This window comes from Ensifer sp., assembly GCF_035999135.1.
In the GTDB taxonomy this organism is placed as follows: Bacteria; Pseudomonadota; Alphaproteobacteria; order Rhizobiales; family Rhizobiaceae; genus Ensifer.
This window is the reverse complement of the sequence record NZ_DASYGZ010000198.1, coordinates 1-55,095: the sequence shown is the minus strand read 5'-3', so window position 1 is coordinate 55,095 and position 55,095 is coordinate 1. Positions and strand designations below refer to the sequence as shown.

The window sequence follows — 55,095 nt, the reverse complement described above, 5'->3', positions numbered from 1 at the left end:
GACCCCGCGCGCGCCGAAGCGCTTCAGGCCGAGGCGCGGCAGCGCCTTGAGCAAGGGCCGGCGCCGCTGACGCCGGAAATTCGCGACGGGCTTCGCTATCAGATCACCGATCTGGTCGACGATCTGCGCGATCCGCGTCCGGCCGCCGAGATCCGCGCCATTGCCGCTGAACTGATGCGGCCGCTCGCCGATCTGATGCTCCGGGGCCGCGGGCATTGGTCGGGCCGCGGCAAATGGCTGCCGCGGCTGATCCAGCGAACGGACGCGGCCCTTGCCCAGCGCTTCGACACGGCGTTGCGCTGCGCCGGCGCGGGAGAGGTGGCAGAGCTGATCCGGCTTGCCGAAGAGGAACTGGCGCCCCATGGCGGGCCGTTGTTTGCCGGCGACCGACGGACGGCGCCGCCCGGTGCCCGGCGTCCTGGCCTTCTCGCGGAGTGAATGGACCGGCTCGTGGGATGGCCGCCTCCGGTGCCTTGGGCGGGGGGACATGATCTGTTGGCGAGGAGCCGCCGGGACGCTTTCATGCGAGCGCCGGCGCCAGCAAGGCTGACGGCCGCGAAGCTCTGTGTGACCTACGGTGTCTGGAGAGGTGAGGCCCTTGGCCTTCACTCGCCGCGCGGAGGGCGCGGCGCCCGGCGCTCGGCCTCCTCGATCACCGAGAGCGAAAGGGCGCCCGACATCGAGCGGTTGAATTCGGCGAAGGTCAGCCTGCCATCGATGATGACGTCGAAGTACCGGCGGCAAAGGTCTTCCGCCGCCTTCACCCGGCTGGGATAGGGCGTTCCCTCAAGTTGGGCGTCCTTGAGCTCGGACGCCCATTCCGAGACGCACACCTCCGTAAGGTCCTGCCGGACAGTCGGGCGCTTGCGCAGTGCGGAAACAGTCCATTCGTACTTGGAGTAGCTCATGAATTGCTCTGTTCGTGGCGCGAACAGGATGATGGCGATTGCGCACAGGAGGGCGGCAAGCATGCCGCCGGCAACGAGACGAAGGTTCATGTGATCGCATAAATTGTTTTCAGTTTGTATATGGTGCAACTTTAGCGTTTATCAAGCGCGCGTGATTTTTCGTTGGCGGTTTCACGCATTGTTCCTCACCCAATTGGGGGAGGTGGGTGGGCGAAAACTCGTTTCGTGCTTGGAGCGTTCTTGCATCGTTCAACTTGTATTAGATATTACTTTAAAGTGGGCGCTACCAATTTCCCGGGCGGTCATGCGCCTGATTCCGCGTTGGGAGGGGTAGCGGAAACGCGAGCAATGGCAGTGCATTGGGCGGATCTGGCGCGCGCTTTGGGCCGCCTGATGCCGGGATGAGATGGCGCCGTGCAAGGCCGCATGGCGGCGGGGCTACGGGTTGGCGAGATCGCTTCGGATTACGATATGCAATCTGTAGGTGCGTTCGCCAGGTCAGGGCAGCGGTTCGCGCGAAACGGGAGCCGACGCCATCGCCCCAAGGCGAAGCGACTGACGGAAGCCCGGCGATGTGGTAATGTCCGCGCCGATCCACGGCGGTTGCCGTGTTGACGTCGCCCTGTGCCGCCGTTTGCGGCGAGCGACCTTTCAAGAGCGCAAGCCTTCGCAATTCACCTGATCACGCGTCCGTTCGACAGAGCGGACAGAATGGGGAGAAGCACGAGCTATGAGCGATGATCTGAAACTCACCAGACGCAACGTTCTGCTCGGCGGAACGGCACTTGCCGCAGCAGCCGGCATTGCGCCGGCGGCGGCAACGGCCGAGCTTCTCGAATACAAGCCGGGGCAGGCCTTTCCCGGCGTGATCGGGCGCACCTTCGACGTGTCGAAGCCCGCCTGGCCGGAGCCGAGACGGGCGCGCGAAGGCGCTGCCAATGTGCTCTTCATCATTCTCGACGACACCGGCTTCGGGCAGCTCGGCTGCTTCGGCGGGCTGATCAATACGCCCAACCTCGATGCGCTGGCCGCGAACGGCCTGCGCTACAACAACATGCACACGACCGCGCTCTGCTCGCCGTCGCGCTCCTGTTTCCTGACCGGCCGCAACCACCATTCCAACGGAATGGCCTGCATCACCGAGGGCTCCGAGGGCTTTCCCGGCTCCAACGGCCAGATCCCCTTCGAAAACGGCTTCCTTTCGGAGATCCTGCAGCAGAACGGCTACAACACCTATGCGCTCGGGAAATGGCACCTGACGCCGGCCGAGCAGACATCTGCTGCGGGGCCTTATGACCGCTGGCCGCTCGGGCGCGGCTTCGAGCGCTATTTCGGCTTCCTCGGCGGCGACACGCACCAGTACTATCCGGAGCTCGTGCGCGACAACAGCCAGACGGAACCGGAGAAGACGCCGGAGGAGGGCTACCACCTGACGCCGGATCTGGTGGAGAAGGCCAAGGCGATGATCGCCGATTCCAAGCAGGTGGCGCCGAACAAGCCGTTTTTCATGTATTTCGCGCCCGGCGCCATGCACGCGCCGCACCATGTGCCGAAGGAATGGGCCGACAAATACCGCGGCAAGTTCGACGACGGCTGGGACGCCTATCGTCAGAAGGCCTTTGCCCGGCAGAAGCAACTGGGCATCGTGCCCGCCAACACCGTGCTCGCGCGCCATGACCCCGATGTCCAGGACTGGGGCAAGCTGTCTGCCGACGAGCACCGCCTGTTTGCCCGGATGATGGAGGTCTTTGCCGGCTATCTCGAGCATACCGACCATTACATCGGCGAACTCGTCGCTTTCCTGAAGGACATTGGCGAATACGACAACACGCTGGTCATGGTGGTTTCCGACAATGGCGCCAGCGCCGAAGGCGGGCCGAACGGCTCGGTCAACGAGGGCAAGTTCTTCAACAACGTGCCCGACGATCTGCAGCAGAACCTGGCGGCGATCAACGACATCGGCGGGCCGAAATACTTCAACCACTATCCCTGGGGCTGGACCCATGCTGGCAACACGCCATTTCGCCGCTGGAAGCGCGAGACCTATCGCGGCGGGGTCTCCGATCCGTTCCCGATCTCCTGGCCGAAGGGGATCGCGGCGAGGGGCGAGATCCGCTCGCAATATTGCCATGCGATCGACATGGTGCCGACGGTGCTCGATGCGCTTGGGATAACGCCACCCCCGTCGATCCGCGGCGTCACGCAATCGCCGATCCAGGGTTTTAGCCTGAAATCCTCCTTCGACGACGCGAGCGCGCCTTCACTGCACCTGACGCAGTATTTCGAGATGTTCGGCCACCGCTCGCTCTATCATGACGGTTGGCGCGCGGTTTGCCCTTGGCCGGGGACCTCGTTTACGGAGTCCGGGCGGACCTTCGGTGCCCCGATCGACTACAACAGGCTGATTGAGCTCGATGCGCGCGGCTGGGAGCTTTACAATGTCAACGAGGACTTTGCCGAAACCAACAACCTTGCCGAAACCGAGCGCGACCGGCTGATCGCGATGATCGGCATGTGGTACGTCGAAGCCGGCAAATACGACGTTCTGCCGATCGACAGCCGCGGCACGGCGCGCTTTGCCGATCCGAGGCCGCAGATATCCGCCAGCCGCAAGAAGTACGTCTACTACCCGGGGACGCAGGCGGTGCCCGGCAATGCAGCACCCTACCTCATCAATGTCGCGCATTCGATCTCGGTTCAGGCCAACGTGCCGGAAACAGGCGCCGAAGGCGTGCTGTTCTCGATGGGTGGCGTCGACGGCGGCTTCGTCTTCTATGTCCAGTCCGGCAAGCTCGTCTACGGCTACAACTACGTCGCCGACCAGCGCTTCAAGATTGCCTCGACCGAGACCGTCCCTGCGGGCGACCATATCTTCAGCGTGGAGTTCACCCCGACCGGGAAGGCCGATATTCCCAAGGGCAAGGGTGTGCCGGCCGCGATCAAGCTGTTCGTCGACGGCCGTCAGATCGGCAGTGGCGACCTGCCGGTGACGATCCCGCTGCAGCTCGGCCTGGCAGCCGGCGTCGTCGTTGGTGCCGATACCGGCTCGCCGACCATGGATACGGACTACAAGGCGCCCTTCGCCTATACCGGCTCGATCAAGAAGGCGTTGGTCGACATCACCGGCGAGCCGGTCGAGGATATGGCGGCGCGCATGAAGATGTATCTGTCGCGGCAGTAGGTTCGGGTCTGGTTGAAGCTGGTGGAGAAGAGATCCGCGCAAGGCTTACGCGGCTGGTCGTATCAGGCGCTCGAGATTAGAGCGCGGCCAGTTGCTCGGCCGTGGCGACGATCTCGGAATTGCCGAGCGAATGGTCGGCATATTTGAACACCAGGATGCTCATGACCGACGCGACGAGGGCTACCAGGATGATACGCATGGGTTGCTCCGACTTCCGCCTGGCTTTGATCCTTGTTGCGCCAGGCTGTGATTGATCCGGAAACCGATGCGTCCCGGTAAAAGGCGTCTGCCTTTCGTTAAGATGTCTTAACAAATGGGCAGGCCCGCCGATTGTTCCCGCGGGGACAGCGAGTGGGCGTTGGCACATGCGCCTTTGCGGTGTGCTTCGGCTGGTCTTTCAGGACGTGGAGGTCAGGCTGGAAGGATGGGCCGTCGCGCTTCTGCCCGGCTCCTGCCTCTGTCGGCGAGGGCCGGGTTGCAGCGTGTCGCGGCAGCGGGCCGCGGCACGGAGGCAGGAAGATGGCTGACGCCACCCTGAGCGAACCTTACTTGCCGAAATTCAGCTCTCGTCCGTCGGTGGTCGACCCCTTGTTGCGCTCTCGGCTCTTGGCGTTGTTCTGCCTTGGGCTGGCGGCGCCGATCCGCCCTGGTCCATTTGCCAGCTCGATCAGCTCGGAAGGCTTGTGTACCGCCTTCTGTTCGATAAATGCCGATGGCGCGACCGCCAGGGCAGGCGTCGCGATTGCGAGCGCCGCCACCGCGGCAATGATGATTTTCATGGGTCGTCTCCTCGGTTTGAACCGCGCCGAGCGCGCGGCAACCAACCGCCTAGCCGCATCGGTGCGCCGGCGACATACGGCACCTGTCGTATTTCGACAGCGCCGCGACCGGCAAAAACCCGAGATGGTTAGGAAAGGCTTGTCAGGCGCGGTCGATCGGCCCGCCTGGAGGGCTTGCGGGCAGCGGTCTACAGGCCGAGGATCCAGAACAGGCTGCCGAACAGCACGATGAAGGCGCCGACGGCCGCGAGGAAGCGAAGCATGCCCGAGTTCGTGTCCTTCGTGCCGGTGAGACAGTACCAAAGGTTGTCGTTGTCCATCGCTCAAGCGCTCCGTTTCGCGTGTCTCGCTTTTAGCAGAAACCTGTCGGACGGAACACGTTTGCCGGGATATCGGCCGACGTCTGCGGTAACGGAATTAATCCCAAGGGGACGTGCGCTAACCCTGATGGACAACTTGTCCGGCGGGGCGCCCCGCCTTACAATCTCCTCATAAGTGCAATCGCCAAGCGTGACAGAACCTTATGCCGGCAGTTGCGCCAAGCTTTCGACTTTGGCCACGGATGTACTGGCCCGGGTTTTGAGAGCCAATAAATGAGGCCGGGGCCAGCAGCCCCGGCCTTTTTTGATGCGTGACGCAGGCCTTGTGCCGCGTCGCCCGCTACCCCTCCGCCTCCGCCGCATCAACCGCTACCGGCTTTTTCGAAAGCGCCAGGTTGATCGCTGCCGCTTCCGTCTCGGCTGCGGCTCCAGGCCCGGAGCGTACGGTGACGGCGTTGGAGGCAAGGTCGAGGCCGGCCTCGCGCAGCGCCGGCAAGAGCCGCTTCATCGCCTCGCGCTGGAGGATGCTCGGATTGCCGGGACGGGCGGTGAGTTTCAGACGCACGACCAGCGAGTTTTCGGTGACGTCCTGGATGCCCTGCATCTTCAGGGGCACCAGGAATTCGCCGCCGATCTCCGGGTCTTCGAGCATCGCAAGGCCGACCTTCTTGATGGCCTTGCGGATCTTCTCCGGATCGGCGTCGCGCTCGAATTTCAGCTCGAACTTCACCGTGCTCCAGTCACGGCTGTAGTTGGTGACGGCCTGCAGCTGGCCGTAAGGCACCGTGTGGATCTGACCGTTCTGGTGGCGCAGACGAAGCGAGCGCAGCGAAATGCGCTCCACGGTTCCCTTGAGCTTGCCGGTGTCGACATATTCGCCGACGCGGAAGGCATCGTCGGCGATGAAGAAGATGCCCGAGACGACATCCTTCACCAGCGTCTGCGAGCCGAAGGAGAGCGCAAGGCCGAGAACGCCGAAACCGGCGAGCAGCGGCGCGATGTTGATGCCGAGCGCGGAAAGAATGACGAGGCTGGTGACGGCGAAGATGCCGCCGAAGATCAGGTTGCGGATGAGCGGCAGGATGGTCGAGAGCCGGCTCTGCTGGCGGATCATCGTCTCGTCCTCGCTTTCGCCGGGAAGGGCCACGCGCGTCTGCGGCGCAAAGGCGTCGAAGCTCTTCCAGAGGAAGCTGCAGATCACCCAGCTCGCGACCACCGCAAGGCTGATGCGCTCGAGGATGACGATCCAGCCGATGGCCGCCGCGGTGTCATGCTGAACGAGCACCGGGCGCCAGAGCGCGATGATCGCGTGCAGGCCAGCAAGCCAGATGGCGCCGGCAAGGGCGGTCTGGATGCTGCCCGAAATTGCCGCATGCAGGGCGTGCGAGGCGGGCGTGCGCCGCCGTTCTGCGGCCGCGCCCGCGAGCGAATGGATGCCGAAGGCAAGGATCGGCAGCGCGAGCAGGATGATCTGCGTCGTGCCGCCGGCAAAGCTCCAGGCGGCGCTGTTCGGGCTGCCGGCGACGATGACGGTCATCAGCCAGAGCACGACGGCGCTGAGCGCATAGAACTCCGGCACCCCGAAGGCGATGGCGCGACGCACGGGCCCGGGATTCTCGCCGGCAAACACCGCGCGAATGTCGGCTGCCCCCGCAATGAACCAGTAGAGCTTGAGAACGGTCAGGATGCTCACCCCGATCAGCAGCCAGCCGTCTGTGGCGGCCAGTTCCAGCCCGCGCTGGTGGGCAAACCGCAGGCTGGCGCCGAGGATTGCGCTGATCGCTCCATAGGCCGTCAGCATGTTGGCGTGGAAACGCGGGTGGGCGATGTCGAGCAGGCGGATTTCGGGTCTGGTCGGTGCAAAAAGGAAGCGCGCGCCGACCGCGTAGGTCACCGAAACGAAGGCGATGGTGATGAGCGCGTGGGTGAATTCGGCAGACGCCGTGCCCGGCGTCAGGAACAGGCGGGCGATGGCGTGGGCGACGGCGGCGAAGATGATCAGGCAGGCGATGTCGACGCCGAGCCTGATCAGCGAAGCGCGCATCCGGTGAAGCAGGTCGACGACGTCGAAAGATGCGCCGAACAGTCCGCGGATGAGCACGTGGCCGGTGAAGGCTGCGGCAAGGCCCACGGCCACGGCAAGCAAGGCGACCGCGGCGACGGAGACGATCGACCACCCCTCGGCGCCAATGCCTGCCGCTACGTCACCCATGACGCCGGCGATGCCGCTCGTACCGGCAAGTCCCATCTGCAAGCCATTGAGAAAGCGCGCGGAAAGGGTGTCGAGGGTGTCGGGCTGGTCGGCTGAGGAGGTCGGCTGAGCGGTGGCGGTTCCTGCCGCCTGCGGTGCCCCGTCCTCGACGGCCGCGGCCGACGGCGCCGTTGCGGAGGTGCCTGTGGACGGCGCCGATTGGCCCGGGGTCTGCGCGGGCGCGTCGCGCCATTCGACGGTAACCGGACCACCGGCCTTTGCCGCGGCGCGCAAGGTCTCCTCGATCTCGGTGGCGCTCTGGCCGGGTGTCAGGATGACGGTGACCGGCGGAGGTGGTGTCTGGGCAATGGCGGGCAGGGCGAGCGCGAGAAGCAGCGCGAAGCTTGCCAGAAGGCGACGGCAGAGGAAGGGGGCACCCAGCATGAAGTTTATCCATCAAGATCGGTTGTGCGGTATGCGGCCTTGCCCATCACATTACATAACGTTCTAAAATTCCAATCGAATTTTGTGGCGGGGTGGGCAATGCGTTCGCCACTCGCACTTGAGGGATGCCCCTCACTGTCCTGCCGGACATCTCTCCCCGCAAAGCGGGGAGAGAGCCGCTGGGCGCACGCTTCAGTGCGAACCTCGCCGTTCATTGCTCCAACCGGAGTTTGGCCAAGACGGTGCTGCTTGCTTCCTCCCCGCTGGCGGGGAGAAGGTGCCGGCAGGCGGATGAGGGGCATGCCCCTACCACGCGGATGAGGGGGCATGCCCCCACCGCGCGAATGAGGGGCAAGCTCTCACCGCGTGGATGAGGGGCAACGACCCTACTTCGTCGTGTAGCCGCCGTTGACGAGGATGGTCTGGCCGGTCATCCACCAGCCGTCCGAGACGAGGAAGCGGATATGGGGGACGATGTCCTCGATGTCGGTGAGGCCGGTTCTGGAGAAGCCGGAGAGAGCGGAGGCCGTCTTGTGATAGGCGACGGCGTCGGCTCCTTCGGCCGGGTAGAAGAAAGGCGTGTCCATCGGCCCGGGGCCGATGGCGGTGACGGAGATGCCGCGTTCGCCAAACTCCTTGGCGGCCGCGCGGGTAAAGTGTTCGACCGGCGCCTTGGTGCCGGCATAGGCAGCATAGAACGGCGTGAAGGCGCCGAGCAGCGAGGTGACGAGCGTGCAGATCTTGCCGTTGTCGCTGACATGCCGGCCTGCCTCGCGCAGGAAGAAGAAGGCGGTCTTGGAATTGACCGCGCTCATCTCGTCATATTCCGCTTCGGTGATCTCGACGAAAGGCTTCTTCAGGACCTTGCCGACGGTGTTGATGGCGATGTCGATGCTGCCAAGCGCTGCCCCGGCATCGGCAAAGAGCTTTTCGACAGCGGCGGCATGGGTGAGATCGCCCGAAAAGGCGTGGGCGGCAGCACCCGTCGCCTTGATGGCCGCGACCGTTTCGTCGGCGGCCGCCTTCGTTGCAGGGCTGTTGTAGTGGATCGCAACGGCGCGCGCACCATGCGCGGCGAGATCGCGGGCCAAAAGGCCGCCGAGGTTCTTGGCGCCGCCGGCGATGAGAACGGATTTACCCTGGATGCTGTGGTCTGCCATGGACGTCTCCTGTTTCGGTCGCCCGGTCTGACGGGCTCTCGGTTCTGGTGGGGATGGGCGCAATCGGCCCGGCGATGCCGCCACCGCTCCGGCGCATTCGCTGACCCTGGAAGGAGGCGGATGACCGGGACACCGTGTTTCAACGCGCGCGCCCCATGCCCTTGCCCCGTTCGGACGATCGGAGAGTGCACAGGCAGCGCGCATCTGAGAATATCGTCGCATTATCTGGCATAAAGCGCCTGCGCATGACATGACTTGTTAGATTATACGAACAATGGGTGGGTCTGGTCATCGGTATGGACAGGATCGAGCTTTTCCGAATCTTCACGCGCGTCGTCGAAAGCGCCAGCTTTACCCGCGCTGCCGATACGCTCGGCCTGCCGCGCTCGTCGGTCTCGGCAGCGGTGCAGACGCTCGAAACGAGGCTCGGCACGCGGCTGCTTCACCGCACCACCCGCAAGGTGGCGCCGACGCAGGATGGCACGGCCTTTTACGAGCGCTGCCTGAGGCTGATCGAGGACATGGAGGAGGCCGAGAACCTCTTTCGCCGCAGCACGTCGGAGCCGACCGGGCGGTTGCGGGTCGACCTGCCGAGCCGTATCGGCCGCCTGATCGTGGCGCCGGCCCTGCCTGAATTTCTCGGCCGTTTTCCCGGCATCGACATCGATCTCGGCATGACCGACCGGGCGGTGCACCTGATCGAGGAGAGCGTCGACTGTGCGCTGCGCGTCGGGCCGCTTGCCGATTCCGGCCTGATCGCCCGGCCGTTCGGCGCGTTGCGGCTGATCAATGTCGCAAGCCCCGACTACATCGCCCGCCACGGAACGCCAGCGACGCCCGCCGACCTCAAGGATCATTTTGCGGTCAACTACGCCTCGCCCTCAAGCGGGCGGGTCGAGGACTGGGAGTGGATCGAGGCGGGCGAGGTGCGCCAGGTTACGGTCCCCGGCCGGGTCAGCGTCAACAGCGCCGAAGGCAGCATCGCCTGCTGTCTTGCCGGCCTTGGACTCATCCAGATCCCCGCCTTCGACGTGATCAACCACTTGCGCGACGGACGGCTCGTGGAGGTGATGCCTGCCCATTGCGCAGCCCCGATGCCGATGGCGCTGCTTTATCCCCACCGCCAGCATCTGTCGCGCCGGCTCAAGGTGTTTGCGGATTGGCTGGAAGGGCTGATGCGGGGGATCGTTGCGGCCTGACGGGGGCGCAGCGATGCCGGCGCGCCCGTCGGACACCGGCTCACATCCTGGCGTCTTCTCGCTCGCGTGTTCTAGCTGACCGTCTGATTGCAGCGCCGTCCGGTCCACGGCAGGAACTGCGAGCCGCCGGCGTTCCATTTGCCGGAAAATTCCGAGAAATCTGGCGTGAAGGTAACGAGCAACTGACCGTAGCCGTATTTGTCGCGCCACATGAAGGTTCGGGTGAGATCGCTGCCATCGCCGTCGTCACTGGTTTCGGCAAGCTCTCCGTCGACGGGCTCGCCCTGATCGGAGAACACGTATTTGCCGATGACCGTGCCGCCGGCATCAGTCTCGAAGCGGGTTTGCGCTTCCGAAAGAATGCCGGCGGAGGAGAGTTGGCCGCAATAGGTTCCTGAAGGTGCACGGCTCGTCTCGCCGGCCATTGCCCCGGAGGCGAACGCGGCCGCAATCAGGAATGCGGCGGTCGATGAACGGCTTGCTGTCAAGGCGGCCTCTTTTGCCGTGTCGCTGCGGTTTCTCGCGATCGCCCAAGGGGCCTGTCGCGATGGCTGCTGCCATGGGCCAGCATTCGCCACGCAAAATCAAGGCCGTCGAGACGCGTTGCCGCCGCCTAGTTTTCCTGAACCGAAACGCCGTCCTGGCCGATCTTGATCTCGACCCCCGGCTTCGTCTCCTCCTGGTAGACGTAGAGGCCGAGCCCGGCAAGGGCGATGGCGAGCAGGGCGATGACGAGATAGAGGCCGTTTCGGTTCATTCAGAACTCCTGTGTTCGGTTTGCCAGAGGGAACTAGGAGCTTGCGCAGGAAAGACAATGGGATAGCGCGCTTGAAACGCACGCCGCGCGGACGCGGCACGCGCCGAGGACAGCCGGCCTTGCGGCTGCTTGGAGGAACGAGTGTGATTTTTCCGGCGGAGCCGATGCTGTTTGGAGCGGGATTGGTCTCCCAATCCCGCTCCATTCCTGCGGCCGGCGATCACTCAGCTTGCGTCAAAACCTGCATGGTATCTTACGCGTCCTGAGGGCATCGGGCCGCTGAATGCGCGCGCCATGAAGTATTCGGCCGGAACCCCTTCGAAGCGCAGGGCGGCGTGGTTTTCGAAGCCGAAGCGTTTGTAATAGCCGGGGTCGCCGAGGACGACGCATCCTCTTGCGCCAGTCCTTGCCAGGCGCTCGAGGCCCTCGCGGATCAGCCTGCCGCCGATGCCGCTTTTCTGGCGGTCGGGCCTGACGGAGACCGGGCCGAGCCCGTACCAGCCGTTCTCCTCGCCGTCGATCGTGATCGGCGAGAAGGCGACGTGGCCGACGATTTCATCGTGGTCGAGAGCGACCAGTGAGATCGTCAAGGCGCCGGCGTCGCGCAGGGCGTCGACGATTTCGGCCTCGGTCTGGCTGCTAAACGCCATCGGGGCGAAGGCGGCCTTGGTTGTTGCTCGGATGGTTGGGATGTCCGTCGCTTGTTCGGGACGAATGTGGATGTTGGTCATGGAAGAACCTGTTCTTGAACCCTGGTCGCGCGCCATCGGCCGCGAACGAGAAATATCGTCCGGTGACGGCACGGTTGGACGTCTCGATCGATCGAGACGTTAGTGGGTGAGAACAAGCTCCAGCATCGACAATTCCTCAGCTATCAAGGAAGGGAAGCGCGGGTATAGGATCAAGTGCTCCCGATCGTCAACCGTCCACAAGGAACGAAGGCTCAAGCCCGCTGTCTTGGGCGATGGACGTGCGACAGGGAGAGGGAAGTCGCAGATGCCGCGGGCATACCGGGCCGCCCGGCGGCGTTTGCGCCACGATTACGGATCCGATGCCCGTCCGCCTCAGCGCAGCCCGCGAAACGCCGCTTGGACCTCGCTGCTGTAAAGCTCCGGCTCCTCGCAGGCGGCGAAGTGGCCATCCTTGTCGACGCGATTGCAATAGACGAGGTGCGCCAGTCGTAGCCGTGCTGCCAGCAGAGGGCGAGCGGCCGCAGCTTTTCAAGCTGGCCCCCCTGGGAGCGGTCGCTGACCGTTTCCGCGTCGGGCCAGCGCGTTGCCGCAAGCCGGGCGCGCAGATCGTCAAGCGCAGCTTCCGGAATGGCGATGCGGAAAGGCCGGATGGCATCCGCCGCGGGGGCGGCGGCGGATGCCTTCGCAGTGGCGGCGGCCGGGAAAAGGACACCTGCTGCGGCCGCCGCCGCCCCAGCCAGAAGCAGGGCACAGCGGGAAAGCATGGGGACCAGGCTTGCCTCGCGGGTGGAGCCGCTCCTGGGCTGGGAATTCGTTGCCATGATCGTTCGCCTTACTTGACCGGCGCCAGCAGCGGCTCGCCCTTGCGCACCACATAGGTCGCAAGTTCGGACGCCTTGACGCTGCCGACATTGGCGGCGACATGGGCGAGACCTGCCGGAATGAACAGGCTCTCGCCGGCCTTCAGCGTCACGGGCTTACGGCCCTCGAGCCGGTATTCGAGCACGCCTTGAAGCACATAGGCGACCTCTTCGCCCGGGTGGTTGTGCTTGATGGAGACGGCGCCCGGCGCGATATCGACGCGTGCCTGCACCACCTCGCGGCCGGGCGCTTCGATATCCTGCTGAATGAGATCCGTGCGCTCGACGCCCGGCTGTTGCGCGTTTGCGGGGGCAATGACGCTGCCGAGAAGCAGAAGCGTGACCGCCATGGTGCGGGTGGTGTGCATCAGATCGTCCTTTCGGTTCCGGCTGTGTTTCGTCTGGGCGACATTTGAGCCGAGAACTGCACCGGGGATGTGTCCGGCGACAGGGAGATTTGTATCTTCTTGTTTCAGCGGGACATCCCGTAGGACGGGGCGAGTGGCGCGCTGATCGTGGACCAGCGGATGTCAAAGGCAACGAAGCGGAGGGGCTCGTTCACGAACCTGCACCTGTTCAGTGGGCGCGGGTTGATTTTACGCTAATTGAGGCAAATAACGGGAACGACAACGATCGGTTGAATGCGGATGGTGGCCTCGATGACGGTGCTTGCAAGTCTCTATCGAAATACGTTCGACATGGATCCTTCAGACACCGACGCCGCCGAATTCTTCTCGAGCGTGATCAAGCTGGTCACGGGCTTCTGGGCCGTCGAGTTCGTCATAACCGGCTTGCTCTGGGTGATGCTCGGCGTCAATCCGGTCGACTATGCCCCCGTCAAACTGGCGGTCTCGCTCGTCTGCGTGCTGATCACGCTGGTGATTTCCCATATCGTGGCGATGATGCGGGCAAAAAACATCGCAGCTCAGGTGTTCGTGTCGGCCGTGTTGTCCGTTCTGGCATCGGCGGCTGCAACCACCGTCGATTATCAGCTGTTCGCCTATGCGAAGCCCGCCGTCGGCGTCGAATATACGCTCGAGAACGTTTGCTACACGCTGTTTTACGGCGTGTCCCTGTTCTTTGGCTGGTCCTGCTTTTTCATCGCCTACATGTACAACCTGAAGGTCCGCGCGCAGGAGCGCCGGCTGGCGATCTCGCGCGAAGAGGCGCTGGCAGCCAAGATGCAGGCGCTCTACTACCAGATCAATCCACACTTCCTGTTCAACACGCTGAACGCCATCGTCGGCCTGATCGAGGAGGGCGCTTCGTCACAGGCGAGCCGGGTGGTGATTTCGCTTTCGTCGTTCCTGCGCAAGACGCTGGAGATGGACCCGTTGCGGGATCTGGCGCTGTCGGAAGAGCTGGCGCTGCAATCGGAGTATCTGGCGATCGAGAAGGAGCGCTTCTCCGATCGCATCAGCGTCACGCTCGACGTTCCCGAGGAACTGAGGGCGGCACTGGTGCCGAGCCTGATCCTGCAGCCACTCATCGAGAATGCCGTCAAGCATGGGCTTGGGCGCTCAACCGGCGATCTCAAGATCACGATCAGCGCGTCGCAGGACGAAAAGCGGCTGCAGCTTTCGGTCGACAACGTGTCGGAGGCCGGCGAGACCTTTTCCGCGGGGAGCCGACCCGGCCTTGGCGTCGGGCTCGCCAATGTCGAAGAGCGCGTCAAGGCTCGCTTCCCGGAGGGCGGCTCGCTTATCGCAGGACCGGTCTCGGAGGCCCATTTTCGTGCCACGCTCACCATGCCGTTGCAGACGCCTGCCGCCGACCGACGTCCCCATGCCGCCAGCGAGGTGCTCGTGACGTGAGGGCTCGGGGCGCGAGGGTTGGGCGCGGTGGCTGAGAGCGAGGGTTGCAGAGGTCAGCCTGCCGGAGGCGGGCGCCGGCGGCTGACGCGCGCCCGGAGGCGCGCGCGGGGCAGATGCGGCTTTCGCTCAGACGTGGCGCGTCAGGCCGCCATCCACCTTCAGGTTCTGGCCGGTGATGTAGCCCGCACCTTCCGAGGCGAGGAAGGCGACGGTGGCGGCGACTTCGGCGCTGGTGCCGTAGCGCTTCATCGGCACGGCGTCGCGGCGCTCTTCGGTCGCCGGCAGGCTGTCGATCCAGCCGGGCAGCACGTTGTTCATGCGCACATTGTCGGCCGCATAGGTGTCGGCAAAGATCTTGGTGTAGGCGGCAAGGCCGGCGCGGAAGACGGCCGAGGTCGGGAACATCGCCGACGGCTCGAAGGCCCAGGCGGTGGAGATGTTGACGATCGAACCGGACTTCTGTTTCTGCATGATCGGGGCGACGAGGCGGACCGGGCGGATGACGTTCATCAGATAGACGTCGAGCCCGGTATGCCACTGCTCGTCTGATATTTCGAGGATCTGGGCGCGCGGGCCGTGGCCGGCGCTGTTGACGAGAACATCGATCCGACCCCATTTTTCCACCGTCGCATCGACCAGGCGCTTCAGGTCGTCGTTCGACTGGTTGGAGCCGGTCACGCCGATGCCGCCGAGCTCGGCGGCCAGCGCTTCGCCCTTGCCGGACGAGGAGAGGATCGCGACCTTGAAGCCGTCGGCCGCAAGGCGTCTCGCGCTCTCGGCGCCCATGCCCGAGCCGCCGGCGGTGACAATTGCAACTTTTTCTACTGCCATGGTTTCATCCTCTGATCGGATCGACGGGTGCCGATTGTGTTGCGGTTGCGATTGAAATAGCATCTGAACGGCAGGACGACGAACGAGTTTCGCTTTCGAATGACAGTAGAAAAACTATCGGATGAGTGACGCACCCGGACGACTGCCATCGCTGAATGGCGTCAGAGTATTCGAAGTGGCGGCGCGGCACCTGAATTTTCGCCTGGCGGCCGAGGAACTCGGCGTGACGCAAGGGGCTGTCGCCCAGCAGGTGCGCGGGCTCGAGGCCGAGCTCGGGGTCAAGCTGTTCGAGCGGCTGCCGCGCATGCTGGCTTTAACCGGCGAGGGGCGCGCCTATATCGCCGATATCAGGCGCGCACTCGAGATCATCGCGCGGGCGACCGATGGGCTGAAGCCGCAGCCGGTCCGGCTGACGATCAGCACGACGCCGTCCTTCGCCTCCAAATGGCTGATCCCGCGGCTGCCGGATTTCACCGCGCGGCATCGCGATCTCGACCTGCACATCCTGGCGACCGACCGCATGTCGAATTTCCAGGCCGATGGCGTCCACCTAGCGGTGCGCTACGGTCGACCGTCCTTCGGGGCAGGGCTTGCGGTCGAGCTTTTGTTCGAACAGGAGACCATCGCGGTCTGCAGCCCGAGGCTGATGCGGGATGAAACGGTGCCGAAGACGGCGGCCGAGCTTGCCGATTACACACTGCTGCACGACGCGCATAATTTCTGGCCCGAATTCATCGAGCGGCATTTCGGGGAAGACCGGCAGGCCACGTTCAAGGGCATCAGCTTCAACCAGACCTCGCACGCGATCGAGGCGGCGATCGCCGGGCAGGGGATCGTTCTCGCCAACAGCAATTTCGTGGCACAGGACATCGCCGAGGGACGGCTTGTCCGCATTTTCGAAGCGGCGATGCCCGGGCCGTCGGATTTCTATCTCGTCTGGCCACGCTACCGCAAATCAGACGGGCTTCAGACCGTGATCACCTGGTTGAGTGAGGAGGCAAAAAGGGAACGCGAGCGCAGCCTGCCGTGATTGAGGCAGCGCCCTGACCCCGTCCTGCTTGCGCGCATGCGGGGCCCATCCTGCCGTCTCCGGCGACCGGAAGGGCAGGATGGGCCTGAACTGCGCCGATCGTTCCTACTTGCAGCCCTTCGCCTTCAGCGAGGACTCGATCGCCGTTACCTTGCCCTTAGACACGGCAACCTGGCCCTCCTTGTCGCCGCCGAACGTGCTCGACATCGGCACGCCGATCAGGAATACGCCCATGGCGTCTCCGGTCGCCGCGTCGTGCTGTTGCTTGGAGAGGCTTGCCAGTGTGCTCTGTTCCCTTGCGAGTTCCTGTGCGAGGCCGTGGCAGCTCTGGTTGGAATACGCGGCCATCGGGATATCGACGGGCACGATTGCGTCCGGACGTTTGGCGCAAGCAGAAACAGCCAGCGCAGCGGCCAGCACGACATAACGGATTTTCATTTTTCCCCTCAGTTTTTACTGAAACACCCCGTCAGAACGTAAGCACGTCCTGACGGTCGAGGGAAGATTCTGCTACGCAAGGTTGCTTCTTTGGTGTCGCAATCCACGGTTATTTGAGGGCGAGTGACCTCTAGCGACGCAGGGCTGTGTCCAGCCGGTGGAGCAGGGCGTGAAAGGCACCTTTGCTCGGCTTTCGCGCCGGCATCTTCCGGACGATCCGGCGGAGTTCGGGTGAGGCGGCAGCGATCGCCCGCTGCAACTCCGTTTCCGTGACTTCGGCTTTGTTGCCGGCACCAAGCGAAAGCGCCTGAACCGCATAGGCTGCAGGCGCAAGCACGTGATTGATCTGGTGTGGCGTCTCGATCGGATGGGTGTAGGCCGCGCCGGCGGCGGCAGAGGCTGAACGGGCCGCGGCCCTGGCGGCGGGATCGTCGATCTGGCGGGCGGCGGCCTGCGCGTCCCAGGCGGCCTTGCGCAATTGCGCGCTACGGACGCCACCCTCGGCAAAGGCGCGGATGGCCGCGATCGCTGCGCGCGGTCGAAGGTCAGCGGGCGCCGCGCCCTCGAAAATCGGCAGGGCCCGCTCGGCCGAGAGGGCCGCCCACAGCGCGATGTGGCGCAGGTCGTCTTCGGTGATGAGCGGCGGAGCGGGCGTCGTGTCCATGGCCGAGGGTTTTGGCATGGAAGGCCGGCGCGCCGCAATCGGCGCGAGGCCGTCGGCCGGATTGGTGGCGCTTGCGGCGACGCGCAACATTTCTATTGTGCGTTGGCAATAGCGAAAGACCAGACGAAGCGGATGTCGATGCCTACCGAAATTGCAGTTCCAAAATATGCCGCGCTCGAAAACGAGCGGCGCTTCCTCGTCGAGCGCTGCCCCGATCTCTCGAAACGTGACTATCGGACGATCGAGGACCTCTATGTGACCGGGAGCCGGCTCAGGGCGCGGGCGATCCGCTACATCGACGGCCGTCCGCCCGCGTTCAAGTTCTGCAAGAAATATCCGTCGGAAAGCGCAATTTCCGCTCCGATCGTCAACATCTACCTGACCGCAGAAGAGTATGGACTGCTGTCGCAGCTGCCGGGAAAAACGCTTTCCAAACGCCGCTATCGCCTCGACTTCGGGGGAATCCTCTGCGGCATCGATGTGTTCGAGGGCGAACTTTCCGGGCTGGTGCTGTCCGAAATCGAAGCCGCTTCGGCCGAAGCGCTGATGGCCCTGGCGCCGCCACCCTGGAGCGGCCTGGAGGTCACCGACGACGCCTTTTTCCGCGGCGCACATCTCGCAGGTCTCAGCGCTGCGGAGCTTCAGGTGAAGCTCTCGCTGCTGCGGCGCTGATCGGCAAGCCCAATCGCCGAAACGCGCCGCGCCTGCCGAGATCGACGAACGACTGCTTAGGGCCCAAAGGAGCCATCGCTCCGCATTGGCAGGCGGGTCAGGCCGGTATCGAACGGTCGGGAATAGTAGGACGGCCGGCGTAATCTCGCGGCAGCAACGTGACGTCAATCGGTCGCCCGACCCCGTTCCAAAGATAACGGCAGTCGCGTCCTCCACGCCTTGTGGCAGACCAAGGACATATAGTCCAACCCCAACTTAACATAAAAATGGTAGCGGCCGCTTTGCGCCAAGAGGAAACTCTCGCGCAAAGCCGGATAAATCACCGCCTTGGAGCCGATGGCCGACCGTCCGCTGCCAGGACACCCAATGCGAAAAGCTGACATCGGAGCTCTTGCCGCCGAGGTCCGTGATTGGCCTTGAGCGTCAGTGCCTTGAGCACGAGCGGACCAACAGACATCAAAAGGCTGTAGAGGACCGGAAGGACGGCACGGGCAATCATCAATCTGCGCCTGATGACGTGCCGCATTCCCACTCAGCGCTCCCAGCCCGGTTCGAACGGGAAGCGCTCCTGCCAGATGGCCGCAAGTCTGGTGTCGGTGTCGATGCGGCGTACTGCGTCGGCAAGCCCGGGTGCGACTTCATAGAAGCGCCGCCGGCCGGGTGACCAGCGCGATGCCGTGGCCACGTAAAGATCGAGAACCGACAGTTCGTCGCCGAGCAGATGCGTGCCCGGGCGCAGCTGTGCGCCCATCTCACCCCAGCAACAGGCGATGCGGTCGTAGATGCGTGCCTTGACGGCGACGTGGTCCGCTCCTTCTTTTACGACCCGCGCCGGGTTGTCGGCGATCCAGTAGAGCGCGTAGATCGCCGACGACACGAAGGTCATCCATTTGAGGAATGCCGGCCGCGCCGCATCGCCCAAGGGCGGTGCGAGGCGGGCGTCCGGATAGGTATCGGCAAGCCAGATCAGGATGGCCGCACTTTCAGTCATGACCTCGCCCGTCGGCAGGGTGAGGGCCGGGACCTGGCGCAAGGGATTGATGCGGGCGAGCCTGTCGGCCTGCGCCTGCCCCTCCCAGGGCGCGTGATCTTCCACACGGTATGGCAAATCGAGCAGGCTCAAGGTTGCCTCGATCGGAACCGATCCCGAGCCCGATGCTCCGTAGACGACAAATGGCGCGGCCATTGTTGCTTTTCTCCCTGCGAACGAACCGGCGCTTGGGCCGTCGATACGACCCGACAAAGGGTCCAGAATCGATGAGCGCGAACGCTTCCGTTTCCTGTTTGCAGTCGCTTAGACCCCGGAACTGGCGCTACAATCAAGTGCTTGACGTGCAAGAAATGCGCCGCCGCAAAGCCCGGTTGCAGGCTTGGGGCGGCCGGGAAAAAGCGCCGGATCGCGCGCGCCGCGCTGCCTTCCTTTTGAGCCAAACCTGAGCGCCAGGAACCATAGCCATGTCGCCATCGACCGCCGCATCGTCGACACTGGAACGCGCCAGCCTGCTGAAGGCCGCGCAGGATCGGCTCCTGCGGGCGGAGTGGTCGCGGGAGCGGCTGCTGTCGTTCCAGCGCAATGCGCTGCAACAGGCCCTGCGGCACGCGGTCGAGGCGTCGGCCTGGTACCGCGACACGCTTGGCGATAACGTCGCGCGCGGCGCGCCGCTCGAAGACCTGCCGGTGCTGACGAAGCGGCAGCTGATGGAGAATTTCAACGCGATCGTCACCGACGCGCGGCTGAGCCGGCAACGGGTCGAGCAGCATCTCGACGGCGAGGACGCCCGGTCGCTGCTCCTTGGGGAATACCGGGCCTTTGCGACCGGAGGGACGACCGGCGAACGCGGGATCGCCGTCTATGACCATCCAGCCTGGCTTTCGGCGATCGCCAACATGATGCGCTTCCAGGCGATCGTCGGCATCGACGAGACGACCCGCAGCATTGCGATCTTCGCCTCGTCACCGGTGCATATTTCCTACCATATCGGCGTGGAGCTGCGTGCGCTCAGGCCGCCGGCGCCGCGCTTCAACGTGCTCATGCCGATCGAAGAGATCGTCGAGGGCCTGAACCTCAACCAGCCCGAGGTGATCTCGACCTATCCGTCCTTCCTGCGGGTGCTGGCAGGCGAACAGCAGGCGGGACGGCTGAGGATCAAGCCACGGCTCTTCCGCACCAGCGCAGAAACGCTCGGCGAAGAACTGCGCGCGCTGGCCGCCGACACCTGGCAGGCGGCGATCGCCGACAGTTATGTCTGCACCGAGGCCGGACCCATGGGCCACGAGTGCATCTTCGGCGACGGGCTGCATCTCGCCGAAGACAGCTTCGTCTTCGAGGTGGTGGACGAGAACAATCGCCCGGTGCCCGATGGCGTCGAGGGGGCCAAGCTGCTGGTCACCACGCTGACCAACGGCACCCTGCCGCTGGTGCGCTATGAAATCTCAGACGTCGTGGCGATGGCGACGGAGCCTTGTCCCTGCGGGCTGCCATTCTGGCGGATCGGGTCGATCGCCGGGCGCAGGGAAGAGACGCTGCGTCTGCGGGCGCGCGTCGGCGGGCTCGTCAACATCCATGCGCACCGGCTGCGCTCGCCGCTGACGGGAGCCGCGGGCGTGCGGCAATTCCAGTTCGTGCAATTGCCCGACGGGCTGGAAATCACCATCGCGGTGTTTGAAGGCGTGGATGCCGCCGCCGTCAGCACCGACGTGGACGCAGCCGTGAGGGCGGCGCTCGATGCGGCGGGCGCGGCACCGGGCGGCGTGCGGGTGCGGCTGGTGGAGGCCATCGAGCGAACTGGTTCGGGCGCGAAGCAGAAACTGGTTGTCGCTTCGCCTGACATCCTTTAGCCAGCACCGGCGACAGAAGCACGCGAGGGCCGGGAGAGCCCGATCACCACCGCCCGAGGCGCTTGTTCTGTCGGCGGCGCCGTTGTTCTTCCATCGGACGACTGCAATTGCGTATAGTGTCGATTGGCCGGCGGCCGGCCGATAGGACGCTGCCTGCCACAGCCGCTGCTGCCACACGGAGTTCCAGAGATTGAGCGTTGCCTTCACCAAGGAAGAAAGTGCCGAAACCGCCGCCGAAACCCTTTTGCCGGATCGTGCCGTCTCGCCGCATCCGAACCTCGTGACCGGGGCGGGGCTGAAGGCGCTGGAGGCGCAGATGGAGGAGGCGCGGGCGGCCTATGAGGCGGCCACGTCGATCGAGGACGTGAACGAGAAGCGTCGCCAGCAGGCCGGCCCTTTGCGCGACGCGCGTTATCTTTCCGAGCGCATCCGGACGGCGCAGCTGATGCCGGAGCCGGTGTCAACCGATGTCGTCTCCTTCGGCAGCACCGTCACCTTCAGCCGCGATGACGGGCGGGTTCAGACCTACCGCATCGTCGGCGAGGACGAGGCCGACCCCAAGGCCGGGTCGATTTCCTATGTTTCACCGGTGGCGCGTTTCCTCTCGGGCAAGGGCGTCGGCGACGTGGTCACGGTCGGTGGCCAGGAACTGGAAATCATCGCGATCGCTTAAGGGGGCGCGCCTCCGGGTCTGCCTACTCTACCGCCATGTCCCGGGATACCCAACCTTTCGGATAGCTATCTTCGCGGCGAATGGTGTCGTATACGATTAAATCGCACTGTATTGACATTCGCCCACTCAGGGATTTATATCGCATCCGATTAATTCGAAATGCGGCAAGCCGCGGCGTGACGGTGCGCCAAGGCGCATTCCGGCCCCTCAGGTGGCCGGACGCAAGGTCAGGGATCAGTCCGTCGACTGGAGAAAGCTGATGCAGATGAACCACAATCTCCGCCGCGCACCGGCCTATAACGAGTTTTCGCGCGTGCTCGACCCCAGCGTCTACGAGCCGCTGCCCGGCGACTGGCTGATCGGCATCACCGATATCGTCGATTCAACCGGGGCGATCCACAATGGGCGTTACGAGGACGTCAATTTCGCCGGGGCCTCGGCGATCGCGGCGATCGGCAATGCCTGGGGCAAGTTCGATTTTCCCTTTGTCTTTCGCGGTGACGGCGCGGCGTTTGCCCTGCCTCCCGAAGGGCAGGAAATGGCCACGACGGCGCTCCGGCAATTGGCGGCGTTCGTGAAGGCGCGGTTCGGGCTTGATCTTCGCGCCGGCCTGCTGACGGTCGACAGCATCCGTCAGGGCGGACAGGACGTGCGGATCGCACGCTACGCCGCCTCCAAGGATGCGACCTACGCGATGTTTTCAGGCGGCGGGCTCAAATGGGCGGAGCGGCAACTGAAAGAGGGGCTCCATCAGCTTGACCCGGCAACCGACGGGGCCGAGCCCGATCTGACGGGACTTGCCTGCGAATGGCGGCCGTTTGCGAGACGTCACGGGCAGATCCTGTCGCTTCTGGCCGAGCCGACGGAGACGGTGAGGCCGGAGCGTTTTGTGGCGCTGGCAAGAGAGGTGATCGCCGTCTTCGACGAAGGTCCGCGCCACGCGCATCCGCTGCCGGACCGGATGGGACTGCCGAAGGACCCGCGCGTCACCCTCGAGCCCGAGCGCTGGGCGGGGGTCGCCGCCAATTCGGATTTCCGCAAGTACGACGACGGTCTCAGGCTGACGGTCGATTGCACGGTCGAGCAGATCGACCGGGTGGAGGCGATGCTGACCCGGGCAAGGGAGCAGGGCGAGGTCAAGTTCGGCCTGCACCGGCAGAGCCACGCGCTGATGACCTGCCTGGTGCCGTCGGCCGAACCCGACGCTCACCTGCACTTTCTCGACGGCATGGACGGTGGCTATGCCAAGGCGGCCGAGATGATGGAGCCGCAGAAGCGTGCCGCGGGCGTCGCCGCCTGACGGGTCACGCCGGAACGTAGGTGAGCCGGATCACGCTCTCGTCGATCACGTCGTTGGCGACCAGTCTGACCGGCGGCCGGGCGCCGGCGAAGAACGGAGCGCCGTGGCCGAGCACGACCGGGTGGAGATAGAGGCGGTATTCGTCGATCAGGCCAAGGTCGGTCAGGCCCTGGGCGAGCTTCGGCCCGGACACCGTGATATCCCCCGTGCGCTCGGTCTTCAGGCTGCGAACGAAAGTCTCAAGGTCGCCCGTCACAAGGGTGGCGTTGGGGCCGACCGATGTCAGCGAACGCGACACGACCCATTTCGGCAGCTTGCGCCACGCATCGGCGAACTCTTGAAGCTCCGGGGTCCAATCGGGCTGGTCGTCGTCGAAATAGCGCATGATTTCATACATGCGGCGGCCGTAGAGGCTGCCGCTCAGCCCCTTTACGTGCTCTATCCAGTGGCGAAAGAGCACCGGCCCCGGTGCAAAACGCTCATGGTCGACATAGCCGTCGAGCGACAGGTTCATGCCGAAGACGATCCTTGCCATGCTGACACACCTCCATCGCCGGAGGGCGGAGGATAGCAAAGGCCGTCCGCACGCGGAAGTATGGCTACTTCTTCGGCGCCCCGGATTGCATCGAGGCAAGCAGGTTGTCGCGCAAGGTCGCGACCGATTGCTGCACCGTTCCGAAATCGTCGCCGAGCCCGGTTGCCTCGACGAGCGCCGAGCCCGGCTCGGCATCGACGAGGCTGCGGCCCGCCGGCGTCAGCGTCAGGCGAACCTGGCGTTCATCGGCGGGATCGCGCCGGCGCTTGAGGTAGCCGTCGGCCTCGAGCTTCTTCAGGATCGGGGTCAGCGTGTTCGATTCCAGGAAGAGCTTTTCGCCGAGCATGCCGACCGTCTGACCGTCTTCTTCGGACAGCGCCACCAGCGTCACGTATTGCGTATAGGTGAGGCCGAGCTTGTCGAGCAGCGGCTTGTAGGCGCGGCCGAAGGCGAGGTTGGCCGAATAGATGGCGAAGCAAAGGAAGTTCGAGAGCTTCTTGCCATCCTTTTCGGCGGTGTCAGGGCCGTTCGTCGTCGTGGTGGTTGGCATGGGTCACCTTTTTTTTCGTTTCCGTATCTGCACTTAATATAAATCGTATCCGATTAGATCGCAATGGTATTGACGCTCCATTCGTCATCACGTATATACATCGCATCCGAATAAATCGGATCCGATAAAAATCTGAACAGAGAGGAAATGACATGACCGAGAAGCTTCTTTTCACTGGCAAGACCCACAACACCGGCGGCCGCGATGGCGGCACGGTCAGCCAGGACGGCACGCTGGAACTCAAGCTGTCGCAGCCGCATCCGGCGGCCGAAAATCTCTTCGGCGCCGCCTGGTCGGCCTGTTACATCGGCGCGATCGAGCTTGCCGCGCAGCAGCGCAAGGTGAAGCTGCCGGCCGGACCCGAGGTCGACACCGAGATCGATCTCAACGTCAACGACGGCTCCTTCTTCCTGCGCGCCCGTCTGAACGTGCGCCTTGACGGGCTTGACCGCGACGTCGCCGAGGAGATCATCCACGCCGCCCACGAGATTTGCCCTTACTCCAAGGCGACCCGCGGCAATATCGACGTCGAGACGACGTTGCTCTGATCTCTCGGAAAACCTCGAGATCATCGGGATGTGCCGGCGCTGGATTTTCAGCCATGGCGCATCCCGATCGCTGTTGCGCGCTCCTTGAACGATGGATTTGTGCCGCCACGTCTTCTTGACAATCCCTCGGGACTGTTCGAAGTTTGCGCCATGATCTGCCGCCGCACCAAACTTTCGACCGTGAAAAAAGCCCCGTTCCCGGGGCTGTCGGTCGTTGCGCGCAGAATCTAGCAAGCACACGGATCAGATCGACCCCCGCCGGTTCGGACGGGGTTTTCGCTTGCGCTCCGTCTCCGGTCTTTTTTGAAGGAGATGGACTTTCATGGACAACACGACTTCGACGCTCGGCGGCCTCTGGCTGCCGCTGATCACGCCGTTTCGCGACGGGGTGCTCGACGAGCGGTCGCTGCGCCGGCTGGTCACGCACTATGCCGCACAGCCGATCGACGGCTTCATCCTGGGCGCGACCACCGGGGAGGGCATGGCGCTTGAAGACGCGGAATGCGAGCGGCTGGTGGCCGTCGCCAACGACGCCTTGCGTGCGGCGGGCAGGGCGATGCCCGTCTATTTCGGGCTTTCCGGCAGCGACACGGCAAAGACGGTGAAGGCGCTGCAGCGCACGGCGGAATGGGACGTCAGCGGATACCTTATCGCCTGCCCCTATTACACGCGGCCGTCGCAGCGCGGGCTGTTCGCGCATTTCTCTGTGCTTGCCGACGCCACCGACCGGCCGATCCTGATCTACAACATTCCCTACCGGACCGGCGTGAACCTTGGCAACGAGACGATGCTGCAGCTGGCGGAACGCAGAAACATCGTCGGCGTCAAGGATTGTTCGGCCGATGCGACGCAATCCTTCGATCTCCTGCGCCAGAAGCCCGCCGATTTTGCCGTTTTGACCGGCGAAGATCCTTTGTTCTACACGGCGCTGACCCAAGGGGCCGAGGGCGGGATCACCGCGTCTGCCCATGTGCGCACGCAAGCCTTTGCCGATATCCGCGACCGGCTGATGTCCGGCGACCAGCCGGGCGCGCTCGAGCTCTGGCAGCGTCTTGCCGACCTGCCGCGCCTGCTCTTTGCCGAGCCAAGCCCCGGTCCGGTCAAGCACTGGCTGTGGCGTCAAGGCCTGATCGACAGCCCCGAAATGCGGCTGCCGATGGTGCCGGTGAGCGACGAGCTTGCGGCGCGGATCGATCGCGCGGTGGCGGAAGACATCCGCTGACAGGCCGGCGGCGCTCAGACGCCTTGCCGCGCCAAGGAATGAAGGAAGCGCTTTTCGCGGACGAGCGTTCGCGGAAAGGCTTCGTCCGCCCAGTGTTCGCAACATGGGTTGCAGTTCAGATGTTTCAATCGCAACTTTAGGGTGTATGTCTTAAGGGTGTGCTAACTTCGGTGGAACCGCAGGGCGGCGCGCAGGCGGCGAACGACGGCGCGATGCGCGACTGCCGACCGCTCAAAAATGCGACCTCACGGAAATGTAATTTGGCCGACCTGCGCCCTCGTTGGTATTTTCGCGCCTTCGCATGTACAGGGGAGCGGCTCCTCGGGGCCGATGGTCGCATGCCTTACAACCTCACGGTCAATGGAAAGAGCTATGCCGTCGATGTGGACGGCGATATCCCGCTGCTCTGGGTCCTGCGCGACACGATCGGGCTGACGGGAACCAAGTTCGGCTGCGGCATCGCCATGTGCGGCGCCTGCACGGTGCATGTCGACGGGCTGCCGGTGCGCTCCTGCATCCTGCCGGTCGCTGAGGCGGCGGAAAAGCCGGTCACCACGATCGAGGCGATCGGCGAGACGCCCGAGGGCAAGAAGATACAGGCAGCCTGGCTCGACATCGACGTCGTGCAATGCGGCTACTGTCAATCCGGGCAGATCATGTCTGCCACAGCGCTTCTTGCCGCAAATTCTCAGCCGACGGACGCCGACATCGACGCGGTCATGGCCGGAAACATCTGTCGATGCGGAACCTATCCGCGCATCCGCGCCGCCATCAAACAGGCAGCGAGGGGGTGATCAGATGTCCATGTTCGACAGGACCAATCTTGCCCTATCGCGCCGCAGCCTTCTGATCGGCGCATCGCTGACCGGTGCAGGTCTGGTGATCGGGCTTCGGCCACAGCTCGCCGCCGCGCAATCTCAGACCGGAGCGCAGCCCTTTGCGCCCAACGCCTTCATCCGCATCCCGCCCGAGGGCAAGATTGCCTTCGTGATGCCGGCGGTGGAAATGGGGCAGGGCATCTATACCGCCGTCGCGATGATGCTCGCCGAGGAGCTCGAAGTCGGGCTCGACCAGGTGGTGCTGGAGCACGCGCCTGCCGATCCGAAGCAATATGCCAATCCGCTGCTCGGCGACCAGATCACCGGCGGCTCGCTGTCGGTACGCGGCGTCTACGAGCAGATGCGCAAGGCGGGCGCTTCCGGCCGCATCATGCTCGTCAGCGCGGCGGCGCGCGACTGGGGCGTTTCACCGGATACCTTGAAGGCCGAGGCCGGCCAGGTGGTCGAGACCGGCGGCAGCCGCAAGGCCGCCTATGGCAGCCTGATTGCGGCTGCGGCCAACGAACCCGTCCCGCAGGACGTGCCGCTGAAGTCTGCCTCCAGCTACCGGGTGATCGGCAAGCCTGCCCGCCGGCTCGACAGTCCGGAGAAGGTCAATGGCACCGCAAAATTCGGCATCGATGCGCGCCCCGACGGCGTGTCCTATGCGGCGATCGCCATCTGTCCGCACTTCAACGGCAAGCTCAGCGCAGTCGACGAAAAGCCGGCGCTGGCGGTGAAAGGGGTCAAAAAAGTCGTGCGCATCGAGGAGGCCGTCGCTGTTGTGGCGGACAACACCGGTGCGGCGCGAAAAGGGCTTGCGGCCCTTCAGATCGACTGGGATCCCGGCCCGGGCGGCTCGCTTGCGCAGGCCGAGCTTGAACGGCTGATGGACCAGGCGATCGACGGCAAGGCGCTGCCGCACATCAACGAAGGCGATGTGGCGAAGGCCGAGGCAGCAAGCGGGAAGGTGCACGAATTCATCTACCGGATGCCGATCCTCACCCATTCGGCAATGGAGCCGATGAACTGCACCGTGCATGTGCGTGCCGATGGCTGCGACGTGTGGGTGGGAACGCAGATCATGAGCCGGGCGCGGCAGGCGGCAGCCGATGTCACCGGCCTGCCGCTCGAAAAAGTGGTGGTGCATAATCACCTGCTTGGCGGCGGCTTCGGCCGGCGGCTCGACGTCGACGGCATCATCCTCGCGACCAAGATCGCCAAGCAGGTGGAAGGCCCCGTCAAGGTCACCTGGAGCCGCGAGGAAGACATCCGCCACGACTGCTATCGCTACCTCAACTACAGCCGGGTGACGGCCACGCTCGGGCCTGATGGCTTGCCCCTGTCCTGGCGGCACCGGGTGATCGGCCCCTCGGTCATGGCACGCTGGCTGCCGGCCTTTACCAAGGACGGCGTCGATCTCGACCAGATGGCGGGGGCTGAAACGCCCTATCAGATCCCCAACAAACAGGCCGACTTTGCCCGCCAGGAAGCGCCGGATGGCATGCTCACCGGCAACTGGCGCGGGGTGGGCGCGACGCGCAACATCCCGCCGGTCGAATGCGGCATCGACGAACTGGCCGGTATCGCCGGCATCGACCCTCTCGAGTATCGCCGCCGGCTGCTTCCCCACAAACCAAGGCTGCTCGCCGCACTCAACCTGGCGGCCGAAAAGGCCGGCTGGGCGACGCCGCTGCCGAAGGGCAAGGGCAGAGGCATCGCGCTTGCGGAGGATTTCGGCAGCTTTGCCGCGATGATCGCTGAGGTCAGCATCGGTGACGACGGCAAGTTCAAGACCGACCGCATCGTCTGCGCCGTCGACTGCGGCCAGGTGATCAATCCAGATACGGTGGAGGCGCAGATCCAGAGCGGCGTCATCTATGGCCTGAGTGCCGCACTTTACGGCCGCATCACCGTTGAAAACGGTGCGGTGGTCGAGGGCAATTTCGACGACGCGCCGGTGGTGCGCATCAACGAGACGCCGCCGATCGAGGTTCATATCGTGCCGAGCACCGAGCCACCCGGCGGCATCGGCGAAGTCGGCACGCCCGGGGTGGCGCCGTCGCTGGTCAACGCGATTTCCGCGGCGACCGGCAAGCGGCTTCGAACCTGGCCGATCGACCAGAGCGACTTGAGGAGGGTGTGACCATGAACAAGCGCACCCTCATCCTGCCGCTGGCGGCCGTCCTTGCCGCAGCCGGCCTCGTCGCCGGTTTCGACCCGATCCGCAGTCATGCCGAAACCTCCGGCGGCGCGTTGAAGCCTGTCTCCGAGTTCGCGTCGATCACAGACGCAGCCGCCCGCTCGAAGGCGATCTTTGCCGAGGCGAGCCGGGTGCTGACCCATCCGCGCTGCATCAACTGCCATCCGGCGACGCGCAGCCCGACACAAGGGGAGGACATGCACCCGCATGTGCCGCTGATGATCGCGGCCGACAGTTCGATGGGGCCCGCCGGCCTTGCCTGCAGCACCTGCCACGGCCCTGAAAACCGGCCGATCGTCGGCAGCCGGCTGAAGTCCATTCCCGGCAACGCCCATTGGCAGCTTGCGCCCGAAAGCATGGCCTGGCAGGGGCTCAGCGTCAGCCAGATCTGCGCGCAGGTGAAGGACACCGAGCGCAACGGCAACCGCTCGCACGCCGATCTCATCAAGCACATGGGCGAGGATCATCTCGTCGGCTGGGCGTGGCACCCAGGTGAGGGCCGCAGCGCCCCACCGGGCTCGCAACCGGAATTGGCCGCGCTGATTTCCGCCTGGGTGGAGACCGGTGCCGAATGTCCCGACTGAGCACCAGCGCATGTCCGGACTGAGCATCTACACCCTGACGTCGACGGAGGCTCGCGCGGCCGACAACCGCCGCGCGCGCGTGCTCCCCGGTGTTCAGCTTGCGCTCGACCTGCGGTGGCGGCCCCGTTGCCGAAGCAGCAATATTAACTGTTACGTACTTATCCACACGCGGCTGCCATGCTCCTCTTCGGGACGACTTGGTGCGACTTCATCAAAGGCGGGACCGGCCCCGCGTCGCCCAGGGATCACGTGAACCCAGGAGAGACGCAATGACGAGGAACCTTGCCTACCTTGCTGCCGCGACTGCTCTGACCGCAGCCTTATTCGCAACGCCGTCCTTCGCGCAGGAGGGGGCAGCCCCCCCGCTGGTCGAGCAGATCAACAAAGGCAAATGGCTGGATAAGGCCGAAGCCGACAGCCTCATCGACGAGCTCTATTACCAGCGCGCGGTGCACGCCTACATGACCATGCTGCCGGCGCTGAACGTCATCGGCATGCGCGACGGTTCGGAGGCGGCATTCGGCAAGGGTTACAACGTGCTGCCGATCTGGAAGGACCGCATGGATGCGCGCGCCTGGGTGCCGACGCCCAATGCCGACGTGATCTATTCGATGAACTATCTGGACCTGAAGGAAACCGGGCCGCTGGTCATCGCCGCACCGCCGAATGTCATCGGCATGTTCACCGATTTCTTCCAGCGCACCATTACCGATGTCGGCGCGATCGGGCCGGACGAGGCGCGCGGCGGGCTCTATCTCCTGTTGCCGCCCGGTTACGACGGGGAGGTGCCGAAGGGCTACTACACCTTCACGTCCTCGACCTATAACGTCTTCCTGTTCTTCCGCACGGTCATGGGCAAGGGCGATAACGGGCCTGACCCGAAGCCGGCCGTCGCCAATGCCGAGAGGACGCGCATCTATCCGCTGTTTGCGACCGAGAAGGACGCCAGGCCGATGGAGTTTCCGAACGGCTCCGGCAAGCGCATCAACATGATGTACCCGGTCGACAACAGCTACTGGACCAAGCTCAAGGCATTCGTCGACTACGAGCCGGTCTCTGCGATCACGCCTGAGCTTCGCGGCGTTCTTGCTTCGATCGGCATCGTCAAGGGGCAGCCGTTCGAGCCGAGCGCCAAAGAGAAGGAATTGCTGAAAAAGGCAGTCGAGACGGCGCCGAGGATGATCATGGCGCTGCGTCAGAGCGGCCGGTCCGACAAGCGCAATTTCTACTACACCGACCGGCAGTACGAAAACGTCTGGGCCGGCGCCACGGCGGAGTGGTTCCAGGAGAGCTATCTCGACGTGAACCAGCGCGCCGGCTTCTTCCAGGTGGCTTATTCGTCGGCGCCGGCGATGGCCATGCACACGCTCGATTCCGGCTCGAAATATCCGACCGCCGTTCGCGACGCCGACGGCGACTTCCTCGACGGCGGGAAGGCCTACAAGCTGCACCTGCCACCAAACCCGCCGGCCAAGCTCTTCTGGGCGGTGACCGCCTATAACGTCACCGACGGGACGATGGTGGAGACGCCGCAGCTGCTGCCCTCGATCAACGCCTTCAACAAGGTCAAGGCCAACGGCGACGGCTCGGTCGATCTCTATTTCGGACCGAGCAAGCCTGCCGATGCCGACGGCAACAACTGGATCCAGACGGCGCCCAACCGCAACTTCATCGCGACCTTGCGCCTCTATGGCACCGGCACCGAGTTCTACGACCAGACCTGGAAGCCGGACGATCTGGTGAAGGTGAATTAGAGTTTTCAGCGGCGGGCCGCTGATGCGCTTCAACACGTTCAGGGAAGGGAATGAGAGTGACAAAGCAGTCTGACGATCCCTTGGAAAAGACCGGGGCTCTGGAGATGTCCCGGCGCGACATGATGAAGGGCAGTCTCGGAGCCGCTTCGCTGGCGGCGATCGGCGGAGGGGCGGTGGCGCCTGTGGCGCTTACCGCCGCCTCGGTCGCCGCATCCGCCGGTCCGGCGCTCGCCCAGCAGGCGCTGGGGCCGGGGGCGCCGACCCTGCCGGTGACCGGCGTTCACATGCATCCGGGTTATGCCCGCACCATCGCGCAGATGGCCTATGTCTGGGGCTGGCCGATCGTCAACATGCTCAACCGCAAGGCCAGGATTACCGAGGCGCCGAGCCCGGGCCTGCTTGGCGGTATCCTGCCGGCCGCACCGCGCGGCCAGGTGGGCATGCTGCACAACTACATCGAGCCATCGGAAACCTTCGTGACGTGTCCCAACCAGGACGTGGTCTACGGTCTCGGTTTCTTCGAGCTTGACGACGAACCCGTGGTGGCGCAGGTGCCCGATTTCGGCGACCGCTTCTGGGTCTACGCGCTCTATGACGCGCGCACCGACCAGTTCGGCGAGCTCGGCAAGCCCTATGGCACGAAACCTGGCTTCTACCTGCTGGTCGGCCCCGACTGGGACGGGCTGAAGCCGGCCGGGATCAACGACATCATCCGCTCGCCGACCTCGCTTGCCAACGCCATCCCGCGCATCTTCCAGGACGATACCAGTGACGACAACCGCGCCATCCAGCCGCTGATCAACCAGGTGGTGTTCTATCCGCTGAAGGATTTCACCGGCGAGATGAAGACGATCGACTGGGCCAAGCTGATCGACCTGCCGGCACCGCCGGCCGAAGGCGGGGCGGAGGGCGAGACGAAGTGGGTCGTGCCGGAAAAATTCTTCGACCAGTTCGCCGATGCGATCGCGGCGGTCGATCCGCTGCCGGGCGAGGAGGCGCTTTATGCGCAGTTCCGGCTCTTGATCGATGCGACGGCGCGCGACGAGGAACTGAGGCAGATGCTTGTCGACACGGCGATCGAGACCGAGGAAAAGGTCATCGCGCCGTTTTTCGACTGGCAGCGCAACGGGCTTCCGGCCGGCAACGGCTGGAACCGCTCGGTCAACAATGCGCAATGGGGCATCGACTATTTCAACCGTACGGGCACCGCCAAGTCGAACATGTTCGACAACCGGCCGACCGAGACGCAGTATTTCTACACCGATTTCGACGGCACCGGCGACCAGCTGACCGGCGTCAAGCTCTACGAAGTGACCTTTGCACCCGGCGAAGATCCGCCTGTTAACGGCTTCTGGTCGCTGACGCTCTACAACGACAAGCACCTGTTCCACCCCAACGAATACAATCGCTACTCGATCGGCACCAAGACGAAGATGCTGAAGCGCAATGCCGATGGCTCGCTGACGATCTATGTCGGCGCCGAGCGACCGGGCGGCGAGAAGGACAGCAACTGGCTGCCGGCGCCGCACGGGATCTTCTCGCTCTATATCCGCGCCTATTGGGGCAAGGAGGGCATCCTCGACGGCACCTGGCAGCCGCCGACGATTGCGGTGGCGGAGTAGGGGCGATCGTTGCCGGACCTTCCGGTGCCTTTGAGCGACCGTTCACGGCACTGTGACCGGTCAAGCCGGCGTTTTCCCCCCGATGTAACTGTTACGTACTTCCGGCCGGCCCCGATCGCCTCCACGAATTGTGTGATTTTTCTGAAAACCATAAGTTGGAGACTGAGCATATGTTGGACAGCAGCGGTATCAGCAGAGCAGATTTCCTTCGTGGCGTGGCGTCGGCGGGTCTTGCCGTCACCTTCGTCGGCAAACCCGGGCAGGCGGGTGCACAGGACGCGCCACCGGTGCCGCAGACCGGGGCCAAGGCAAAGCCGGCGACCGACGCGACGCTGCAGTACAACGCGATGTATCGCAACGGCCTGCCGTTCGACGATGTCCAGGACTTCGTGGATTCGCGCAAAGGGCTGCTGGCCGCCCTGCCTGATCCCGTCATCATCAAGAACGCCGAAGGTACGCCGGTCTGGGACTTGAGCGTCTACCAGTTTCTTGGCTCGTCCGAGGCGGACGACGCGCCCGACACGGTCAATCCCAGCCTCTGGCGCATGGCCAAGCTCAACATGATCCATGGCCTGTTCGAGGTGGTGGCCGATGGTGTCTATCAGGCACGCGGCTACGACCTGTCGGTCATGAGCATTCTCAAGACCGACACCGGCTATCTGGTGATCGATCCGCTCGTCAGCTCGGAAACCGCGGCGGCCGTGTGGAAGGAGCTGGTCATCCCGAAGCTTGGCGACAAGCCGATCGTCGCGGTGCTCTACACCCATAGCCACGTCGACCATTACGGCGGCGTGCGCGGCCTCGTCAGCCAGGCCGATATCGACGCCGGCAAGGTCAAGATCATCGCGCCCGCCGATTTCACCGAAGCGGCCGTCGGCGAAAACATCATCGCCGGCAACGCCATGAGCCGTCGTGCCAGCTACATGTACGGCAACCTGTTGTCGCGTGGTCCGATGGGGCAGGTCGATGGGGGCCTCGGCAAATCGACATCGTCAGGCGAGATCGGGCTTGCCCTCCCGACGGACTGGGCGACCGAAACCGGACAGAAGATCGTGGTCGACGGTCTCGAACTTCATGTGCTGATGGCGCCGAACTCGGAAGCGCCCTCGGAATTCATGTTCTACATTCCGAAGTACAAGGCCTTCTGTGCTGCGGAAGACGCCTGCCACACGCTGCACAATCTCTATACGCTGCGCGGTGCCAAGGTGCGCGACGGTCTGCTCTGGTCGAAGTACCTGCAGCAGGCGCTCGACATGTTCGGGGGCGAGATGGAGGTGCTGTTTGCATCGCACCACTGGCCGACCTGGGGCAATGAGCGCGTCGTCACCCACATCAAGAAGCAGCGCGACCTGTTCCGCTTCCTGCACGACCAGGTCATGCGCATGGCCAACAGCGGCATGACGCCGAAGGAAATCGGCGAAGTGATCCGGCTGCCCGACACGCTGGCGACCACCTGGGCCTGCCGCAGCTACTACGGCACCGTCTACCACGACGCGGTGGCGCAATATAACCTGCGCCTCGGCTTCTTCGACGGCGTTCCGTCCAACCTGCACCAGCTTCCCCCAACGGAAGCCGGCCGACGTTACGTCGACTTCATGGGCGGCGCCGACAACGTGCTGAGGCAGGCGAAGGTTTCCTTCGACAAGGGCGACTATCGCTGGGTGGCCGAGGTGGTCAACCACGTGGTGTTCTCCGACGCCAACAACGTCGCAGCCAAGCAGCTGCTTGCCGACACCTACGAGCAGCTCGGCTACCAGGCGGAATCCGGCCCCTGGCGCAACTTCTACCTGACGGGCGCACGGGAACTGCGCGAAGGCGTGACCCAGCTGCCGACGCCGAACACCGCGAGCCCCGATACGATCAAGGCCATGCCGCTTGAGATGTTCTTCGACTTCCTCGGCGTGCGCCTCAACGGCGACCGCGCCGCCGGCAAGACCATCACCATCAACATGGAGCTGACGGACACCAAGGAGAAATACGCCGTCGGCGTCGAGAACTCGGCGATCCACTATTCCAAGGACAAGAGCGATCCGAACGCCGACGTCTCGATCGTCACCACGCGCGCCGATCTCAACGACGTCATGCTCGGGATCTCGAGCATGGAAAAGCAGGTGGTCGAAGGCAAGGCGAAGCTGACCGGCGATCCGAAGAAGCTCTCGGAATTCGTCGGCCTGCTCGACAACTTCGAGTTCTGGTTCAACATCGTCACTGCGTAACGGCGCTCCCCGTGCACCCCGATCCCGTTCGATCAGGGGGCACGAACCTTTCAAATCAGAGAAATTGCAGCGACCATTACGCGCCCTGAACGGACGCGCGGCGCTTTGGAGGGCAGGGGACGATGTGCACCATCTGCGCACTGACGATCGAGTTTGCTGTCGATCATCCGGACGCGCTGGCCGTCGCGGTGGCGACGCGGCAGGCGATCGAGACCGGCCTCTTGCCGGAGCTCGACCCGCATGTGGAAATCGACATGACACAGTCGCGCCACGCCGCGACCGTGCTTCTGACCACCGTTCAGCAGCGCCTCGAGCAGGTGCTGCCGGCCTCAAGGCTGGCGAGCCTTCCGGATTTCTACGTGCTGATGATCGAAAGCCGGACCTGGGGCTATTTCCATCCGACCTTGGCCGGTTTCGACGCCAACGCCAATCCGTCGCCGCCGCGCATCGAGCCGGACGAAAACAACGTCCGCGACAACATTCTCGTCATGTCGCAGGCGGCGGCCGAGGAGCTGATCCGCGGACGCCTGCCGTTCGAGCATGCGCGCGAGATCGGCGTTGCCGTCATCGATGCGCCCGGCAGCAACGGGCAGACGATCCGCTCGGCGCTGGTCGCGGCCTATCCGATGGACCAGTTTAGCGATTTCGTATGTACTGAAGTCGCCTGACGGTCTGATTCGGGAGCTTGCCGATGCATGCGCGTATCGCTTTTTCCGGCGTGATGGCGGCACTCGCCGCCGCTTTGCCCGCACAGGCTGAGGATGCCGATCTTGCCAAGCAGCTTTCGAACCCGGTGGCGTCGCTGATCAGCGTGCCGTTCCAGTTCAACTATGACCATGGCTACGGTCCTGACGACGGTAGCAAGGTGACGCTGAACATCCAGCCGGTCATCCCGATCTCGCTCAACGACGACTGGAACGTGATTTCGCGCACCATCGTGCCTGTGATCTGGCAGGACGACATTGCCGGCGACAGTGGCCACCAGTTCGGGCTCGGCGACACGCTGCAGAGCTTCTTCTTCTCGCCGAAGGAGCCGACGGCGGGCGGCTTGATCTGGGGCGCCGGCCCGGCGTTCCTGTTACCGACCGCGACGGACGAGCGGCTCGGCGGCGAAAAATGGGGCCTCGGCCCGACGGCGGTGCTCCTGAAACAGGAGGGGCATTGGACCTATGGCATGCTTGCCAACCACATCTGGTCGGTCGCCGGCGACCACAACCGCGACGATGTCAGTTCGACCTTCCTGCAGCCGTTCCTCTCCTACACCACGCCGGATGCCTGGACCTTCACGCTCAACACCGAAAGCACCTACGACTGGAAGCACGACGACTGGAGCGTGCCGATCAATTTCTCCGTCGCCAAGCTCACCAAGTTCGGCGAGCAGCCGGTGAGCCTGCAGCTCGGCGCCCGTTACTGGGCAACCGCGCCCGACAACGGTCCGGAAGGTTTTGGCGTGCGCGCCGCGATCGTGTTCCTGTTTCCGAAATAGCGTATGGCAGGCGAAGCGCGGCGTCCTTCCTGATGCGATGGAAGCGCCGCTGCGCTTCGCCCCTTAACGCCAGAAGCGCTTGGCGTCGATGACGTCGTCGAGGGCCCCTTGGGCACTGTCGATCAGCTTTTCCTTGTCGGTGCGCACGGTCAGCGCTTCGGCATCGGGGTGGTCATCCAGGCCGACGTCTTCCAGCACCAGCGGCGCAGATACCAGATCGTTCAGCGTGCCGAGCCGATCCTGCAGGCCCGTCATGGCGTCGATGAAGCGCCTGTGGCGTCGTGCGCCGCGCTTGTCGTCAAACAGCGAGGCGAAGAATTCGGCCGCATACCTGAGCTTCTTGGCGTCCTTGCGCGCCTCGTGCCGTTCCTCGTCGCTCACCTTGCCAAGCGCGCGGCCATGTTTCTTCAGCTTGCGTCGCTCGCGGTCGAGCACCGCTTCGGCGAAATCGACGGCCGAACGATCGCGAAACTCGGCCGGCACGTTGGAGAGATAGGCACCGCCATGCAGCCATTCGTGGAGATCGAGGAGGAGGGCACGGCCGCGGCTGCCGTCGAGCGCCTCGAACAGCTCGGCATAGCGCGTAGCACGCGCCGTCTGCAGCCGCTCGCGCAGGTCTGGACCCGGTTGCCGCGTCAACAGGACGTCGACGTCGCGCGCAGCGCCGAACACGCCCGCGAGCCATTTCAGCTCGCCCCTGATGCGCTGGCTCTCGTCGTCCAGAAGCATGTCCTTGTAAAGCGAGAAGGCCGAGCGCAGGCGTCGCAGCGCCACGCGCGCCTGATGCAGCGCCTCGGGGTTGCTGCGCTCGCGAAAGACCGTCTCGTTCAGCCTGTAGTGGCGCAGACAGGCAAGGGCGACGGCGCGGAAGCTCTTTGCCACGCCCATGTCGCGATCGAGCTCGACCGGTTCGGCCTTGAAGACGACCTGCTCGGCTGCAATGAGGCGAAAGCCGCGCTCGGCCTTCGACATGACGCCGAAACGGATGGGGACGATCGCTTCGATCCGGCGGGCAAGGACAAAAAGCGCTTTTGGATCGCCGTCCTTCAATTCGAGTTCGATTTCGACGACCGGAGTCCGGCGGCTGGCCGAGACGACCGCGCCGCGGTCGAGCGCCACTTCGATCTCCGTTCCATCCTGCTCGACGTCGAAGGTCGTGCGCTCGACCTCGACGGCAAATTGCGGCTCCAGATCATCGGGCTCGAGCGCGAATGCGCCGGCAAGCGGCGTGCTGTGATCGACGACCGGCCGGTCTGCAGAAAGCGGCATCTCCCATTGCGGGCGGGCGAACAGCGAAGCGCCCGGGCCGGTCGCCTTGATGGTCTGGGTGCGCGCGGCGCCAACGGTGCGGATCCTCAGCGTAAAGCCGGCCTCGAAGAGATCACGGCTGCGCGTGTCGAAATAGACCGATCGCTGGGCCTCCACCTTCGCCGGCTCGCCAAGGAGGTCCGAGGCCAGGAAACGGTCGAGATCTTCAAGGGAAAGCTCGAGCTTGATTTCAGTTTCGGTGTTCAACCCATCCTCCATGAACGCAGGGACACTGTCGCAACGCCATAGGAGCACATTGGTTCGTGTTCTGGATGACACCGGTCAAAGTTGGGTCGCAGGCCCGTTTGAAACCGGGCCAAGGCCGTGGCGAAGGGGCCTGCCAGCCGTTGCGCCAGAACCTGGTGACGGCGCAATTCCGGACGCAAGGCGGCTTCGAATCCTGCTGGAATTGCATTTTGTTCTGCCGCAAATCCGCGTCGCACTTTTGTCGGAATTGCGGTTTTCTCAACGCAAATCCGCACGCAAAACCGCCTCGCACTTTTGCTGGATTTGCACTTCCTGACGTCGCAATTGCGGGCGGAAAACCGCTTCGCACTTTTCCTGCAATTGCTTTCTTCTCAACGCAAATCCAGGCGCAAAACCGCTTCGCACTTTTGCTGGATTTGCTCTAAGCTCCCGACATTTCATGCCACGGAATTGATAAATGTCGCTTCGCCTTGCCACCTTCAATATCGAAAATCTCCTGAGCCGCTTCGATTTCTCCGGCTTTCGCAACCAGCTGAAACAGGACCGGGTGCTGCGCCTCTTCGACGTGAAGACGGAAGCGGAGTACCAGCGGCTGGAGGAGGCGCGCACCATTGCGCATACGGACGACACCAGGCAGATGTCGGCCTTGGCGATCGCCGATTGCGACGCGGATATCCTGTGCCTGCAGGAAGCCGACAACATGGCCTCGCTGCAGGCCTTCGAATACAACTATCTCTTCCGCATGGTCGGCAACGGCTACCGGCAGAAATACCTGATCGAGGGCAATGATTCGCGCGGCATCGATGTCGCGGTGCTGATGCGCGAGGAGACGCGCGACGGCCAGCCGATCGAATGCCTGGAGGTAAAAAGCCATGCGGGGCTCAGCTATGAGGACCTCGGTCTCTTCAACGACAGATTGGCCCTCACCAACCGCCCCGCCGACCGGATCTTCAAGCGCGACTGCCTGGAGCTGGACCTGAGGATCGGCGGGCGGCCGCTGACGCTTTACGTGGTGCATTTCAAGTCGATGGGGCCTGCGCGCGACGGGCTCGACGGCCGGCAGGCGACGATGCCGATCCGGCAGGCGGAGGCCCGCGCCGTGCGCCACATCATCGAGAGCCGTTTCGGCCGCGGCCAGACCGCCGACAAGATGTTTGCGATCTGCGGCGACATGAACGACTACCAGGAGAAGGTCGATATCCTCGGCGACCGGCGCAACGGCTATCAGTTCGTGCCGCACCAGGAAGAGGAAAGCGCGCTCGACGTCTTTAGCCATGACGGCTTTGCCGAAAACCCGATGCAGCGCCGGCCCGTGCTTGACCGCTGGACGCTGTTTCACAGCCGCGGGCCGCAGGAGCGGCATCTCTGCCAGCTCGACTATATCTGGCTGTCGCCGGCGCTGGCCGCGCGCAATGCGAACCGGGTGCCCGAGGTCATTCGAGGCGGGCAGCCGTTCCGCACGATATTTCCGCCGGAGCTGGAGGTCGAACGCTATCCGCGCACCGGCTGGGACCGGCCCAAGGCCTCGGACCATTGCCCCGTGGCGATAGAGCTGGATGTGTGACGATGAGCGCAGTTGAAAGCAATACGGCGGAATGGCCGGCCGAGGGTGTCCTCGTTCCGATCGATGACGTCGATGTTCGCGTCAACGGATCGCAGCATCCGTTTCACCGGAACGAGATGGGGCGGGCGGAGGAAAACTGGGCGCGGGAGATCGCGGCCAACCCGCACCTTTTCGACGGCCGCATGGTGCTGCAGCGGGCGCTGAACATCAGGAATGGCCGGGTTCGGGCCGAGGGGCATGTGGTGCCCTATTCGACCTTCCTCTGGTGGCGCAAGACAAGGGCCGAAGGCGCCTTCCACCTCTTCGCCATGCCGGCGATCCTTTCCTCCGACGGCGCGCTGATCCTGGCGCGCATGGGCTCGCACACCGCCAATCCGGCGCGCGTCTACAGCCCGTCCGGTTCGCTCGAGCCTGACGATATCATCGACGGCCGCTGTGACATCGAGGGCAACATCCGCCGCGAGGCGCTGGAGGAGACCGGCATCGACCTGGCGCTGGCCGTTGCCGAACCCGGCTATCATCTCCTGCATATGGAACGGGCGGTGACGGTGATGCGCATCTACCGCTACCCGGAGACGGCAGAAGCACTCGTTGCCCGCGTCGCGCAGCACATTGCCGCTGACCCGGAGCCCGAGATCGACGAGGCGGTCGCCGTGCGCGGACCTGACCTGAGCGCCCACAACTATCCGCCCTTCATTCCGCCGATCCTGAACTGGCTGTTTGGCGGACGACAGACGAGCTGATGTCGAAAGGTCTTTTGATCTTGAGTCAGGATCGCGCGCCAAGGCGCTGTTTTTTCTGACTGTTCTCAAGGTCTATGGCGAGGCGGGAAAGCCAGTCACGCGCAAGAACAAGATCGAGACCGTCCGGCTCCCAGGCATGGCCGATGTCGAGGGTCTGAAGCTCGACGGCTGCGCCTGCGGCGGCAAGCTGGCGGGCAAGCACGTCGGCTGCATCCGGCGCGCGACGCTCGTCATGCGCACCGGCGAGGATCAGGATCGGCAGGCCTTCGAGGCGATCAAGCGGCGGATCGGCAAAGGGCGGCTCCGGGCGCAGCAGGATGGCGCCGGCGGCAAGGGCGGGATGGCGCTGGATGGCTGCGGCAGCGATGGTCGCACCGCTCGAAAAGCCGAGGAGAAGCGGTGCGTCGGAGCGAGCACCAAGCGCAGCGATGCGGGCTGCCAACTGATCGGCGCGCAGGACCATCTCGGCCGGATCGAGGCTTCGGTCCGCACGCTTGGAAAAGAAGGTATGGCCGCCATTGTCAGCAATTTCGCCCTTGAGGCGGTGGATACCCATATCGGGTGCGACGGCCTGAGGAAACGTGCCCCACTCCTCAGGAGAACCGCTGCTCCCATGCAGACAGATCAGCATCATCGCTCCTCATACTCCCGGGGCTGGCTCGATCACCAGCCGCATACGCGCCGATCGTGACGCGCGCGTGAAGCCGTGATCCATCCGGCAGCGGATCCTGTGCCTGATGACGGGGCCCGCTATTTCACCACCGAGAATTCATACTGCTGCCAGCAGTGCACGGCCCTGTAGACATCGTCGCGCCCTGGCGTTCGATAGGCATTGCGGAACATCGCGCCGCAGCTTGCGAGTTCCCCGGGGAAGGACTTGCAGAAAAAGTCCCCCTGGACCCAGACCGAACCGTTGCGCGACCTTGAGCCGATGGTCTGCACCAAGGCGCCGTCGGATGCGACCGTCTGCTCGATCGGTTCCGATTTCGGAAACGTCGTGCGGCCGCGCATGCGGCTGCCGAAGAGAACCTGCCGGATTTCCGCACCGTTCAGCCGGCTGCCCGGTGCCAGCCCGTCGCTTGCGAAGCCTGGCATTTCGGGCACGCCCGCCCTGGACAGCCCGACCAGAAGCCGCTCCATGTCGACGACGTTCTTGAACACCATGTAGTCCTGGGTCAGGAGCTGGCTGGGCTCGCCGAGATAGCCGTCGGCGACCGCCTTCTTCAGCCTTGCGAGTGCCGTGGCGGCGGCCTCGTAGCGGCCCAGATGGCCGTAGGCGGCAACGAGCACCTGCAGGGCGTAGAATTTCGGCCAGGGGTCGGTTGCGCTGAAATTCATCGTTTCGATCCGTTGGGCCGCGCTTTCGAAGCGGCCGAGACTGAACTCGGCAAGCGCCGTCTCGTAGAGCCGGGATTCCACCCAGGAATTCGGATCGACGCGCGCCGCCGCGTCGAGATAGCCAAGCGCTTCCTCGGGCTTGCCGTTGAAATTCAGCGCATGGGCGAGCGAGAGCTGATTGAGGCTGTTGCTCGGGTCGAGCGCCACCGCCTTCAGCAGCACGTTCACGGCTTCGTCCGATTCATGCTCGCGCACCTTCAGTTCGGCGACGAGCTGGTAGTAGGCGGACGAGGGATGCCGCGCGGCAATCTCGAGCGTCTCGTGCACCTTGGCATGGGCCTCGTCGACCGACAGTCCCATCATCACGGCGCGGGTGGTGTCGGCATCCCAATAGGCCCAGGCAAGCTGGGCGTGGGCGGCGCCGAAATCCGGATCGAGCACCACGGCCTGCTGCAGGAGCTTCACGGCTTCGGCGAACTCCTTTGGCGTGTTGTCCCTGTTATAGATGTCCATGGCCTTGAGGTAGGCGTCGTAGGCGGCGGGGTTGCTGGTACCGCCGGCGCGCGCCGGAACGACGTCGGCGACCAGCCGCAGCTGCAGGGCGCCGGCGATGCTGCCGACGACCTTGTCCTGCAGCGCGAAGACCTCCTGCCAGCGGCCGTCGAAGCGGTCTGCCCAGATGTGGCCCGATGTGGCGCCGTCGATCAATTGCGCATTGATGCGCATGGTGTCGCCGACCCGGCGGATCGAGCCTTCAAGCAGGTAGCGGACGCCGAGCTCGGTCGCGATCTCGGCCGGGGCCACGCTCTTGCCCTTGTAGGCGAAGGCGGTGTTGCGGGAGATGACGAAGAGGCCGGGCACGCGCGCGAGCGCCGTCGTCAGGTCCTCGGTGAGGCCGTTGGCGATATAGTCCTGGCCGGTGTCGCCGCTCATGTTGTCGAAGGGCAGGATGACCAGCGAGGGGCGGGCATCGGCGAGAGACCTGGCCTTCGACGATGCCGTCTCGAACGCCGACCAGGGCTGCCAGAACGTCGCCAGAACGAGCGCCGCGAGCAGCAGGCCGGCAAGGACTGCGGCCGGCATGCGCCAGCCGAGGCGTCGTGCGCTCTCCCCGGTGGCCGCGCCTGGCGTTTGCGGGCCGAGGGCGACACGATAGATGCGCACCGGCTCGGACAGGCTCTTCACCCGCTGCTCGCCGAGCGAAACGAAGGCGAGCGGCAGCTTTCCCTTGACCTGGTCATAGGCGGGACCGGAGAGCGCGATGCCGCCGGGTAACGCCAGTCCCTGGACCCGGTCGGCGATATTGACGCCATCGCCATGAATGTCGTCGCCTTCGACGATGACGTCGCCGACATTGACGCCGATGCGGAACTGGAGCTGCGCCTTGCAGGCGTCGCCGGGCTCCCGCGTCGCCTTTTCCTCCTGGATTTCCACCGCGCACTGCAGCGCTTCGACCACGCTTGGAAACTCGACCAGCGCGCCATCGCCCATGGTCTTGATCAGGCGACCGCGATGGGCGGCGATCCGTGGCTCGAACAGCTCCCTGATATCGGCCTGGAACAGGGCGCGCGTGCCCTCTTCGTCGATCTGGCTTCTTTGGCCATAGCCGACGACGTCTGCGATCAGGACGGCGGCAAGTCGGCGCTCCATGGGCGTCACCAGCGATGGGCACATCAACCGGGTGAGGGCGCAGTTTATCGCCGTCCCGGAGATCCGTCCACTTTTGGCACAGGGAAGGGTGGGGCAGGGTAACCGGCGGCAGGACCACGCAATCGTGACCGCAACCGACCTTGGACGACGGTGCTTTTACGCTTGCCGCCCGCGCCCCGACATTGCAAGGTCAGGGCTCTATATTCGCAAGGGGACATGAATGGCGCTGAGCTACGCGATCTACGACGTCTTCACCGACACGCCGCTCAAGGGCAATCCGCTCGCGGTCATCTTCGGCGCCGACTGGCTGGACGACGAGGCAATGCAGGCGATCGCGCAGGAATTCAACCTGTCGGAGACGGTGTTCATCCGTCGTCCCGGCGGTGCCGCACACACGGCCAAGCTCAGGATCTTTACCCCGAGCCAGGAATTGCCCTTCGCCGGCCACCCGACCGTCGGGGCTGCCGTGGCGATCGCCGAAGCGCAGCACGGTGCGATCGGGGAGGGTATCGATCTGGTGCAGGTGCTGGAGGAGAAGGTCGGCCCCGTGCGCTGCGCCGTCCGGCTGAAACAGGGGCAGCCGAGCTTTGCCGAGTTCGATCTGCCGCGCAAATCGGTGAAACTCGACGCCCGCTTCGACCGGCAGGCGATCGCCGACGCGATGAGCCTGAAGCTTTCGCAGATCGGCTTTGAAAACCACGTTCCATCGTTCTGGAGCGCCGGATCGGCCTTTGTGCTGGTGCCGGTGCACGATGTCGCAGCCGCAGCTGCGATCGAATTCGACCCCTTGCGCTGGGAGCAGCTGACGCCGATGGCGGAGGGCAGGCTTGCGCCCGCCTATGTCTATTGCCGTGGCGGCGTCAACCACACCGCGCGCTTCCATGCCCGCAAGTTCGGGCCGGGGGCAGGCCATCTCGAGGATCCGGCGACCGGCTCGGCGGTTGCGGCACTCTCCGGCGCCATCCACCATTTCGACCAGTTCGTCGACGGGCATCATCCTGTGCTGGTGGAACAGGGGGTGGAGATGGGAAGGCCTTCCTTCATCCACCTGCATATCGACGTCTCGGGCGGCGACATCAGCAACGCCCGCATCGGCGGCCATGCGGTGAAGATCGCAAGCGGCGAGCTCCACGTGTGAGCCGCAAATAGCATGTGACTCGGAAAATTGAGCTTAATCAGCGTCTTTGAGAAATTTTGGTGGGTGATCACGGGCTCGAACCGTGGACCCGCTGATTAAGAGTCAGCTGCTCTACCAACTGAGCTAATCACCCATCCATGGCGTCGCTTTAGCCTACAGATTTGTCGTACTCAAGAGGAAATCGTATCGCATCGCAGTTAAATCACAACGCGATTTCAAATACCGACCCGCTCAAACCGCTCCGCTCTGCAAAAGTGCCAGAGCGCCGGCAACGACCCGCTCGCTTGGTGAAATGCGATCTCCACAGGTGCCAACCTGACCCGACGCGATTTTTCAAAAAAATTTCACAAAGCCGCTGGACAACCATACCGAACGCCTTTATACGCCCCCTCACGACAGCAGCGGGACTTGATCGCAGCGGTCGCGGATGGGTGATTAGCTCAGTTGGTAGAGCAGCTGACTCTTAATCAGCGGGTCCACGGTTCGAGCCCGTGATCACCCACCAAAACTTCTCCTAAGATATTGGTTTAGTTGGGATTCTTCGGCAGCGGAAACGTTGTTTCCGATGGCCGTTGCCGGCGCAGTGCTTTTCAGAGCACGATGGTTCAAGCCTTCCTCGTCAGCCCGCCGCTGCCGTCATTTGCTCCACTCTCGGCGAACTGCGCCACGGAAGCCGGCTACACCCTGCCAGTGTCTTCCCGGCCGAAATCGGCCTACAAATTGGTCAGCCCGATTCTCCTTAGGAGCGTGATGAGGTAAAGGTCTTCATCAAGCTTGTCGTAACGCCAGCAGCCACGCCGTCACGACCAGGAGCGTCACCAGAAGGCCGGTCCATGCTTGAACGCGTGCGGCGGTGACCCCTGCAGCGTTCTTTCCTGCTGTCACGATACTCGGCATAACGCGCACTCCATATGACTAATTTAGTCAGGGCTTCAACTTGAAGTATGGCTCCGGTATCGATAACTTCAAGTAATCCTATTGGGTGTCGTGCAACCATAGGCGTTGATCGGCGCGCCCGCCATCTGTCCAAGTTCTTGCAATGTCGCGCCGCTTGCCTGTGCCCGCTCGCCGCAACCGCCAGCTGTTGCCTGTCTGCAACAGCTCCATCTTTCAGCCCAAGTCTTGCGATTGCCCTCTTGCCGGGAAAGTAATCTCGTGTAATTTTCACAGCATCGAAGCTCAAACTAGAGGAGGCGTACGATGAATTTTGTAAATCATACAATCGTGCAGATGTGCACCTCTGGTGGAGTGGTTTGCTCGTCACGACGTCGTGGCGGCAATTCTTTCGGCTACTTCGGCGCATAAGCGTCGACCGAGCTTCGCCTTTTCTAAACTTTCATTTTTGACTTGATGTGACCGCTTCCCGGAACGCGTTTCCGTGTCCGCGCACATCCATAATCCAGAGGACCCGTCCGTTTTCATCGGCGGGAAATAGACATGCGCGAATTACAGCTGACGTCCGCTGGCGGTTTGCCGGCGCTCATGGACGACCTTTACCAAACCTTCGGCTTCTGGCGCACCGCCAGGGCTTTCCTTTTCGCCGCCTGGAGAGGGCGCCGGACGGTCAACACGCTCAGCCACCTCTCCGACCGCATGCGCCGTGACATCGGCGTGGAGGAGAATGCCAGGGCAAGCGATGAAATGGTCATATCCCTTTGGGCCCGGCCCATCGCCTATGCCGTTCTCCAGCGCAACTGAGGCCCGCTTCGGCGGGCCTTTTCTCCATCTGGTTCCGACAGCGGGAGGCGGGGGTGAGGGCACTCCAGTGGCCGTTCAAGCAAAGTGGCAGGAAGGCAGGAGAAATGCGCCTGCCGTCTTTGCAGGCAACCGGTGCACTTTGCGCGCGGCGCTTGATGCGGCGACAGGGGGCGCCGTTTGCCATCCTCCGGTCCTTGCGGGTGGTGTGATGGCGCAAGGCACATCGCGTGCTTGCGCCTTCAAGCGTCACTTATCCCTGACTATATCTATGGTCGATCTTGCTCCATCTGCTCAATTAGCTATGACGGTAACAAGCTGGGGCAGGCTGACCCTGAGATTGCATCCGTGAACTGCGTTTGGAAGTGCGGCGCCGATGACTGATATCAAGACCATGATCGATGCGCGCGCTCTGAGCGACGAAGATCTTCAGGCAATCGGCTCGGACGTGCTGATCGTCGGCTCGGGCGCGGCGGCCTGTGCGATGGCAACCCGGTTGCTCGCGTCGGGCCTGACGGTGACGCTGCTTGAAACCGGCGACACGCTGGTCGATTCCGACAGCGGACCGTATTTCGACATCGACAACAAGGATCCGTTCGGCCTTTCCTTCCAGATCGGCGGAGCGACCAATCTGTGGTCGGGACGCGTGGCGCCGCTTGAGGATGTCGACGTCAGCGCGGCGAACGGCTGGCCGCTGGAGCGCTCCGAACTCGAAGGCTACTACCGGCAGGCGCTGGAGCTTCTGCAACTGAAGCCGATCAGCGACGTTGCCGCGGTCCCGGCCTATGACGGCGGATCGGCGCCCTGGCGCGCCTTCGTCGCCGACCCGGCCGTTTCGGTCAAACGCTTCCAGTGGAGCCGGCCGGCCTTCAATGGCCAGGAATACCTGAAGGCGCTGGCGGCCAAGGATCAGAAGCTCACGATCGTCTATCACTGCCGCGTCACGAAGCTGATCCCGGACGCCGAGGGAAAGCGTGTCTCAGGGGTCAGGGCGGCGATCGGCGAGGGGCGGACGGTGGAGCTGAGCGCGCCGCACGTCGTGCTTTGCGCCGGCGGGCTCGAAAATCCGCGGCTGATGCTGAACAGCAGGGAAGGCGCGTTTCTTGCCAACGACAATATCGGTCGCTTCTTTTCGACCCATCCGAAGGCGAATGTCGGGCGCATCCACCTTTACAAGACGCTGAGGACCGCAGGCCCGCTGTTCAGCGATTTCAAGAGCGGCAGCAGTTCGCTGCGCTTCGGCGTCGGCGTGAAGGCGGAGCAGCCCGGCGGACGGCTCAACCACTATGTTCAGTTTTCGCCGCGCTTTGAATCGCTCGGGCTGAAGCTGCTGGAACACGCGCAGCATGTGGTTGCGGCCGGCGAGGGCGGCGATCGGCCGCGCTCCAATTTCAGGCGCCGCCTCACGACGGCCGCTGCGGTGGTCGGCCAGGTGGCCTTCAACGTCATCGGCAAGATGGGGCTGCTCGGCACCGGCGGCTCGATCCTCGTCGTTCGCGGCTTTTTCGACCAGCACCCGAATGCCGAACACCGGGTGGAGCTCGGCGACGCGCTGGACCCCTACGGCCTGCGCAAGGGCGTCGTGCGCTGGTCGCTGACGCAAGAGGATCAGGCATCGATCCGGACCTTCCTCGAGGATCTGGGAAAGCTGCTCCAGCGACACAATATCGGTAAGCTGGTCACGACGCTGCCGCCGGTCGGCAAGCCATGGGACATTACCGGGATCCATTCCCATTTCATGGGAACGACGCGCATGGGGCGCTCCGAGGACACCTCGGTGATCGATCGCGACGGCCGTGTTCACGGCGTCGACAATCTCTATGCCGGCGGCGCGTCGGTGTTCACTTCCTACGGCTATGCCAACCCCGTGCTGACAGTAATGGCGCTTGCAATACTGACGGCCGATAAGATATGCCAGCGCCACAAAACAAAGGCGGGTACTCCATGACGGAAACGACTTCTCCGGAACTGAGCGGAAAGGAACAGCGCGCAAAACGCACGCGCTGGCAGAAGCTCTCTCGGAAAAACTACTTCGGGGGAAAGCTTTCGACGAAGAACCTCGTGCGGTTGTGCCAGGAGAATGCTTCGGACAAGCCTACGATCATCGTTCACACAGAAGACGTTGACTATACTGAGTTTTTCCCGAATTCCTTTCTGGTATCGAAGTCCGATCGGAAGAAGGCTGACCTGGTCGTCGACACGCATTATCATCTCGATGCGATCCCCAGCGAGAGCTACGACATCGTTCTGTGCACCGGTCTTCTCGAACATGTTCCCGATCCGCAGCGGCTGATCGAGGATATGCGGCGGATCCTCCGGCCGAACGGCAAGCTGATCATGTCCGCCTCGGCGGTGTTCTCGTTCCACGAGGGGCCGGAGAACTATTTCCACTTCACGCCCTTCTCCTTCAAGCTCCTGTTCAAGGACTGGAGCGAGATCGAGGACCTGCGCGGCTCGAGCATGCCGTTCGAAACGATCGGCATCCTGATGCAGCGCGTGCTGTTGCAATGCGACGTGTTTCCGCTGGCGCGCCCGTTCATCGAGCTGATGGCGCGGTCGGCCCGGTTCTTCGACGTCTTCATCACCCAGCAATACGATACGACGTGGAAGTACACCGACGATCACAAGATCGATTCCATGATGCCTTCCAACATTCAAGCCGTGGTAAGGAAATAGCACCGATGTCCCTGGATACGCTGTCAATACAAGAGTTTGACGGTTGCCGTTTCTTTTGTGGCGACAACAACAAGATCGAGCGCGAGCTGAAGAAGGGTCGTAACTTCCTCGGTGAGTACCACTACGACTTCACCAATTTCGCGGTGGTCAAAAGCCTCGTTTCGCCCGGCCATGTCTGTCTCGATATCGGCGCCAACATCGGCGTCTATTCGAACGTGTTTTCCCATCTGTCCGGCGATGCCGCAAATGTGCACGCGTTCGAGCCGGTCCGGCATATCCGCCACAAGCTCCTGGCCAACGCCAAGCTCAACGGTCATTCGGGTCTCAACGTCAACGACTTCGCGCTCGGTGACGCCGAATCGCGCATGACGATGTTCCAGATCAAGGCGGGCCACATCCGCGGCGGCGTGAGCTCGCTGCTGCAGAACGACACCTACAAGCAGCTGGGCGCCGAAAACTACGACGAGGTCGAGGTCGTCGTCACCCTTCTCGACAGCTATGTGGAGCAGCGCGATCTCAAGTCGGTCGATTTCATCAAGATCGACGTCGAGGGCTTTGAAATGAACGTGCTGCGCGGCGGACGCAAGACCGTCGAGCGCTTCCGGCCGTTCGTGCTGCTGGAGCTCGACTTCGAGCGGCACGGCGAGGCCGTCGGCAAGGAGATGGGGGAATATTTCGCCTCGCTCGGCTACCAGGCGTTCGAGCCGGAGACGACGAAGCGCACGCCGTTCAGCGGTCGCGCGCTCTCCTTTGCGCCTTACGATTTCAAGCAGAGCCCGCGCCGGCGCAACATCCTTCTGGTGCCCTGAGCGGACCGATCTAGCTCTTTGATACCGCGCAATTCCGGACGGAAAACCGTTCCACGCTTTTGCTGGAATTGCTCCAAAAACAATCACCCACGGGCCATGGTCCGTGGGTGATTGCATTGTTGTCCATGGCGTCGGCCGAGAGACCGCTTACGGGGTCGTTGCCGGCTGCGTCGATGGCTGAGTGGTCGCCGGTTGCGTCGACTGGTCGGTGGTTGCCGGCGGCTGCGTCGTCGTCGTCGCAGGCTGATCGGTCGTTGCCGGTTGTGTCGTCGTCGTTGCGGGAGCTGTCGCGGTTGGTTGCGGGGTCGCCCCCGGCTTGAGGAACATCACCGCAAGAACTATGAGCACGACCACGACCACGATACCGATGACGGTGTTTCGATTCATGCAGGCTTCTCCTCAGGTTAAGTGCCTTCAACCTGTAAATGGAGCAGTCGGTCGAATAATCAACGGGCCGGTTCGCGGGCCGGTTGAAAAACGCGCGCGGCCGGGCGGCGCGCGTCTCCGGGCGGTTCTAGTCCGGCTTTGAAGCCTCTTGGGTGATGTCTTGGGCGCGGTCGCGCTTCGCTCTGGGGACGGGGGTGATGAAGCCGAGGCGCAGCAACTGTTTCGAGCCTTCGAACTTGACCGATGACTCCGAGAAGAACTGCAGCGCGTCGGTGCTCGACAACGCATTGGTCATCTGCGTGTAGGCTGCCGAGCCGTCGAAATATTGCCCGTCGGCAACCGCATCGCTGATCATCTCCTGATAGTCCGCAAAGAACTTGAAGTGGAGGAGCGTGCCGACGATCGACGAAAAATTGCGCTGATAGGGGAGCGGCTGGTGAATGCTGGGGCCGAAGCGACAGTCCTCGTCCCAAAAGATCAGCGGATACTTGATCAGTTCCAGATCCGACTCGAATTCGCGGTAGCGGGCGCCGCCCTTGACCGTGATGGCGCGCTTCGTCGTCGCCATCATGTAGCCGCGGCTGTCGAAGTGATCGGCAACCTTCCACGGGGCGGAGGTCTGCAGCTGGCTGATATCGGCGGCGCCAAGATCGACCGGGTACATGTCGAGCATCGGCGCCGGCAGGCGCGAGATCTTGCGGTCTTCGAGCGTGTGGATCACGGACCAGAGTGTGCGGTTTTCGCAGTCGTCGAAGATCAGGAACTCGTCGGAATCGACGTTCACGTACCAGCGATCGCTGCCATAGAGGTCAAACAGGATCTCCCTCCACGCGCGTCCGCGCCGGGCGTCCCTGTAGCGGACCGAAGACGTCCACAGGTCGACATCCGGCTGGTCCAGCAGATAGTCGCGCGTTTCGTCGGTGGAGGCGTCATCGACGCAGATGAAGCGGGTAACGCCGAGCGACCGGTAATGGGTGAGAAAGCCCGGCATGAGCTTGGCGTCGTTGTGCGCCAGGAAGATCAGCGGAAGGTCGTCGGGATAAAGGGACGTCTGGCCGTGACGGCTGACGCAGGTGAGATCGACCCTCAAGCTCCGGCGCCGCTCACGGCGTTCGACCTTTGTCGATTCGTACCATGTGATGACGCGATCCCAGAGGTTTCGGTCGGCGATCAACTCGGCGTCCGATTGATCTTTGAAAGGGTAGGCGATATCGGCCATGTTTATTCCGACATGTGTATTAAATAATATTATACCGGCCTAAATCAAAAGCGCGGGCAAGGCAATCCATACGATCGAAGGGGGAAGAGTGGTCCACACCACTTCCGCCCATACGCGCCAGAATTGAACGCAGACTGCGGTATTTGCGTGACCTGTGGTTGTGAGTCGATGGCCCGAATGGGTGGGGTGGCCGACTGGCAAAGACCGCCTGACGCTTTTTTTGCGCAACCTTTTCCCACCTTTCCGGTTACCCCTCCATGAAGCTCGCACGCGTGCGGCCTGATCCGGCCGGCGCGCAGAGGAGGAGATGGAGATGACGAATACGATAAGCAAGGTTCTGCTTGCGGCGCTCGTGGCCGCAGGTTCGCTGAGCGCGCTGCCCGTCACGGCGCCGGCGCAATCGCTCAACCTTTACCTCGGACCCGATCGAGGCGACGATGATTTCGACCGCGACTATCGGCGCGAGCGCCGATACGACGACGAGGAGGACTTTGTTCGCCCGCGTCGCGGCTGCAGCGCCGACCAGGCGATCCGCCGCGCCTATCGCTACGGCATGCGCGATCCCGAGATCGCGGCGATGACGCGCAGCCGGGTGATCGTCGAGGGGCAGACGCGACGCGGCGGGTATACCCGGCTCTATCTTGCAAACCGCAGCGGTTGCCCAAGGATCGGCTAGGCTGACGGGCTGAGGGTCGATGGCGTGACGTCATGCGTCACGCCATCGGCCAGTGCCGCACAGCCGGCGGCGACCGGTGCGGAGCGTCGCGCGACAAAGGTGATTTGCCGGATGCGCGGAAGGTGCTAGGTGTCGGGGCATGACCGCATTTCCAAACCTTGACGCCAAGCCGCTTGCCGAGCGCGCCTGCGGCACGTGCACGCTCTGTTGCCGCCTTCCTGATATCGACGCCCTGGAAAAGCCGGCGAACGACTGGTGCCGGCATTGTATCGAAGGGCAGGGATGCCGGATCTATGCGGAGCGGCCGCAGCTTTGTCGCGACTTTCTCTGTCTCTGGCGCACCGACGCGGTGCTTGATGACGCCTGGGAGCCGGCACGCTCGCACATGATGGTCTACCGCCAGGGTCCCCAGATCACGGTGCTCGTCGATCCGGACGTGCCTGACATCTGGCGCAACGCCCCCTACCTGCAGAGGCTTCAGCAATTCGCCCGCGAGGGTGGCAATGAGCAATATGTCATCGTCTTTGCCGGCGATGCGGTGTTCAAGGTCGAGTGAGCGGGAACTGCGACGGGTGCCCGGACAGCGGGTGCCCGAGAAGAAAGAGCCCCGCACGAGGGCGGGGCAAAGCAGGCACCCAAAATGGCTCGGGGTGCGGGGAAGCGCAGTCCACAAATGAACGTACTGCGCGGTACGGAAGCTAACGTGCATCCACCTTGCTGGGGAAGGGCGGATTCAGCGATTCCGGTACGGTTGCTAAAATAATTCGGACGCCCGCAGCGCCGCGTGTCCTGTCGGGCGCGCAAAGACGGGCGTCTGCCGGCTTTGGCCCGTCCGATTGACTTCGGCGCGGGGTGCCGCATTTCCTTTTGTGGGAAACAGGCGGAGACGACGATGTCAAAGACGACGATTTCGGGGGCGACGATCACGGTCCTGTGCCTGGCGCTGCTTGCGCTTTCGGCCTGTGGCAACACGGCGCGCGGGTTTCGTCAGGACGGCGCCGAGGCCGGCCACGCGCTCGACGACGCGACCCATCGCGTCCTGAAGTCCACCTCGAAGTAGTGCACCGGCACGCTGAACGGCAGGCAAGCCGTTCGCCCCGGCCTATCGCAAGGGGGCGACGCGTTGCTGCCCGACCGCTTGCGCGCTGGTGAAGATGACGACCGCAAACATCAGCACGCCGACAAAGGCGACGACCGATGCGGCGGCGACGATCGGCTCGATCTCCGGGTGGCCCGTGGTCATCAGATAGAGCGACGGCACGAGCACGCCGACGCCGGACGTGTAGACGTAGTACTGGAGAAGGGAGAGACGGCGCTCGGCCTTCAACGGGTTCAGCGCGTGATAGGTGCCGAAGATCGCCATCGTCACCCAGCCAAGCAGATTGGTATGGGCGTGGGCCGGCGTTGCCGCGTGGTCCTGGCTGATGGCCATGTGAAGGCCCATCATGAGGCCAATGATCAGAAAGATGATGGCGGTCTTGAAATAGAGTTGAGCCAGGCGCGGCATCGTTTGTCTCCTCCGTTGCGCTCCCCGCCTATTTTATTAGCATCTTCGTAAATTAATCGAGATTGCCAATATTGGGCGAACCGCCGCACCTGTCGGATCAGGCGGGGGTGCCCGAGCGGCTGGCCGCAGCGGTCAGCGCCGCGCGCTTGCGGGTGGCCATGTCGTTGAAGGCGGTGAGCCCCTGGCGCTGCAGATAGGCGGCAATCGCCGCTTCCACGCCGCGATCGTTGCCGCCGTCTGTCTCCCAGAAGGCCTCGATGGCGGCAAACAGGGCGGATTTGTCGAGCGTAACGGCCATTGCGATCAGGCGCCGAACTGCTGGCGGTGATTGAGAGTGCCGTGGGCGGCCTGGCTGCAGGGCGCTGAGCCGGGATCGGCGCGCCAGCGGTCAAAGGCCTCCGACCTCGGCACGAAGCCGGGCAACCGGTGCTGCTGCGCCGGGGCGGCATCCAGGCCGTCGAGGAAGGCATCGGCGACCGTCTCGGTGACATCCTCGCCGTGCAGTGCCTCCAGGTCGAAGCGGATCAACTTCTCGACATGTTCGCCGTCGTGAACCTTCAGCCAGTCATGCGCGGTCCTGTAGGTGGTTCCGAGCGTATCGGTTTCCTCGCAGAAGAAGCCTTTGCCCAGCGTCAGCACGGCCAGGATGATCTCCCGCCCCTGAAGGAACGGGACTGTGTTCAGCGGCGCCGGAAGGTTCGCCGTGGTCGCATCGGGCATCGTTCACCTCTGGTCGCTTCGAGGCGCCCTTTCCGGTTTTCCGGCGGGGCGCTCCGGTTCTGTCGAAAGGAATATAGGAAAAATCCTATTTGAAAGTCAATAGGAAAAATACTGCCGGAAGGGCAGCTCGCGCGGAAGCTGTCGATGATGTGTTGTTTGTTCTTGTTTTGTTCGATCGTTTGCGCCACCTTGGGCGCGCCATTCCAGGTGGCGGACAGGAGCATGGGATGATCACCTATTTCGTCGTTCAGAGCTTCACTCTGGGAAGCAAGGGGGCCTTTCTCGCCGACATTCCGCTGCAGGCGACCGGGCCCGATCATGCGTTGCGGCTCGCCGAAAGGCTGGCGGCAACCAAGGTCGGGGTCATCGCCTTCAGCCGGTCAGGGGATCTCGCAACCGGCGAGTTCGAGGATGCGACCGTGCTTTTCATGTCCGGGGATCTGCCGAGCGACGTTGCGGAGGCGATGGCGGCGTAAGGGACGCCAGTTGGGGCGGACCGACGGGCTTGGCGCCAGCTTGCGTCCGGACCCGTTGCGAGCGCCGGTGTCGCGACGTGAAGTCCACCTCCCTTCTGTTTTAGGATTGTCTTGCGTAACCTTGGGTTGCTGTTATGCTTATGATTGGAAAATACAACCTCGGGCAGGGTGGGTGTCTATGAAGGATTTGATAGCGGCCGTTTCCATCGTTTTGCTTTGCGCCAGCCCGGCGGCTTCCGATCATGGCTCCAAAAGGCATTTCACGATGTACTGGGCAGCCTATGCCGCGGCCTTGATGACTGAAAAGGCTTGCGTCGAGGTCGTGGCCAAGCGCGGCTCCGGCTACATCAGCGATTTGAAGGAAGCGGTGCTGAAGGACGCCGAGCATGACGGGTACCCACGCGAAAAGGTCATCGCGAAAGGTACTGAAATGCTGGAAGAAACGTTGCCAAACCTCAACGATGCCACAAGCCGCGACCGATTCTGCAGTGACGTGCAGGCGCAGCACTTGCCGCAGTAGCTGCTGACGACGCTCCGGGCGGTGACGGCGTGGGGGCATTGCTGCGCGGACGTGCCTCAAGGGCCGCGGCACGTTTGGCGCCTGGCTCGGCGGAGCCATTGCCGGCGGCGGGTAATGGCCGATGCCGCGCTTTCACATCGATCGCGAGGAGCTGGCCAGCTGGAGGCGCGGAC

The 55,095-nt window shown here is 63.7% G+C and carries 57 protein-coding genes and 2 tRNA genes (1 of these 59 only partly in view); 33 read left to right on the top strand and 26 right to left on the bottom strand.

Going from position 1 to position 55,095, the window contains the following annotated elements; all coding sequences use genetic code 11:
• Positions 1-438 carry the 3' portion of a nucleotidyltransferase domain-containing protein gene (locus tag VGO12_RS25810; protein WP_327515565.1) on the top strand. 363 nt of this gene lie to the left of the window's left edge, so only the last 438 of its 801 coding nucleotides appear in the window; the start codon falls outside the window, past its left edge; its stop codon occupies positions 436-438.
• A 167-nt stretch (positions 439-605) separates the two neighbouring features.
• On the opposite strand, the gene VGO12_RS25805 is transcribed toward VGO12_RS25810, so the two are convergent.
• Entirely contained in the window at positions 606-998 is a 393-nt protein-coding gene (locus VGO12_RS25805; RefSeq protein ID WP_327515564.1) for a hypothetical protein, read from the bottom strand.
• Positions 999-1,638: 640 nt separating this feature from the next.
• On the opposite strand from VGO12_RS25805, the gene VGO12_RS25800 reads away from it, so the two are divergent.
• The gene (locus tag VGO12_RS25800; RefSeq protein WP_327515563.1) at positions 1,639-4,089 is read left to right on the top strand and encodes an arylsulfatase; all 2,451 of its coding nucleotides are present in this window, start codon (positions 1,639-1,641) and stop codon (positions 4,087-4,089) included.
• A 76-nt stretch (positions 4,090-4,165) separates the two neighbouring features.
• On the opposite strand, the gene VGO12_RS25795 is transcribed toward VGO12_RS25800, so the two are convergent.
• The 5 genes from VGO12_RS25795 to VGO12_RS25775 all read right to left on the bottom strand — a co-directional run bounded on the left by VGO12_RS25795 (position 4,166) and on the right by VGO12_RS25775 (position 8,983).
• A complete protein-coding gene (locus tag VGO12_RS25795) occupies positions 4,166-4,288 on the bottom strand; it encodes a hypothetical protein (protein ID WP_327515562.1) in 123 nt (40 codons plus the stop codon).
• Positions 4,289-4,634: 346 nt separating this feature from the next.
• Positions 4,635-4,868 (bottom strand): hypothetical protein, encoded by a 234-nt coding sequence (locus tag VGO12_RS25790; RefSeq protein WP_327515561.1) that lies wholly within the window; start codon positions 4,866-4,868, stop codon positions 4,635-4,637.
• Between the two features lie 188 nt (positions 4,869-5,056).
• Complete coding sequence (locus VGO12_RS25785; RefSeq protein WP_327515560.1) at positions 5,057-5,188, bottom strand: hypothetical protein; 132 nt, start codon at positions 5,186-5,188, stop codon at positions 5,057-5,059.
• Positions 5,189-5,528: 340 nt separating this feature from the next.
• Positions 5,529-7,823 (bottom strand): mechanosensitive ion channel family protein, encoded by a 2,295-nt coding sequence (locus VGO12_RS25780; RefSeq protein ID WP_327515559.1) that lies wholly within the window; start codon positions 7,821-7,823, stop codon positions 5,529-5,531.
• 386 nt (positions 7,824-8,209) lie between these two features.
• A complete protein-coding gene (locus VGO12_RS25775; protein ID WP_327515558.1) occupies positions 8,210-8,983 on the bottom strand; it encodes an SDR family oxidoreductase in 774 nt (257 codons plus the stop codon).
• Positions 8,984-9,279: 296 nt separating this feature from the next.
• On the opposite strand from VGO12_RS25775, the gene VGO12_RS25770 reads away from it, so the two are divergent.
• A complete protein-coding gene (locus tag VGO12_RS25770) occupies positions 9,280-10,182 on the top strand; it encodes a LysR family transcriptional regulator (RefSeq protein WP_327515557.1) in 903 nt (300 codons plus the stop codon).
• Between the two features lie 71 nt (positions 10,183-10,253).
• Here the strand turns inward: VGO12_RS25770 and VGO12_RS25765 are convergent, their stop codons facing one another.
• The 5 genes from VGO12_RS25765 to VGO12_RS25745 form a co-directional block, all read right to left on the bottom strand.
• Positions 10,254-10,670, bottom strand: coding sequence for a hypothetical protein (locus VGO12_RS25765; protein ID WP_327515556.1), 417 nt, complete (start codon positions 10,668-10,670; stop codon positions 10,254-10,256).
• Positions 10,671-10,795: 125 nt separating this feature from the next.
• Positions 10,796-10,939: a hypothetical protein gene (locus tag VGO12_RS25760; RefSeq protein ID WP_327515555.1), complete on the bottom strand. Its 144-nt coding sequence runs from the start codon at positions 10,937-10,939 to the stop codon at positions 10,796-10,798.
• Between the two features lie 224 nt (positions 10,940-11,163).
• Positions 11,164-11,661 carry an N-acetyltransferase gene (locus VGO12_RS25755; RefSeq protein WP_327515605.1) on the bottom strand — a complete coding sequence of 166 codons (498 nt, stop codon included), beginning with the start codon at positions 11,659-11,661 and terminating at the stop codon, positions 11,164-11,166.
• 221 nt (positions 11,662-11,882) lie between these two features.
• On the bottom strand, positions 11,883-12,395 hold the full coding sequence (locus VGO12_RS25750) for an epoxide hydrolase N-terminal domain-containing protein (protein WP_327515604.1): 513 nt from the start codon (positions 12,393-12,395) through the stop codon (positions 11,883-11,885).
• Positions 12,396-12,463: 68 nt separating this feature from the next.
• On the bottom strand, positions 12,464-12,859 hold the full coding sequence (locus tag VGO12_RS25745) for a cupin domain-containing protein (RefSeq protein WP_327515554.1): 396 nt from the start codon (positions 12,857-12,859) through the stop codon (positions 12,464-12,466).
• A gap of 291 nt (positions 12,860-13,150) precedes the next feature.
• Here VGO12_RS25745 and VGO12_RS25740 point away from each other — a divergent pair, with 291 nt between their 5' ends.
• Positions 13,151-14,305, top strand: coding sequence for a sensor histidine kinase (locus VGO12_RS25740; RefSeq protein WP_327515553.1), 1,155 nt, complete (start codon positions 13,151-13,153; stop codon positions 14,303-14,305).
• Between the two features lie 126 nt (positions 14,306-14,431).
• Here the strand turns inward: VGO12_RS25740 and VGO12_RS25735 are convergent, their stop codons facing one another.
• Positions 14,432-15,136, bottom strand: a complete 705-nt coding sequence (locus tag VGO12_RS25735) for an SDR family oxidoreductase (protein WP_327515552.1) — start codon at positions 15,134-15,136, stop codon at positions 14,432-14,434.
• 121 nt (positions 15,137-15,257) lie between these two features.
• Here VGO12_RS25735 and gcvA point away from each other — a divergent pair, with 121 nt between their 5' ends.
• The gene (gene gcvA, locus VGO12_RS25730) at positions 15,258-16,166 is read left to right on the top strand and encodes a transcriptional regulator GcvA (RefSeq protein ID WP_327515551.1); all 909 of its coding nucleotides are present in this window, start codon (positions 15,258-15,260) and stop codon (positions 16,164-16,166) included.
• Between the two features lie 105 nt (positions 16,167-16,271).
• Here the strand turns inward: gcvA and VGO12_RS25725 are convergent, their stop codons facing one another.
• A complete protein-coding gene (locus VGO12_RS25725) occupies positions 16,272-16,604 on the bottom strand; it encodes a hypothetical protein (RefSeq protein WP_327515550.1) in 333 nt (110 codons plus the stop codon).
• A gap of 130 nt (positions 16,605-16,734) precedes the next feature.
• Entirely contained in the window at positions 16,735-17,358 is a 624-nt protein-coding gene (locus VGO12_RS25720; RefSeq protein ID WP_327515549.1) for a putative immunity protein, read from the bottom strand.
• 48 nt (positions 17,359-17,406) lie between these two features.
• Between VGO12_RS25720 and VGO12_RS25715 the strand changes: the two genes are divergently transcribed.
• Positions 17,407-17,940: a hypothetical protein gene (locus VGO12_RS25715; RefSeq protein ID WP_327515548.1), complete on the top strand. Its 534-nt coding sequence runs from the start codon at positions 17,407-17,409 to the stop codon at positions 17,938-17,940.
• Positions 17,941-18,472: 532 nt separating this feature from the next.
• Here the strand turns inward: VGO12_RS25715 and VGO12_RS25710 are convergent.
• Positions 18,473-19,126, bottom strand: a complete 654-nt coding sequence (locus VGO12_RS25710) for a glutathione S-transferase family protein (protein WP_327515547.1) — start codon at positions 19,124-19,126, stop codon at positions 18,473-18,475.
• A gap of 269 nt (positions 19,127-19,395) precedes the next feature.
• Here VGO12_RS25710 and VGO12_RS25705 point away from each other — a divergent pair, with 269 nt between their 5' ends.
• From VGO12_RS25705 to VGO12_RS25695, 3 genes are all read left to right on the top strand, one after another.
• The gene (locus VGO12_RS25705) at positions 19,396-20,778 is read left to right on the top strand and encodes a phenylacetate--CoA ligase family protein (RefSeq protein WP_327515546.1); all 1,383 of its coding nucleotides are present in this window, start codon (positions 19,396-19,398) and stop codon (positions 20,776-20,778) included.
• A gap of 190 nt (positions 20,779-20,968) precedes the next feature.
• Positions 20,969-21,451: a transcription elongation factor GreA gene (gene greA / locus VGO12_RS25700; protein WP_327515545.1), complete on the top strand. Its 483-nt coding sequence runs from the start codon at positions 20,969-20,971 to the stop codon at positions 21,449-21,451.
• A 259-nt stretch (positions 21,452-21,710) separates the two neighbouring features.
• The gene (locus tag VGO12_RS25695) at positions 21,711-22,751 is read left to right on the top strand and encodes a DUF3095 family protein (RefSeq protein ID WP_414650774.1); all 1,041 of its coding nucleotides are present in this window, start codon (positions 21,711-21,713) and stop codon (positions 22,749-22,751) included.
• A 4-nt stretch (positions 22,752-22,755) separates the two neighbouring features.
• On the opposite strand, the gene VGO12_RS25690 is transcribed toward VGO12_RS25695, so the two are convergent.
• Positions 22,756-23,286 carry a dihydrofolate reductase family protein gene (locus VGO12_RS25690; RefSeq protein WP_327515544.1) on the bottom strand — a complete coding sequence of 177 codons (531 nt, stop codon included), beginning with the start codon at positions 23,284-23,286 and terminating at the stop codon, positions 22,756-22,758.
• Positions 23,287-23,350: 64 nt separating this feature from the next.
• A complete protein-coding gene (locus VGO12_RS25685; protein WP_327515543.1) occupies positions 23,351-23,836 on the bottom strand; it encodes a MarR family transcriptional regulator in 486 nt (161 codons plus the stop codon).
• Between the two features lie 152 nt (positions 23,837-23,988).
• On the opposite strand from VGO12_RS25685, the gene VGO12_RS25680 reads away from it, so the two are divergent.
• The 10 genes from VGO12_RS25680 (at position 23,989) to VGO12_RS25635 (ending at position 36,289) form a co-directional block, all read left to right on the top strand.
• Positions 23,989-24,384, top strand: coding sequence for an Ohr family peroxiredoxin (locus VGO12_RS25680; RefSeq protein ID WP_327515542.1), 396 nt, complete (start codon positions 23,989-23,991; stop codon positions 24,382-24,384).
• 322 nt (positions 24,385-24,706) lie between these two features.
• Complete coding sequence (gene dapA, locus VGO12_RS25675) at positions 24,707-25,606, top strand: 4-hydroxy-tetrahydrodipicolinate synthase (protein ID WP_327515541.1); 900 nt, start codon at positions 24,707-24,709, stop codon at positions 25,604-25,606.
• A gap of 338 nt (positions 25,607-25,944) precedes the next feature.
• On the top strand, positions 25,945-26,400 hold the full coding sequence (locus VGO12_RS25670) for a (2Fe-2S)-binding protein (RefSeq protein ID WP_327515540.1): 456 nt from the start codon (positions 25,945-25,947) through the stop codon (positions 26,398-26,400).
• 4 nt (positions 26,401-26,404) lie between these two features.
• Positions 26,405-28,570 carry a xanthine dehydrogenase family protein molybdopterin-binding subunit gene (locus VGO12_RS25665; protein WP_327515539.1) on the top strand — a complete coding sequence of 722 codons (2,166 nt, stop codon included), beginning with the start codon at positions 26,405-26,407 and terminating at the stop codon, positions 28,568-28,570.
• Positions 28,571-28,572: 2 nt separating this feature from the next.
• Entirely contained in the window at positions 28,573-29,211 is a 639-nt protein-coding gene (locus VGO12_RS25660) for an Isoquinoline 1-oxidoreductase subunit (RefSeq protein ID WP_327515538.1), read from the top strand.
• A gap of 269 nt (positions 29,212-29,480) precedes the next feature.
• On the top strand, positions 29,481-30,965 hold the full coding sequence (locus VGO12_RS25655; RefSeq protein WP_327515537.1) for a DUF1254 domain-containing protein: 1,485 nt from the start codon (positions 29,481-29,483) through the stop codon (positions 30,963-30,965).
• A gap of 104 nt (positions 30,966-31,069) precedes the next feature.
• Positions 31,070-32,587, top strand: a complete 1,518-nt coding sequence (locus tag VGO12_RS25650) for a DUF1254 domain-containing protein (RefSeq protein ID WP_327515602.1) — start codon at positions 31,070-31,072, stop codon at positions 32,585-32,587.
• A gap of 170 nt (positions 32,588-32,757) precedes the next feature.
• On the top strand, positions 32,758-34,803 hold the full coding sequence (locus VGO12_RS25645; RefSeq protein WP_327515536.1) for an alkyl/aryl-sulfatase: 2,046 nt from the start codon (positions 32,758-32,760) through the stop codon (positions 34,801-34,803).
• A gap of 122 nt (positions 34,804-34,925) precedes the next feature.
• Entirely contained in the window at positions 34,926-35,471 is a 546-nt protein-coding gene (locus VGO12_RS25640) for a hypothetical protein (protein ID WP_327515535.1), read from the top strand.
• Between the two features lie 53 nt (positions 35,472-35,524).
• The gene (locus VGO12_RS25635) at positions 35,525-36,289 is read left to right on the top strand and encodes a transporter (RefSeq protein ID WP_327515601.1); all 765 of its coding nucleotides are present in this window, start codon (positions 35,525-35,527) and stop codon (positions 36,287-36,289) included.
• 63 nt (positions 36,290-36,352) lie between these two features.
• Here the strand turns inward: VGO12_RS25635 and VGO12_RS25630 are convergent, their stop codons facing one another.
• On the bottom strand, positions 36,353-37,804 hold the full coding sequence (locus VGO12_RS25630; RefSeq protein WP_327515534.1) for a CHAD domain-containing protein: 1,452 nt from the start codon (positions 37,802-37,804) through the stop codon (positions 36,353-36,355).
• A gap of 56 nt (positions 37,805-37,860) precedes the next feature.
• Between VGO12_RS25630 and VGO12_RS25625 the strand changes: the two genes are divergently transcribed.
• Genes VGO12_RS25625 through VGO12_RS25615 form a run of 3 tightly spaced genes read left to right on the top strand, consistent with a single transcriptional unit; the run spans position 37,861 to position 40,111 of the window.
• Positions 37,861-38,229, top strand: a complete 369-nt coding sequence (locus VGO12_RS25625) for a hypothetical protein (RefSeq protein ID WP_327515533.1) — start codon at positions 37,861-37,863, stop codon at positions 38,227-38,229.
• A gap of 32 nt (positions 38,230-38,261) precedes the next feature.
• A complete protein-coding gene (locus tag VGO12_RS25620) occupies positions 38,262-39,368 on the top strand; it encodes an endonuclease/exonuclease/phosphatase family protein (RefSeq protein WP_327515532.1) in 1,107 nt (368 codons plus the stop codon).
• Positions 39,369-39,370: 2 nt separating this feature from the next.
• A complete protein-coding gene (locus tag VGO12_RS25615; protein WP_327515531.1) occupies positions 39,371-40,111 on the top strand; it encodes an NUDIX hydrolase in 741 nt (246 codons plus the stop codon).
• A 25-nt stretch (positions 40,112-40,136) separates the two neighbouring features.
• Here the strand turns inward: VGO12_RS25615 and VGO12_RS25610 are convergent, their stop codons facing one another.
• Both VGO12_RS25610 and VGO12_RS25605 read right to left on the bottom strand, forming a co-directional pair.
• Positions 40,137-40,745: an alpha/beta hydrolase gene (locus VGO12_RS25610; RefSeq protein WP_327515530.1), complete on the bottom strand. Its 609-nt coding sequence runs from the start codon at positions 40,743-40,745 to the stop codon at positions 40,137-40,139.
• Positions 40,746-40,861: 116 nt separating this feature from the next.
• The gene (locus VGO12_RS25605; protein WP_327515529.1) at positions 40,862-43,099 is read right to left on the bottom strand and encodes an adenylate/guanylate cyclase domain-containing protein; all 2,238 of its coding nucleotides are present in this window, start codon (positions 43,097-43,099) and stop codon (positions 40,862-40,864) included.
• Between the two features lie 220 nt (positions 43,100-43,319).
• Here VGO12_RS25605 and VGO12_RS25600 point away from each other — a divergent pair, with 220 nt between their 5' ends.
• Positions 43,320-44,237: a PhzF family phenazine biosynthesis protein gene (locus VGO12_RS25600; protein ID WP_327515528.1), complete on the top strand. Its 918-nt coding sequence runs from the start codon at positions 43,320-43,322 to the stop codon at positions 44,235-44,237.
• A 57-nt stretch (positions 44,238-44,294) separates the two neighbouring features.
• Here VGO12_RS25600 and VGO12_RS25595 read toward each other — a convergent pair.
• Positions 44,295-44,370 (bottom strand) — tRNA-Lys (locus VGO12_RS25595).
• Positions 44,371-44,666: 296 nt separating this feature from the next.
• Here VGO12_RS25595 and VGO12_RS25590 point away from each other — a divergent pair.
• The 5 genes from VGO12_RS25590 to VGO12_RS25570 all read left to right on the top strand — a co-directional run bounded on the left by VGO12_RS25590 (position 44,667) and on the right by VGO12_RS25570 (position 49,417).
• Positions 44,667-44,742: transfer RNA gene (locus VGO12_RS25590), tRNA-Lys, on the top strand.
• A gap of 932 nt (positions 44,743-45,674) precedes the next feature.
• Positions 45,675-45,935 (top strand): DUF1127 domain-containing protein, encoded by a 261-nt coding sequence (locus VGO12_RS25585; protein ID WP_327515527.1) that lies wholly within the window; start codon positions 45,675-45,677, stop codon positions 45,933-45,935.
• 373 nt (positions 45,936-46,308) lie between these two features.
• Positions 46,309-47,880 (top strand): GMC family oxidoreductase, encoded by a 1,572-nt coding sequence (locus VGO12_RS25580; RefSeq protein WP_327515526.1) that lies wholly within the window; start codon positions 46,309-46,311, stop codon positions 47,878-47,880.
• Positions 47,877-48,608 (top strand): class I SAM-dependent methyltransferase, encoded by a 732-nt coding sequence (locus tag VGO12_RS25575; protein ID WP_327515525.1) that lies wholly within the window; start codon positions 47,877-47,879, stop codon positions 48,606-48,608. Before VGO12_RS25580 ends, VGO12_RS25575 begins: the two co-directional genes overlap by 4 nt.
• 5 nt (positions 48,609-48,613) lie before the next feature.
• A complete protein-coding gene (locus VGO12_RS25570) occupies positions 48,614-49,417 on the top strand; it encodes an FkbM family methyltransferase (RefSeq protein ID WP_327515524.1) in 804 nt (267 codons plus the stop codon).
• 147 nt (positions 49,418-49,564) lie between these two features.
• On the opposite strand, the gene VGO12_RS25565 is transcribed toward VGO12_RS25570, so the two are convergent.
• Positions 49,565-49,804, bottom strand: coding sequence for a dynamin (locus tag VGO12_RS25565; RefSeq protein ID WP_327515523.1), 240 nt, complete (start codon positions 49,802-49,804; stop codon positions 49,565-49,567).
• Between the two features lie 127 nt (positions 49,805-49,931).
• Positions 49,932-51,023 carry a glycosyltransferase family 2 protein gene (locus VGO12_RS25560; RefSeq protein ID WP_327515522.1) on the bottom strand — a complete coding sequence of 364 codons (1,092 nt, stop codon included), beginning with the start codon at positions 51,021-51,023 and terminating at the stop codon, positions 49,932-49,934.
• A 313-nt stretch (positions 51,024-51,336) separates the two neighbouring features.
• On the opposite strand from VGO12_RS25560, the gene VGO12_RS25555 reads away from it, so the two are divergent.
• The 3 genes from VGO12_RS25555 to VGO12_RS25545 all read left to right on the top strand — a co-directional run bounded on the left by VGO12_RS25555 (position 51,337) and on the right by VGO12_RS25545 (position 52,759).
• Positions 51,337-51,699: a hypothetical protein gene (locus tag VGO12_RS25555; RefSeq protein ID WP_327515521.1), complete on the top strand. Its 363-nt coding sequence runs from the start codon at positions 51,337-51,339 to the stop codon at positions 51,697-51,699.
• Between the two features lie 139 nt (positions 51,700-51,838).
• Positions 51,839-52,255, top strand: coding sequence for a hypothetical protein (locus tag VGO12_RS25550; RefSeq protein ID WP_327515520.1), 417 nt, complete (start codon positions 51,839-51,841; stop codon positions 52,253-52,255).
• A gap of 351 nt (positions 52,256-52,606) precedes the next feature.
• Entirely contained in the window at positions 52,607-52,759 is a 153-nt protein-coding gene (locus VGO12_RS25545; RefSeq protein WP_327515600.1) for an entericidin, read from the top strand.
• Positions 52,760-52,801: 42 nt separating this feature from the next.
• Here the strand turns inward: VGO12_RS25545 and VGO12_RS25540 are convergent, their stop codons facing one another.
• The 3 genes from VGO12_RS25540 to VGO12_RS25530 form a co-directional block, all read right to left on the bottom strand.
• Positions 52,802-53,206: a hypothetical protein gene (locus tag VGO12_RS25540; protein WP_327515519.1), complete on the bottom strand. Its 405-nt coding sequence runs from the start codon at positions 53,204-53,206 to the stop codon at positions 52,802-52,804.
• Between the two features lie 97 nt (positions 53,207-53,303).
• Positions 53,304-53,504 (bottom strand): hypothetical protein, encoded by a 201-nt coding sequence (locus VGO12_RS25535; protein WP_327515518.1) that lies wholly within the window; start codon positions 53,502-53,504, stop codon positions 53,304-53,306.
• 5 nt (positions 53,505-53,509) lie between these two features.
• Complete coding sequence (locus VGO12_RS25530) at positions 53,510-53,926, bottom strand: hypothetical protein (RefSeq protein WP_327515517.1); 417 nt, start codon at positions 53,924-53,926, stop codon at positions 53,510-53,512.
• A gap of 227 nt (positions 53,927-54,153) precedes the next feature.
• Here VGO12_RS25530 and VGO12_RS25525 point away from each other — a divergent pair, with 227 nt between their 5' ends.
• Together VGO12_RS25525 and VGO12_RS25520 are read left to right on the top strand one after the other, a co-directional pair.
• Positions 54,154-54,402, top strand: coding sequence for a hypothetical protein (locus VGO12_RS25525; protein ID WP_327515516.1), 249 nt, complete (start codon positions 54,154-54,156; stop codon positions 54,400-54,402).
• Positions 54,403-54,580: 178 nt separating this feature from the next.
• Positions 54,581-54,922: a hypothetical protein gene (locus VGO12_RS25520; protein ID WP_327515515.1), complete on the top strand. Its 342-nt coding sequence runs from the start codon at positions 54,581-54,583 to the stop codon at positions 54,920-54,922.
• Positions 54,923-55,095 lie beyond the last annotated feature (173 nt).

Bases quoted from the DNA above. Each gene is read 5' to 3' on its own strand.
- VGO12_RS25695 (WP_414650774.1), top strand. From the start codon at position 21,711: ATGCAGATGAACCACAATCTCCGCCGCGCACCGGCCTATAACGAGTTT.
- VGO12_RS25790 (WP_327515561.1), bottom strand. From the start codon at position 4,868: ATGAAAATCATCATTGCCGCGGTGGCGGCGCTCGCAATCGCGACGCCT.
- VGO12_RS25680 (WP_327515542.1), top strand. From the start codon at position 23,989: ATGACCGAGAAGCTTCTTTTCACTGGCAAGACCCACAACACCGGCGGC.
- VGO12_RS25540 (WP_327515519.1), bottom strand. From the start codon at position 53,206: ATGCCGCGCCTGGCTCAACTCTATTTCAAGACCGCCATCATCTTTCTG.
- VGO12_RS25580 (WP_327515526.1), top strand. From the start codon at position 46,309: ATGACTGATATCAAGACCATGATCGATGCGCGCGCTCTGAGCGACGAA.
- VGO12_RS25685 (WP_327515543.1), bottom strand. From the start codon at position 23,836: ATGCCAACCACCACGACGACGAACGGCCCTGACACCGCCGAAAAGGAT.
- VGO12_RS25715 (WP_327515548.1), top strand. From the start codon at position 17,407: ATGCCTACCGAAATTGCAGTTCCAAAATATGCCGCGCTCGAAAACGAG.
- VGO12_RS25535 (WP_327515518.1), bottom strand. From the start codon at position 53,504: ATGGCCGTTACGCTCGACAAATCCGCCCTGTTTGCCGCCATCGAGGCC.
- VGO12_RS25570 (WP_327515524.1), top strand. From the start codon at position 48,614: ATGTCCCTGGATACGCTGTCAATACAAGAGTTTGACGGTTGCCGTTTC.
- VGO12_RS25575 (WP_327515525.1), top strand. From the start codon at position 47,877: ATGACGGAAACGACTTCTCCGGAACTGAGCGGAAAGGAACAGCGCGCA.
- VGO12_RS25770 (WP_327515557.1), top strand. From the start codon at position 9,280: ATGGACAGGATCGAGCTTTTCCGAATCTTCACGCGCGTCGTCGAAAGC.
- VGO12_RS25565 (WP_327515523.1), bottom strand. From the start codon at position 49,804: ATGAATCGAAACACCGTCATCGGTATCGTGGTCGTGGTCGTGCTCATA.
- VGO12_RS25690 (WP_327515544.1), bottom strand. From the start codon at position 23,286: ATGGCAAGGATCGTCTTCGGCATGAACCTGTCGCTCGACGGCTATGTC.
- VGO12_RS25780 (WP_327515559.1), bottom strand. From the start codon at position 7,823: ATGCTGGGTGCCCCCTTCCTCTGCCGTCGCCTTCTGGCAAGCTTCGCG.
- VGO12_RS25560 (WP_327515522.1), bottom strand. From the start codon at position 51,023: ATGGCCGATATCGCCTACCCTTTCAAAGATCAATCGGACGCCGAGTTG.
- VGO12_RS25555 (WP_327515521.1), top strand. From the start codon at position 51,337: ATGACGAATACGATAAGCAAGGTTCTGCTTGCGGCGCTCGTGGCCGCA.
- VGO12_RS25750 (WP_327515604.1), bottom strand. From the start codon at position 12,395: ATGCTTTCCCGCTGTGCCCTGCTTCTGGCTGGGGCGGCGGCGGCCGCA.
- VGO12_RS25740 (WP_327515553.1), top strand. From the start codon at position 13,151: ATGACGGTGCTTGCAAGTCTCTATCGAAATACGTTCGACATGGATCCT.
- VGO12_RS25610 (WP_327515530.1), bottom strand. From the start codon at position 40,745: ATGATGCTGATCTGTCTGCATGGGAGCAGCGGTTCTCCTGAGGAGTGG.
- VGO12_RS25720 (WP_327515549.1), bottom strand. From the start codon at position 17,358: ATGTTGCGCGTCGCCGCAAGCGCCACCAATCCGGCCGACGGCCTCGCG.
- dapA (WP_327515541.1), top strand. From the start codon at position 24,707: ATGGACAACACGACTTCGACGCTCGGCGGCCTCTGGCTGCCGCTGATC.
- VGO12_RS25525 (WP_327515516.1), top strand. From the start codon at position 54,154: ATGATCACCTATTTCGTCGTTCAGAGCTTCACTCTGGGAAGCAAGGGG.
- VGO12_RS25600 (WP_327515528.1), top strand. From the start codon at position 43,320: ATGGCGCTGAGCTACGCGATCTACGACGTCTTCACCGACACGCCGCTC.
- VGO12_RS25645 (WP_327515536.1), top strand. From the start codon at position 32,758: ATGTTGGACAGCAGCGGTATCAGCAGAGCAGATTTCCTTCGTGGCGTG.
- VGO12_RS25615 (WP_327515531.1), top strand. From the start codon at position 39,371: ATGAGCGCAGTTGAAAGCAATACGGCGGAATGGCCGGCCGAGGGTGTC.
- VGO12_RS25635 (WP_327515601.1), top strand. From the start codon at position 35,525: ATGGCGGCACTCGCCGCCGCTTTGCCCGCACAGGCTGAGGATGCCGAT.
- VGO12_RS25655 (WP_327515537.1), top strand. From the start codon at position 29,481: ATGACGAGGAACCTTGCCTACCTTGCTGCCGCGACTGCTCTGACCGCA.
- VGO12_RS25745 (WP_327515554.1), bottom strand. From the start codon at position 12,859: ATGCACACCACCCGCACCATGGCGGTCACGCTTCTGCTTCTCGGCAGC.
- VGO12_RS25605 (WP_327515529.1), bottom strand. From the start codon at position 43,099: ATGGAGCGCCGACTTGCCGCCGTCCTGATCGCAGACGTCGTCGGCTAT.
- VGO12_RS25650 (WP_327515602.1), top strand. From the start codon at position 31,070: ATGTCCCGGCGCGACATGATGAAGGGCAGTCTCGGAGCCGCTTCGCTG.
- VGO12_RS25520 (WP_327515515.1), top strand. From the start codon at position 54,581: ATGAAGGATTTGATAGCGGCCGTTTCCATCGTTTTGCTTTGCGCCAGC.
- VGO12_RS25640 (WP_327515535.1), top strand. From the start codon at position 34,926: ATGTGCACCATCTGCGCACTGACGATCGAGTTTGCTGTCGATCATCCG.
- VGO12_RS25725 (WP_327515550.1), bottom strand. From the start codon at position 16,604: ATGAAAATCCGTTATGTCGTGCTGGCCGCTGCGCTGGCTGTTTCTGCT.
- VGO12_RS25705 (WP_327515546.1), top strand. From the start codon at position 19,396: ATGTCGCCATCGACCGCCGCATCGTCGACACTGGAACGCGCCAGCCTG.
- VGO12_RS25585 (WP_327515527.1), top strand. From the start codon at position 45,675: ATGCGCGAATTACAGCTGACGTCCGCTGGCGGTTTGCCGGCGCTCATG.
- VGO12_RS25735 (WP_327515552.1), bottom strand. From the start codon at position 15,136: ATGGCAGTAGAAAAAGTTGCAATTGTCACCGCCGGCGGCTCGGGCATG.
- VGO12_RS25620 (WP_327515532.1), top strand. From the start codon at position 38,262: ATGTCGCTTCGCCTTGCCACCTTCAATATCGAAAATCTCCTGAGCCGC.
- VGO12_RS25805 (WP_327515564.1), bottom strand. From the start codon at position 998: ATGAACCTTCGTCTCGTTGCCGGCGGCATGCTTGCCGCCCTCCTGTGC.
- gcvA (WP_327515551.1), top strand. From the start codon at position 15,258: ATGAGTGACGCACCCGGACGACTGCCATCGCTGAATGGCGTCAGAGTA.
- VGO12_RS25550 (WP_327515520.1), top strand. From the start codon at position 51,839: ATGACCGCATTTCCAAACCTTGACGCCAAGCCGCTTGCCGAGCGCGCC.
- VGO12_RS25530 (WP_327515517.1), bottom strand. From the start codon at position 53,926: ATGCCCGATGCGACCACGGCGAACCTTCCGGCGCCGCTGAACACAGTC.
- VGO12_RS25665 (WP_327515539.1), top strand. From the start codon at position 26,405: ATGTCCATGTTCGACAGGACCAATCTTGCCCTATCGCGCCGCAGCCTT.
- VGO12_RS25795 (WP_327515562.1), bottom strand. From the start codon at position 4,288: ATGCGTATCATCCTGGTAGCCCTCGTCGCGTCGGTCATGAGCATCCTG.
- VGO12_RS25760 (WP_327515555.1), bottom strand. From the start codon at position 10,939: ATGAACCGAAACGGCCTCTATCTCGTCATCGCCCTGCTCGCCATCGCC.
- VGO12_RS25660 (WP_327515538.1), top strand. From the start codon at position 28,573: ATGAACAAGCGCACCCTCATCCTGCCGCTGGCGGCCGTCCTTGCCGCA.
- VGO12_RS25785 (WP_327515560.1), bottom strand. From the start codon at position 5,188: ATGGACAACGACAACCTTTGGTACTGTCTCACCGGCACGAAGGACACG.
- VGO12_RS25670 (WP_327515540.1), top strand. From the start codon at position 25,945: ATGCCTTACAACCTCACGGTCAATGGAAAGAGCTATGCCGTCGATGTG.
- VGO12_RS25775 (WP_327515558.1), bottom strand. From the start codon at position 8,983: ATGGCAGACCACAGCATCCAGGGTAAATCCGTTCTCATCGCCGGCGGC.
- VGO12_RS25710 (WP_327515547.1), bottom strand. From the start codon at position 19,126: ATGGCCGCGCCATTTGTCGTCTACGGAGCATCGGGCTCGGGATCGGTT.
- VGO12_RS25800 (WP_327515563.1), top strand. From the start codon at position 1,639: ATGAGCGATGATCTGAAACTCACCAGACGCAACGTTCTGCTCGGCGGA.